54 protein-coding genes (1 of these 54 running past the window's edge) are annotated in these 56,324 nt (G+C 68.8%); 28 read left to right on the forward strand and 26 right to left on the reverse strand.

Annotated elements, in window-relative coordinates:
- From ACJQWM_RS12125 to ACJQWM_RS12155, 7 genes are all read right to left on the reverse strand, one after another.
- Positions 1 to 408: DUF58 domain-containing protein (locus tag ACJQWM_RS12125; protein ID WP_411306862.1), on the reverse strand; the 408-nt coding region annotated here is incomplete at its 3' end.
- Positions 409 to 574: 166 nt separating this feature from the next.
- Positions 575 to 1,594 (reverse strand): AAA family ATPase, encoded by a 1,020-nt coding sequence (locus ACJQWM_RS12130; RefSeq protein ID WP_332703900.1) that lies wholly within the window; start codon positions 1,592 to 1,594, stop codon positions 575 to 577.
- A 166-nt stretch (positions 1,595 to 1,760) separates the two neighbouring features.
- Positions 1,761 to 3,767, reverse strand: a complete 2,007-nt coding sequence (locus ACJQWM_RS12135; protein ID WP_332703898.1) for a type IV pilus secretin PilQ — start codon at positions 3,765 to 3,767, stop codon at positions 1,761 to 1,763.
- Between the two features lie 16 nt (positions 3,768 to 3,783).
- Positions 3,784 to 4,293, reverse strand: a complete 510-nt coding sequence (locus tag ACJQWM_RS12140) for a pilus assembly protein PilP (protein ID WP_411306866.1) — start codon at positions 4,291 to 4,293, stop codon at positions 3,784 to 3,786.
- A gap of 46 nt (positions 4,294 to 4,339) precedes the next feature.
- Entirely contained in the window at positions 4,340 to 4,999 is a 660-nt protein-coding gene (locus ACJQWM_RS12145; protein ID WP_411306863.1) for a type IV pilus inner membrane component PilO, read from the reverse strand.
- Positions 4,996 to 5,742 (reverse strand): PilN domain-containing protein, encoded by a 747-nt coding sequence (locus tag ACJQWM_RS12150; protein ID WP_332703894.1) that lies wholly within the window; start codon positions 5,740 to 5,742, stop codon positions 4,996 to 4,998. Before ACJQWM_RS12150 ends, ACJQWM_RS12145 begins: the two co-directional genes overlap by 4 nt.
- The gene (locus ACJQWM_RS12155) at positions 5,742 to 6,800 is read right to left on the reverse strand and encodes a pilus assembly protein PilM (protein ID WP_332703892.1); all 1,059 of its coding nucleotides are present in this window, start codon (positions 6,798 to 6,800) and stop codon (positions 5,742 to 5,744) included. Before ACJQWM_RS12155 ends, ACJQWM_RS12150 begins: the two co-directional genes overlap by 1 nt.
- 220 nt (positions 6,801 to 7,020) lie before the next feature.
- Between ACJQWM_RS12155 and ACJQWM_RS12160 the strand changes: the two genes are divergently transcribed.
- Both ACJQWM_RS12160 and ACJQWM_RS12165 read left to right on the forward strand, forming a co-directional pair.
- Positions 7,021 to 9,564, forward strand: coding sequence for a penicillin-binding protein 1A (locus ACJQWM_RS12160; RefSeq protein ID WP_332703890.1), 2,544 nt, complete (start codon positions 7,021 to 7,023; stop codon positions 9,562 to 9,564).
- Positions 9,565 to 9,664: 100 nt separating this feature from the next.
- Complete coding sequence (locus ACJQWM_RS12165; RefSeq protein ID WP_332703888.1) at positions 9,665 to 10,327, forward strand: hypothetical protein; 663 nt, start codon at positions 9,665 to 9,667, stop codon at positions 10,325 to 10,327.
- Between the two features lie 197 nt (positions 10,328 to 10,524).
- On the opposite strand, the gene ACJQWM_RS12170 is transcribed toward ACJQWM_RS12165, so the two are convergent.
- The 3 genes from ACJQWM_RS12170 to ACJQWM_RS12180 form a co-directional block, all read right to left on the reverse strand.
- Complete coding sequence (locus tag ACJQWM_RS12170; protein ID WP_332703886.1) at positions 10,525 to 11,844, reverse strand: citrate synthase; 1,320 nt, start codon at positions 11,842 to 11,844, stop codon at positions 10,525 to 10,527.
- 359 nt (positions 11,845 to 12,203) lie between these two features.
- Complete coding sequence (locus ACJQWM_RS12175) at positions 12,204 to 12,446, reverse strand: type B 50S ribosomal protein L31 (protein ID WP_332703908.1); 243 nt, start codon at positions 12,444 to 12,446, stop codon at positions 12,204 to 12,206.
- Positions 12,447 to 12,517: 71 nt separating this feature from the next.
- Entirely contained in the window at positions 12,518 to 13,453 is a 936-nt protein-coding gene (locus ACJQWM_RS12180) for a nucleoside hydrolase (protein ID WP_332703884.1), read from the reverse strand.
- 260 nt (positions 13,454 to 13,713) lie between these two features.
- Between ACJQWM_RS12180 and ACJQWM_RS12185 the strand changes: the two genes are divergently transcribed.
- Together ACJQWM_RS12185 and murU are read left to right on the forward strand one after the other, a co-directional pair.
- The gene (locus ACJQWM_RS12185) at positions 13,714 to 14,736 is read left to right on the forward strand and encodes an aminoglycoside phosphotransferase family protein (RefSeq protein ID WP_332703882.1); all 1,023 of its coding nucleotides are present in this window, start codon (positions 13,714 to 13,716) and stop codon (positions 14,734 to 14,736) included.
- Positions 14,733 to 15,458, forward strand: a complete 726-nt coding sequence (gene murU, locus ACJQWM_RS12190; RefSeq protein ID WP_332703880.1) for an N-acetylmuramate alpha-1-phosphate uridylyltransferase MurU — start codon at positions 14,733 to 14,735, stop codon at positions 15,456 to 15,458. The genes ACJQWM_RS12185 and murU overlap by 4 nt, the downstream gene beginning before the upstream one ends.
- A 91-nt stretch (positions 15,459 to 15,549) precedes the next feature.
- On the opposite strand, the gene hda is transcribed toward murU, so the two are convergent.
- From hda to ACJQWM_RS12205, 3 genes are read right to left on the reverse strand one after another with little or no spacing between them, the layout of a single operon-like run.
- Entirely contained in the window at positions 15,550 to 16,242 is a 693-nt protein-coding gene (hda, locus tag ACJQWM_RS12195; RefSeq protein WP_332703878.1) for a DnaA regulatory inactivator Hda, read from the reverse strand.
- Positions 16,239 to 17,390, reverse strand: a complete 1,152-nt coding sequence (locus tag ACJQWM_RS12200) for an AI-2E family transporter (RefSeq protein WP_332703876.1) — start codon at positions 17,388 to 17,390, stop codon at positions 16,239 to 16,241. The genes hda and ACJQWM_RS12200 overlap by 4 nt, the downstream gene beginning before the upstream one ends.
- On the reverse strand, positions 17,390 to 18,541 hold the full coding sequence (locus ACJQWM_RS12205; protein ID WP_332703906.1) for a DUF2066 domain-containing protein: 1,152 nt from the start codon (positions 18,539 to 18,541) through the stop codon (positions 17,390 to 17,392). Before ACJQWM_RS12205 ends, ACJQWM_RS12200 begins: the two co-directional genes overlap by 1 nt.
- 201 nt (positions 18,542 to 18,742) lie before the next feature.
- Between ACJQWM_RS12205 and purM the strand changes: the two genes are divergently transcribed.
- The 3 genes from purM to ACJQWM_RS12220 all read left to right on the forward strand — a co-directional run bounded on the left by purM (position 18,743) and on the right by ACJQWM_RS12220 (position 21,541).
- A complete protein-coding gene (gene purM, locus ACJQWM_RS12210) occupies positions 18,743 to 19,798 on the forward strand; it encodes a phosphoribosylformylglycinamidine cyclo-ligase (RefSeq protein ID WP_332703874.1) in 1,056 nt (351 codons plus the stop codon).
- A gap of 71 nt (positions 19,799 to 19,869) precedes the next feature.
- Positions 19,870 to 20,547, forward strand: a complete 678-nt coding sequence (gene purN, locus ACJQWM_RS12215) for a phosphoribosylglycinamide formyltransferase (RefSeq protein WP_332703872.1) — start codon at positions 19,870 to 19,872, stop codon at positions 20,545 to 20,547.
- A gap of 322 nt (positions 20,548 to 20,869) precedes the next feature.
- Positions 20,870 to 21,541: a DUF3108 domain-containing protein gene (locus ACJQWM_RS12220; protein ID WP_332703904.1), complete on the forward strand. Its 672-nt coding sequence runs from the start codon at positions 20,870 to 20,872 to the stop codon at positions 21,539 to 21,541.
- Positions 21,542 to 21,764: 223 nt separating this feature from the next.
- On the opposite strand, the gene murA is transcribed toward ACJQWM_RS12220, so the two are convergent.
- Both murA and ACJQWM_RS12230 read right to left on the reverse strand, forming a co-directional pair.
- On the reverse strand, positions 21,765 to 23,036 hold the full coding sequence (gene murA / locus ACJQWM_RS12225) for a UDP-N-acetylglucosamine 1-carboxyvinyltransferase (RefSeq protein WP_332703870.1): 1,272 nt from the start codon (positions 23,034 to 23,036) through the stop codon (positions 21,765 to 21,767).
- A gap of 162 nt (positions 23,037 to 23,198) precedes the next feature.
- The gene (locus ACJQWM_RS12230) at positions 23,199 to 23,429 is read right to left on the reverse strand and encodes a BolA family protein (protein ID WP_332703868.1); all 231 of its coding nucleotides are present in this window, start codon (positions 23,427 to 23,429) and stop codon (positions 23,199 to 23,201) included.
- Between the two features lie 265 nt (positions 23,430 to 23,694).
- Between ACJQWM_RS12230 and ACJQWM_RS12235 the strand changes: the two genes are divergently transcribed.
- From ACJQWM_RS12235 to ptsP, 13 genes are all read left to right on the forward strand, one after another.
- Positions 23,695 to 24,696, forward strand: coding sequence for a KpsF/GutQ family sugar-phosphate isomerase (locus ACJQWM_RS12235; protein WP_332703866.1), 1,002 nt, complete (start codon positions 23,695 to 23,697; stop codon positions 24,694 to 24,696).
- 302 nt (positions 24,697 to 24,998) lie between these two features.
- Positions 24,999 to 25,556, forward strand: coding sequence for a KdsC family phosphatase (locus ACJQWM_RS12240; protein WP_332703864.1), 558 nt, complete (start codon positions 24,999 to 25,001; stop codon positions 25,554 to 25,556).
- Positions 25,553 to 26,119, forward strand: coding sequence for an LPS export ABC transporter periplasmic protein LptC (gene lptC, locus ACJQWM_RS12245; protein WP_332703862.1), 567 nt, complete (start codon positions 25,553 to 25,555; stop codon positions 26,117 to 26,119). The genes ACJQWM_RS12240 and lptC overlap by 4 nt, the downstream gene beginning before the upstream one ends.
- Complete coding sequence (gene lptA / locus ACJQWM_RS12250) at positions 26,100 to 26,675, forward strand: lipopolysaccharide transport periplasmic protein LptA (protein WP_332703860.1); 576 nt, start codon at positions 26,100 to 26,102, stop codon at positions 26,673 to 26,675. The genes lptC and lptA overlap by 20 nt, the downstream gene beginning before the upstream one ends.
- Entirely contained in the window at positions 26,675 to 27,394 is a 720-nt protein-coding gene (gene lptB, locus ACJQWM_RS12255; RefSeq protein WP_332703858.1) for an LPS export ABC transporter ATP-binding protein, read from the forward strand. Before lptA ends, lptB begins: the two co-directional genes overlap by 1 nt.
- 128 nt (positions 27,395 to 27,522) lie before the next feature.
- The gene (locus ACJQWM_RS12260; RefSeq protein ID WP_332703856.1) at positions 27,523 to 28,938 is read left to right on the forward strand and encodes an RNA polymerase factor sigma-54; all 1,416 of its coding nucleotides are present in this window, start codon (positions 27,523 to 27,525) and stop codon (positions 28,936 to 28,938) included.
- 267 nt (positions 28,939 to 29,205) lie between these two features.
- Positions 29,206 to 29,532 carry a ribosome hibernation-promoting factor, HPF/YfiA family gene (hpf, locus tag ACJQWM_RS12265; protein ID WP_330970833.1) on the forward strand — a complete coding sequence of 109 codons (327 nt, stop codon included), beginning with the start codon at positions 29,206 to 29,208 and terminating at the stop codon, positions 29,530 to 29,532.
- Positions 29,533 to 29,572: 40 nt separating this feature from the next.
- Complete coding sequence (locus ACJQWM_RS12270; protein ID WP_332703853.1) at positions 29,573 to 30,073, forward strand: PTS sugar transporter subunit IIA; 501 nt, start codon at positions 29,573 to 29,575, stop codon at positions 30,071 to 30,073.
- An 81-nt stretch (positions 30,074 to 30,154) separates the two neighbouring features.
- Entirely contained in the window at positions 30,155 to 31,105 is a 951-nt protein-coding gene (gene hprK / locus ACJQWM_RS12275) for an HPr(Ser) kinase/phosphatase (protein ID WP_332703851.1), read from the forward strand.
- A gap of 41 nt (positions 31,106 to 31,146) precedes the next feature.
- Positions 31,147 to 32,010, forward strand: coding sequence for an RNase adapter RapZ (gene rapZ, locus ACJQWM_RS12280; RefSeq protein WP_411306867.1), 864 nt, complete (start codon positions 31,147 to 31,149; stop codon positions 32,008 to 32,010).
- A 117-nt stretch (positions 32,011 to 32,127) separates the two neighbouring features.
- Positions 32,128 to 32,520 carry a PTS sugar transporter subunit IIA gene (locus ACJQWM_RS12285; protein WP_332703847.1) on the forward strand — a complete coding sequence of 131 codons (393 nt, stop codon included), beginning with the start codon at positions 32,128 to 32,130 and terminating at the stop codon, positions 32,518 to 32,520.
- A gap of 64 nt (positions 32,521 to 32,584) precedes the next feature.
- Positions 32,585 to 32,854: an HPr family phosphocarrier protein gene (locus tag ACJQWM_RS12290; protein WP_330970718.1), complete on the forward strand. Its 270-nt coding sequence runs from the start codon at positions 32,585 to 32,587 to the stop codon at positions 32,852 to 32,854.
- A 13-nt stretch (positions 32,855 to 32,867) separates the two neighbouring features.
- A complete protein-coding gene (ptsP, locus tag ACJQWM_RS12295) occupies positions 32,868 to 34,610 on the forward strand; it encodes a phosphoenolpyruvate--protein phosphotransferase (RefSeq protein ID WP_332703844.1) in 1,743 nt (580 codons plus the stop codon).
- Between the two features lie 264 nt (positions 34,611 to 34,874).
- Here the strand turns inward: ptsP and ACJQWM_RS12300 are convergent, their stop codons facing one another.
- Positions 34,875 to 35,291, reverse strand: a complete 417-nt coding sequence (locus ACJQWM_RS12300; RefSeq protein WP_332703842.1) for a hypothetical protein — start codon at positions 35,289 to 35,291, stop codon at positions 34,875 to 34,877.
- A gap of 187 nt (positions 35,292 to 35,478) precedes the next feature.
- On the opposite strand from ACJQWM_RS12300, the gene mgtE reads away from it, so the two are divergent.
- Positions 35,479 to 36,840 (forward strand): magnesium transporter, encoded by a 1,362-nt coding sequence (gene mgtE, locus ACJQWM_RS12305; RefSeq protein ID WP_332703840.1) that lies wholly within the window; start codon positions 35,479 to 35,481, stop codon positions 36,838 to 36,840.
- A 103-nt stretch (positions 36,841 to 36,943) separates the two neighbouring features.
- Complete coding sequence (locus tag ACJQWM_RS12310) at positions 36,944 to 37,306, forward strand: YnfA family protein (protein WP_332703838.1); 363 nt, start codon at positions 36,944 to 36,946, stop codon at positions 37,304 to 37,306.
- Between the two features lie 77 nt (positions 37,307 to 37,383).
- Here ACJQWM_RS12310 and ACJQWM_RS12315 read toward each other — a convergent pair whose 3' ends face one another.
- From ACJQWM_RS12315 to ACJQWM_RS12355, 9 genes are all read right to left on the reverse strand, one after another.
- Positions 37,384 to 38,325 carry an aspartate carbamoyltransferase catalytic subunit gene (locus ACJQWM_RS12315; protein ID WP_332703836.1) on the reverse strand — a complete coding sequence of 314 codons (942 nt, stop codon included), beginning with the start codon at positions 38,323 to 38,325 and terminating at the stop codon, positions 37,384 to 37,386.
- Entirely contained in the window at positions 38,322 to 38,831 is a 510-nt protein-coding gene (gene ruvX / locus ACJQWM_RS12320; RefSeq protein WP_332703834.1) for a Holliday junction resolvase RuvX, read from the reverse strand. The genes ACJQWM_RS12315 and ruvX overlap by 4 nt, the downstream gene beginning before the upstream one ends.
- On the reverse strand, positions 38,828 to 39,421 hold the full coding sequence (locus tag ACJQWM_RS12325) for a YqgE/AlgH family protein (RefSeq protein WP_411306864.1): 594 nt from the start codon (positions 39,419 to 39,421) through the stop codon (positions 38,828 to 38,830). Before ACJQWM_RS12325 ends, ruvX begins: the two co-directional genes overlap by 4 nt.
- Positions 39,422 to 39,522: 101 nt before the next feature.
- Positions 39,523 to 41,682: an ATP-dependent DNA helicase RecG gene (gene recG / locus ACJQWM_RS12330; protein WP_332703832.1), complete on the reverse strand. Its 2,160-nt coding sequence runs from the start codon at positions 41,680 to 41,682 to the stop codon at positions 39,523 to 39,525.
- Between the two features lie 5 nt (positions 41,683 to 41,687).
- The gene (locus tag ACJQWM_RS12335) at positions 41,688 to 42,071 is read right to left on the reverse strand and encodes a RidA family protein (protein WP_332703830.1); all 384 of its coding nucleotides are present in this window, start codon (positions 42,069 to 42,071) and stop codon (positions 41,688 to 41,690) included.
- Between the two features lie 112 nt (positions 42,072 to 42,183).
- Complete coding sequence (locus ACJQWM_RS12340; protein ID WP_332703828.1) at positions 42,184 to 44,367, reverse strand: RelA/SpoT family protein; 2,184 nt, start codon at positions 44,365 to 44,367, stop codon at positions 42,184 to 42,186.
- Between the two features lie 301 nt (positions 44,368 to 44,668).
- Positions 44,669 to 44,968, reverse strand: a complete 300-nt coding sequence (gene rpoZ, locus ACJQWM_RS12345) for a DNA-directed RNA polymerase subunit omega (RefSeq protein ID WP_332703826.1) — start codon at positions 44,966 to 44,968, stop codon at positions 44,669 to 44,671.
- Positions 44,969 to 45,350: 382 nt separating this feature from the next.
- Entirely contained in the window at positions 45,351 to 45,968 is a 618-nt protein-coding gene (gene gmk, locus ACJQWM_RS12350) for a guanylate kinase (protein ID WP_332703824.1), read from the reverse strand.
- Positions 45,969 to 46,031: 63 nt separating this feature from the next.
- A complete protein-coding gene (locus tag ACJQWM_RS12355; protein WP_332703822.1) occupies positions 46,032 to 46,907 on the reverse strand; it encodes a YicC/YloC family endoribonuclease in 876 nt (291 codons plus the stop codon).
- Positions 46,908 to 47,182: 275 nt separating this feature from the next.
- Between ACJQWM_RS12355 and rph the strand changes: the two genes are divergently transcribed.
- From rph to ACJQWM_RS12380, 5 genes are all read left to right on the forward strand, one after another.
- Complete coding sequence (gene rph / locus ACJQWM_RS12360) at positions 47,183 to 47,917, forward strand: ribonuclease PH (RefSeq protein WP_332703820.1); 735 nt, start codon at positions 47,183 to 47,185, stop codon at positions 47,915 to 47,917.
- A 40-nt stretch (positions 47,918 to 47,957) separates the two neighbouring features.
- Entirely contained in the window at positions 47,958 to 48,548 is a 591-nt protein-coding gene (gene rdgB, locus ACJQWM_RS12365) for an RdgB/HAM1 family non-canonical purine NTP pyrophosphatase (RefSeq protein ID WP_332703818.1), read from the forward strand.
- A gap of 110 nt (positions 48,549 to 48,658) precedes the next feature.
- Positions 48,659 to 49,819 (forward strand): radical SAM family heme chaperone HemW, encoded by a 1,161-nt coding sequence (gene hemW / locus ACJQWM_RS12370; protein ID WP_332703816.1) that lies wholly within the window; start codon positions 48,659 to 48,661, stop codon positions 49,817 to 49,819.
- 181 nt (positions 49,820 to 50,000) lie between these two features.
- Positions 50,001 to 52,280, forward strand: coding sequence for a DUF1631 domain-containing protein (locus ACJQWM_RS12375; protein WP_332703814.1), 2,280 nt, complete (start codon positions 50,001 to 50,003; stop codon positions 52,278 to 52,280).
- On the forward strand, positions 52,277 to 52,627 hold the full coding sequence (locus ACJQWM_RS12380) for a PilZ domain-containing protein (protein ID WP_332703812.1): 351 nt from the start codon (positions 52,277 to 52,279) through the stop codon (positions 52,625 to 52,627). The genes ACJQWM_RS12375 and ACJQWM_RS12380 overlap by 4 nt, the downstream gene beginning before the upstream one ends.
- 111 nt (positions 52,628 to 52,738) lie before the next feature.
- Here ACJQWM_RS12380 and ACJQWM_RS12385 read toward each other — a convergent pair whose 3' ends face one another.
- Positions 52,739 to 55,366, reverse strand: a complete 2,628-nt coding sequence (locus ACJQWM_RS12385; RefSeq protein WP_332703810.1) for a bifunctional diguanylate cyclase/phosphodiesterase — start codon at positions 55,364 to 55,366, stop codon at positions 52,739 to 52,741.
- Between the two features lie 91 nt (positions 55,367 to 55,457).
- Between ACJQWM_RS12385 and pepQ the strand changes: the two genes are divergently transcribed.
- Positions 55,458 to 56,324, forward strand: partial view of a Xaa-Pro dipeptidase gene (gene pepQ / locus ACJQWM_RS12390; protein ID WP_332703808.1) — the 5' portion only. Its footprint extends 495 nt past the window's final position; the window shows 867 of its 1,362 coding nt (coding positions 1-867); it begins with the start codon at positions 55,458 to 55,460; its stop codon lies off the right edge, out of view.

Raw genomic sequence — 56,324 nt, forward strand, 5'->3', positions numbered from 1 at the left:
CTCGCGCCGGCTGCCGCGCAACGCGGCGATGCGGTCGCCGTCGCGCGCCGCGACCCAGGCCGCGATCGCGCCCGCGCGGGCCGCCTGCACCGATTTGAAGCGCACCCGGGTGCCGAAGTACAGCGCCGGCGCGGTGTCGGCGACGATCAGCGTCAGGCGCTCGCGTTCGGCCTGGAACAGCTTGGTGTGAGCCTGGCCGGTGCGCGCGGTCAGGCGCCAGTCGATGTGCCGGGCATCGTCGCCGGCGACGTATTCGCGGGATTCGGCGTATTCCATGCCGCGCCCGCGCAAGGGCGACAGCGCATGCCCGCTCACGCCATGGCGGCCGAGCCGGGCGCTGCGGCGGCCGCTGGCCAGCGCGCGCAGGCCGACGAGCTCGGACAGGGTCGGAGTAACACCGTCGGTCATCGCGGCTACCCGGTGCGTGTAGGAGCGGCTGTAGAGCCGAGCTTGCTCGGCTGCCCCGGCGTCGCAGCCGAAGCAATCCGGCTGACCGGGTGTCGCAGCCGAGCAAGCTCGGCTCTACGCGATCGGGTGACACACCCGGGCGCGCGGCCCTGATCATCATGGTGGCTCACGGCAGCGGCACCTTGGCCAGCAGCTCGGTCACCAGCCGGTCGCCGTCCCAGCCTTCCGCCGTCGCCTCGTAGCTGGGCAGGATGCGGTGGCGCAGCACCTCGGGGGCGATCGCACGCACGTCGTCCGGGGTCACGAAATCGCGACCGCCGAGCCAGGCATGCGCGCGTGCGCAGCGCTCCAGCGCGATCGAGCCGCGCGGGCTGGCGCCCCAAGCGATGCGCCGGGCCAGCTCGGGGTCGTAGCGGGACGCGTCGCGCGAGGCCAGCACCAGCTCGATCAGGTAACGCTCCACTGCCGGCGCGACATGCAGCGCCAGCACGGCCGCGCGTGCCGCGAACACGTCCTCCACCGGCATCCGGTGGACATTTGCCGGGCTCGGCTGCATCGCATCGCGGGCGCGTTCGCGCGCCAAGCGCAGGATCTCGGCTTCTGCGTCGGCCTCCGGGTAGCCGATGCGCACGTGCATCAGGAAACGGTCGAGCTGCGCTTCGGGCAACGGAAACGTGCCCTCCTGCTCGATCGGGTTCTGCGTTGCCATCACCAGGAACAGCGGCGTCAACGGGTAGGTGGCGCGACCAACGGTGACCTGGCGCTCGCCCATGGCTTCCAGCAGTGCCGACTGCACCTTGGCCGGCGCGCGGTTGATCTCGTCGGCCAGCAGGATCGGGTGGAAGATCGGCCCGGGCTGGAACTCGAAGCGTCCGTCCTGCGGGCGCCAGACCTCGGTGCCGGTCAGGTCGGCCGGCAGCAGGTCGGGGGTGAACTGGACCCGGGCGAAGTCGGCCTCCAGGCGCGCCGCCAACGCGCGGATCGCGCTGGTCTTGGCCAGCCCCGGCGCGCCCTCCACCAGCAGGTGCCCATCGGCGAGCAGCGCGATCAGCAGGCGTTCGATCAGCGCGGACTGGCCGACGATCTCGGCCGACAGGGCATCGCGCAGCTCGCTAAAGGCGTCGTGCAGGCGGGCAATGTCGCCAGAAGGGTTTTCGGTGGCTTGGCTTTCGGGCGCGCTGTCCATTCCTTTCCCGGCGTTGGTGTCCGGTCGATTTTGACCCATCTGGTCGCGCTGCGTTCAACCGTGTCGCTGCGGCGTTCAGCGTCCGGCTCCGGCAGCACCGATAGCACCGGCCGCCAACGCAACGGGGGCCCGAAGGCCCCCGCTGCACTCATCTGCGGTGCCTGGCTCAGTCGCGTTGCGCGACCCGCAGCACCTTCGGCGTCACCATGATCAGCAGCTCGGCCTTCTGATTGCTGCTGCCCTTGTTCTTGAACAGGTTGCCCAGGAACGGGATGTCGCCGAGGAACGGTACCTTGGTCACGTCGTCGCGAGTGCTGAACTCATAAACGCCGCCGATCACCACGGTCTGGCCATCCTCGACCAACACCGCGGTGTTGACCGAGCGCTTGCTGATCTGCGGAACGTCGCCGATGCCGGTGCTGATGAAACCCTCGATCTCGTCCTTGTTGACCAGCAGGTTGAGGAAGACCCGGCCGTCGTTGGTGATCGTCGGGGTGACCCTCATCTCCAGCAGCACGTCCTTGAACTCCACGGTCGGCGTCGGCACGCTGCCCGCCGTTGCCGGCCGGATCGTGACGTATCCGACCTCCTGGCCCTGGGTGATGATCGCCTCACGCTGGTTGCTGGTGACGATGCGCGGGTTGGAAATCACTTCGCCGCGACCCTGCTCCTGCATCGCCGACAGTTCGACGTCGAGCAGGTAACCGGCGTTGAGGATCGACAGCGCGACCGCACCGGCGGGGTTGGCGACCGGCAGGTTGGTCATCAGCGAACGCGAGATGGTGTCCAGGCCACGCGGATTGTCGTTGATGTTGACCGCGTTGCCGCGATCGATCGCGTTCTGCGCCGAAGCGTTGGTATCGCCGCCGAAGCCGATCGAACTGCGGTCGCCCGGATCACCGCTGGCGCCGCTGATGCCGAACTTGGCGCCGAGTTCGCGCGAGAAGGTCTCAGTGGCGATCACCACGCGGGCCTCGATGATCACCTGGTCCACCGGCCGGTCGATCACGCTGATGAGCTCCCTCATCTGCTCGATCTTCTTCGGGATGTCGCTGATCATCAGCGTGTTGGTGCGCTCGTCGGCGACCAGTCGCCCGCGCGGCGAGAGGAACCCTCCCCCTTCATTGCCGCCACCCGCGCCGCCACCGGCGCCACCGCCGCTGCCGCCGACGCCCTTGGCCTCGGTCAGCGCTTCATAGATTTGGGTGGCGTTGTGATAGTTGATCTGCACGTACTCGGTGACCAGGTCGACGCGGTTGTCCAATGCAATGCGCGCGTCTTCCCGGGCCTGTTCGAACTGGGCGATTTCGGTCTGCGGCGCGATCCAGACGACATTGCCGCTGCGGCGCTTGTCGAGCCCCTTGGCCCGCAGCACGATGTCCAGCGCCTGGTCCCACGGCACGTTGATCAGCCGCAGAGTGACGTTGCCCGTCACCGTATCGGAGGCCACCACGTTGAGGTTGGACTCCTCCGCGATCAGCTGCAGCACCGTGCGCACCGGCACGTCCTGGAAGTTGAACGTGACCGGACGGCCGCTGTAGGCGCGCTCACCCGGGGTGTCGCCGCTCGCGGCGATGTCTGCCTCGGCGCCTTCGTCCGAGCGCGCCGCGGTGGCGGTGCTGGCGCGCGGCACGATCTCCACGATGTACTCGTTGCCGGTCTGGTAGGCCATGGATTCGAACTCGCCGCGGGTATCGAGCACCAGCTGCGTGCCGGTCCCGGCGGGACGGGCGTCGATGCGCTGCACCGGAGTCGCGAAGTCAGCCACGTTCAGCGGGCGCTGCAGGCTTTCGGGCAGCGCCGCGTTGCCGACGTCGATGGTCACCCGCGAGCCCCGCGTGCGCAGGTCGGGAGCAGCGCCCTCGCCGGTGAAGTTGATGATCAGCCGGCCGGCACCGTCATCGCCGCGCTTGAAGTCGATCTTCGATATCGAGATCGCGCCCGGCAGTTGCTTGGCCGGATCGAAGCTGGACGCCGGTGCCGCCTGAGCGATCAAGACCGGCACGAAGGTGCCCGATGTCACGGCCTGCGGGCCGGGCGCGGCGGCGTGCACGGCGCTGAAGGCCGCCAGGGTGCCGACCGCCAGCCCCAGCCCTGCGATGCGCAGGAGCGGGCTTGACAGGAGCAAGGGGCGCCCGGCGGGCCGCGTACGTGTAGCGTTGAATACGGTCATCGTGCTATCCCCCAATTCATTGATCTTCTAACGCGACGGTGGCCGGACGTTCCAGCCAGCCACCCGCGCCGTCCGGCACCAGTTCCACCAACTCGATGCGGTCTTCGGCCACGGCAGTCACGCGGCCGTCGCTCTGACCCATGTACGCACCGGGTCGCACCCGGTAAGTCACCCGGTCGGGCGCCATCACCAGCGCCACCGTGCCGGCGCCACGTCCCAGCGTGCCGACCATGTCCAGGCTGTCGAGCGGAAACTGCTCCAGCGTCTGCTTGCGCCGGCCCGCGTCGGGACGCGGCCCGCTGCCGTTGCCCCGGTCGGTGAAGGCGCGGCTGAACGGGTCGCGAAGGGCGTGCGCGGCGTATTCGAAGGTTTCGAACTGCTGCATCACCGGCAGCGGATCCAGTGGCGGTGCCGGACGCGCCTTGGTCTCGGCGGTCCATTTTTCGAGGTTGGGCGCGTCACCGGGCGTGCTGCTGATGCTCCGTGAGCAGCCGGCCAGCGCGGCCAGCAGCGTCGCGGCCAACATCAGGCGCACCACTAGCGGACCGCGACGCAAAGTCATGTCATGCATCTCAGGCTCCCCCCTTTCCGGCGTCCGCGCCTTCCTGCAGGTCCATTTCCTCTTCGTCCAGATAACGATAGGTCTTTACCGTACCGGCGAGTTCCAGCGAGCTGTTGGCGGTGATCGGCGTGTCCCCGCCGCCCCGGGGCTGCAGCGAGATGTCATGCATGGTCATGATCACCACCCGCGGCAGCGACGCGACGCCGCTGACGAAACTGCCGAACTGGTGGTAGCTGCCCACCATCCGCAGCGAGATCGGCTTCTCGGCGTAGAACTCCTTGGGTTCCTCCGGACCGGGCTGGAACAGCTCGTTGCTGATGCCGGTGGCCAGTGCGGTCTGCGAGATGTCGACGATCAGGTCGGGCATCTCGGTCTTGCTGGGCAACTGCCGCAGCATCTGCTGCAGCTGCTGCTCCATCTGCGCGAGTTGCTGCTTGAGCGGCTCCAGGTTGGCAGCGCGGCCCTGCTTGGTTTCGAACTCGGCGCGCAGTTCGGCCTCCTGGCGCTCCAGTCCCGCCAGCTGCTCGCGCTTGTCGCTTACGAACAGCCACCAGGCCAGGCCGATGATCACCAGCCCGAGGATGACGCAGAAGCCGATCTTGGCCCGCTGCGGCCAGCCGCCGATGTTGTTGAAGTCCAGTTCCCGCAGGGAGATCTTTTTCTGGCTCACGACGCTGCTCCTGTAGCGAGGACCGGGGCCGGCGCGGCCGCTGCCGGCACGGCCGCTGGGGCTGCATCCCCCGGCGCCGCGGTGGCCCCGGCGCCGATGGCGCTCTGGGTCGCAGGGTCGGTCCCGGGCTCGGGGGTTGCGCCCTCGGGCATCGCGTCCGGCTCGTCGGGAATGCCGTCACCGTCTCTGTCGACCGGCGCGTTCGGGTTGGCCAGCTTGACCTGCAGCGTGAATCGGTAGGGCAGGCCCTTGTCCTGGCCGGCCGCTTCGATGATCGCCAGCTCCGGGCTGGTCAGCCAGCCCGAACCCTCCAGGTTGCGCATGTAGGTACTGACACGCGCGTTGGACTGGGCGCGGCCGTTCAGCGTCAGGATCTGGTCGTCCTGCCTGATCGATGTCAGCACCGCCCCGTCGGGAATGGTCCGCACCAGCGAATCGAACAGATGGACCATCTGCGAACGGTTGGCCTGCAGCTGCTCGATGACTTCCTTGCGCGCCAGCAGCCGCGACTTCTGCCGATCGAGCTCGTCGATCTCGGCGATCGCCTTGTCGACCTCGGCAATCTCCGCCTGCAGGAATGCGTTGCGCTCGTTCTGGCCTTCGATCTGGCCGTTGTGGTAGCTGATGATCAGGAAAGCCAGCGCGATCGCAGCGACCAGCGACAGCCCGAGCATCTTGGCGAAGTCCTTCTGGCGCTGCTTGCGTCGCTCGGCGCGCCAGGGAAGCAGGTTGATCCTTGCCATCAGTCGAAGCTCCTCAGGGCGAGGCCGCACGCAATGAGCAGGGCCGGTGCGTCCTGGGCCAGTGCATGGGCCTGGACGCGTGGGCCGAGCGTCATGTGCGCCAGCGGGTTGGCCACCATAGTCGGCACGCCCAGCTGCTCCTCGATCATCTGCGCGATGCCCGGGATCGCGGCGCAGCCGCCGGCGATCACGATCTGGTCGACGCGGTTGAACTCGCTGCCGGCGTAGAAGAACTGCAACAGGCGGCTGACCTGCTGGACCATGGCTTCCTTGAACGGCTCCAGCACTTCGGCTTCGTAACTCTCCGGCAACCCGCCCTGACGCTTGGCAAGGCCGGCCTCCTCGTAGCTCAAGCCATAGCGGCGCATCACCTCGTCGGTGAGCTGCTTGCCGCCGAAAACCTGTTCGCGGCTGTACAGGCTGCGACCGTTGCGCAGCACGTTCAGCGTGGTCATGGTGGCGCCCGAATCGATCAGCGCTACGACGCCATCGGGCGTCACGTTGAGCTGGTCGGCGAGCAGCGCGAATGCGTTCTCGATCGCGAACGCCTCCACGTCCATCACCCTCGGGATCAATCCCCCGAGCTCCAGCGCCGAGGCTCGGACCTCGACGTTCTCGGCGCGCGAGGCCGCCAGCAGGACCTGCACCGACTCGGCACTGTTGGGCATCGGCCCGAGCACCTCGAAGTCGAGGTTCACTTCCTCGATCGGATACGGCACGTAATTCACCGCCTCCAGCTCGATCTGCGACTCCAGGTCGTCGTCGTCCAGATCGGCCGGCATCGGGATGACCTTGGTGATCACCGCCGAACCGGCGACGGCCGCGGCCGCATATTTGGCACGGCTGCCGGAGCGGGTCACGGCGCGCTTGATCGCCTCGCCCACCGCTTCGGGCTCGACGATGTTCTTCTCGACGACCGCATTGGGTGGCAATGGCTCGACCGCGTAGTGCTCGACCCTGAAGCGGTTGCCCGCCCGCGAGAGCTGCAGCAGCTTGACGGCAGTCGAGCTGATATCCACACCGACCATGGCCGGCTGGCTTTTTGTGATGACACCCACTGTTTTTCTCCCCTTGCCACAGACGCTTACGCGTACTTTGTGCAGCCCCGTCTTAAATAACGGACTTTTCCAAGGCTGGCAACCATTTCGTTCATGATTTGCCGACCGATGCGATTCGCCTGAACGACTGTGCCCCCACGAGACGCCGTCCCCAAAGTCGGCTCGCGCCGCTCCTCTATACTCCACGTCATCATCACCCGCAATCGGATTTCGAACACTGATGTCCCCCCGCTTCCGTGGTTTGCTTCGCTGGGCGCTGTACGCGTTCGCCGGAATGGCCGTACTTGGCGCGTTCGCGCTGGGCACGCTGTATTTCCTGATCGTACCCAAGCTGCCCGACGTGGAGAGCCTGCGTACGGTGGAAATGCAGGAGCCGATGTACGTCTACGCGCGCGACGGCAGCCTGATGGCGCAGTTCGGCGAGAACCGGCGTTATCCGATCGTCATCGATGCCGTGCCGGAGCTGCAGAAGCAGGCGTTCATCGCGATCGAGGACGCCCGTTTCTACGAGCACGGCGGCCTGGACTACAGGGGCATCGCCCGCGCGATCTGGCTGCTGGCGACCACCAATGACAACCGCGTGCCGGGCGGCTCGACGATCACCCAGCAGGTGGCCCGGCAGTTCTTCCTGGACTCCGAATACAGCTACATGCGCAAGCTGCGCGAGATGTTCCTGGCCATGCAGATGGAGCGCGAGCTCAGCAAGGACGAGATCTTCGAGCTGTACCTCAACAAGAGCTTCTTCGGGAATCGCGCCTACGGCGTGGCCGCGGCCGCCGAGTTCTACTACGGCAAGAAGCTGCACGAACTCGCCCTGGACGAGATGGCCTCGCTCGCCGGCATCCCCAAGTTTCCGTCCAGCGGCAATCCGCTCAGCAATCCCGAGCGCGCCAAGCTGCGACGCGACTACATCCTGCACCGCATGGCGGAGCTGGGGTACATCAGCGCCGCGGACGCCGGGCGGGGCCAGGCCGTGCCGATGCACGCCAGCGCCCACGAGCCGCCGGTGCAGACCCCTGCGCCCTATGTCGCGGAGATGGTGCGCCAGGAGATGGTGGCCCGCTTCGGCGCCGAGGCGCTGACCCAGGGCTACCACGTCACCACCACGATCGACCCAAAGCTGCAGCACGCCGCCGATGACGCGATGCGCGAGGGGCTGTCGATTTACGATCGGCGCCACGGCTGGCACGGCGTCGAACAGACCTTCGAGTTGGCGCCCGACGAGGATGCGCAGGCCGTCAGCGCCCGCTTGCGCGGCATCCCGCCGCTGGCGGACCTGGTTCCGGCGATCGTGCTCGCCACCGGCGAGGGCACCGCCGAGCTGGTGTTGCGCAACGGCAGCCAGATCACCCTGGATGCGGAGAGCAGTTGGGCCGGGAAAGACCCGGCGGGGCTGCTCGAACGTGGCGATCAGGTGCGCGTGCGGCAGGTCGTCGCCGAAGCCGACGACGGCGACGAGACCGTGCCCGGGGCGGACGGTGCGGATGCCGATGACGGCGCCGCGGCCCGGCCGCCGACCATCGAGCTGCAGTACACGCTCGACCAGATGCCACGGGCGCAGGCCGCGCTGGTGTCGCTGGAACCGCACGATGGCGCATTGCGCGCCCTGTCGGGCGGCTTCAGTTTTGCCGGGACCAAGTTCAACCGCGCCACCCAGGCGCGCCGCCAGCCGGGATCCAGCTTCAAGCCGTTCCTGTATGCGGCGGCGTTCGAGCGCGGCTTCAATCCGGCTTCGATCGTGCTCGACGCGCCGGTGGTGTTCAGGCAGCGCAACGGCAAGGAATGGCGACCGCAGAACGACAGCGGCAACTTCGCCGGGCCGATGCGGGTGCGCGAGGCGATCGTGCAGTCGCGCAACCTGGTGTCGGTGCGCCTGCTCGATGCGATCGGCGTGGACTACGCGCGCAAGTACATCAGCCACTTCGGATTCGACGAGGCGCAGCTGCCGCCCAACCTCTCGATGTCGCTGGGCACCGCTTCGCTGACGCCACTTTCGGTCGCGCGCGGCTACGCGGTGTTCGCCAACGGCGGCTTCCGGGTGACTCCGTGGGTCATCGACCAGATCAAGGACCGCAACGGCGCGGTGGTGTTCAAGGAAACCCCGGCCACCGCTTGCCCGGCTTGCGGACGCACCGGCGCTGCGCAGGCCCGCACCTCCTCGGCCGTGGTCGATGGCTTCAACCTGGGGCCGGTGGCCACGCCCGCTCCGGCACCGAGCAGCGAAGACGAAGACCGACTCGACGCCGAGACCGAGCCGTTGGACACCAGCGACCTGGTGGTGGCGCCGCGGGCGATCGATGCCCGCATCGCCTACCAGATGGTTTCGATGTTGCGCGACGTGGTGCAGCGCGGTACGGGCGTCGCCGCCAAGGTCCTGGAGCGCGAGGATATCGGCGGCAAGACCGGCTCGACCAATGACCACCGCGACGCCTGGTTCTCCGGCATCGGTGGAAACCTGGTCACCACCGTCTGGGTCGGTCGCGACGATTTCCAGTCGCTGGGCTACCGCGAGTACGGCGGCAAAGCGGCGCTGCCGATCTGGATCAACTACATGCGGGTGGCGCTGGAGGATCGGCCGCTGGCGCAGAACGAACCGCCCGACGGCATGGTCCGGGTGTCGGTCGCGCCCAACGGCAGCCTGATGCCCGAAGGCACCGGCGGCGTGCAGGAGTGGATCAAGGTCGAGGACCTCGACCGCATGCAGAGCTTCGCCGACTACGGCATGGACGAGATCCCGGCTGAGGAGTCGTTCGACATCTTCTGACGCGGGGTGCGGCATCTGCGTGCTAGCTTGCAGGTGCCGGCCCGCAGGCCGGCCGCGGGCGGCATCGGCCCTCGCCACGTCTGCCGCGGAGGTCGTCACCATGGCGCACGCCCGACATCACGCGCAGCAACATGCGCAAACCCGCACCCGCGAACGTCGCCACCGCCTGGCCATCGAGGCGGCGCGGCTGATGGCCGAAGGCGGCCTGCGCGATTACCACCAGGCCAAGCTCAAGGCGGCCGAGCGGCTCGGCATTTCCGACGATGCGTCGTTGCCGCGCAACAGCGAGATCGAGGCGGCGCTGCGCGAGTACCAGCGCCTGTTCCAGCGCGACAACCCCGGCCAGTTGCGGCACCGGCGCGAGGTGGCGCTGCGGGCACTGGAATTCTTCGCGCCGTTTGAGCCGCGCCTGGTCGGCCCGGTGCTCGACGGCACCGCGGACGCGCGCAGCCCGGTCGCGCTGCACCTCCACGCCGACGATGCCGACGCCGCCCCGCGCTTTCTCGACCAGCACGGCATCCCGGTCGAAGCGCGCAGCCGGCGGGTGCGGCTGGACCGCGAGCGCAGCGACGATTTCCCGGTATGGCTGTTCAGTGCCGAGGAACTGCCCTTCGACATCACCGTGATGCCGCTCAACGTGTTGCGCCAGGCGCCGTTATCGGGCGTGGACGAGAAGCCGATGAAGCGCGCTTCGGCCGCGCAACTGCGGCAGTTGCTGACGGAGGAGGAAATCGAGGGCTACGCGCGGGGCGATTCGGGCTGAGCGAGCGGCCGGACGTTTGCTGCTGCGGGACTCGGGACTCGGGACTCGGGAAAAGCATGTCATCCCGGGCGCCGCGAAGGATCTGCAAGTTCCGCTCGACGCAGCCGTAGAGCCGAGCTTGCTCGGCTGCGCTTCGCGCAAAAGAAAACGCCCCGCTTTCGCGGGGCGTCTCGTTTCTTACCGGGCTTTGGCCAGGCTCAGCGCTGGCCCATGCCGACGTAGTCGCGGTTGGCCGCGCCGGTATAGATCTGCCGCGGGCGGCCGATCTTGTTTTCCGGGTCTTCCTGCTGCTCCAGCCAATGCGCCACCCAGCCGGCGGTGCGCGCGATGGCGAACATCACGGTGAACATCTCCACCGGAATGCCCAGGGCCTTGTAGATGATGCCCGAGTAGAAGTCGACGTTCGGGTACAGCTTGCGCTGCACGAAGTACTCGTCCTTCAGCGCCGCCTCTTCCAGCTTCATCGCCACGTCCAGCAGCGGATCGTTGACGCCGAGCTGGCCGAGCACCTCATGGGCCATCTTGCGCACCAGTGCCGCGCGCGGATCGTAGTTCTTGTAGACGCGATGGCCAAAGCCCATCAGCCGGAAGCCCGACTCCTTGTCCTTGGCGCGGTCGATCGCCGACTGCACGTTCTCGGGGCGGCCGATCTCCTCGAGCATCTTCAGCACCGCCTCGTTGGCACCGCCGTGGGCCGGCCCCCACAGCGCCGCGACACCGGAGGCCACGCTGACGTAGGGGTTGGCCCCGGTCGAACCGACCAGGCGCACGGTCGAGGTCGAGGCGTTCTGCTCGTGATCGGCGTGCAGGATGAACAACAGGTCCATCGCCTTGGCCGCGACCGGATCGAGTTCCAGCGGCTCGCTCGGCACCTCGTACATCATGTGCAGGAAGCGCGTGGTGTAGTCGAGGTTGTTGCGCGGGTAGCGCAGCGGCCAGCCGATTGAGTGGCGGTAGCAGGCGGCGGCGATCGTCGGCACCTTGGCGATCAGGCGGATGGCGGCCAACCGGCGCTGTTCGGGATCATCCAGGTCGAGTTCGTTGTGGTAGAAGCTCGCCATCGAGCCGAGCATGCCGACCAGCATCGCCATGGGATGCGCGTCATGGCGGAAGCCGCCCAGGAAGCTCTTGAAGGCCTCGTGCATCATCGTGTGATGCGTGACTTCGTGCTCGAACCGGGAGAACTCGTCGGCCTTGGGCAGCTCGCCGTTCATCAGCAGGTACGCCACTTCGAGGAAGCTCGAATGCTCGGCCAGTTGCTCGATCGGGTAGCCGCGATACAGCAGCACGCCTTCTTCGCCATCGATGTAGGTGATGGCCGATTTGCAACTTGCAGTGGCGGTGAAGCCGGAGTCGTAGGTGAAGCAGCCGGTTTCCTTCGGCAGCCTGGCGATGTCGATGCACGGCGCGCCCAGGGTGGGATGCTGCACGGGCAGTACCACGCTCTTGTCGCCGGCGGAGAGGGTGACCTGGTTCAGGGACGACTGGTTCGGGCCGGAATTGGACGAATCGGACACGGAGCAAACTCCTCATGTGTCGACGTGCGGGACGGCAGGCCGTGGCACGGAGGGGGACAGGAATCGCGGCTCGCCGCGATCGGCAATTATCGCACAAGGATGCGCGGCCGCATGGTCGAGGCGGAATGTCGACGCGGAATGGCCGCGCGGACGGAAGGTCCAGAAACGGCAACGGCCACCGTGTGGTGGCCGTCGATAGCGCTGTCATTCCGAACCGCTGGAGCAGCTTGCTGACCAGCTTATCGACCAGCTTGTGTGAGGAGCCTGCTGCAGCCCTGGCGGCGTGAAGCAGATCCCTCACTGCACTCGGGATGACGGTTCGGCAAAGCCGCACGCGTTGCGCGCGGGCCAATCCGTTGTTACTTGGCGTAGCGCTTGCGGAACTTGTCCACGCGGCCGCCAATGTCCATGACCTTGTGCTTGCCCGTGTAGAACGGGTGCGAGGCCGACGAGATGTCGACCTTGATCAGCGGGTACTCGTTGCCATCGTCCAGCTTGACCGTCTCCTTGCTGCCAAGGGTCGAGCGGGTCAGGATCTGGAAATCCGTGGTCACGTCCTGGAACACGACGTCACGGTATTCAGGATGGATGCCGGCCTTCATGGCACTCACCAATTCATTCAGAGGAAGCCGGGCAGTATAGCCTCGCCTTTTCGACCGAGCAAGGCCGAAGTTCAACCGGCCGCCAGGGCCGCGCGCACCAATGCCTCGAAACGGGCCTGGTCGTAGCGCATCAGCAGGGAAGCATTGTCGGGGCCGCCTTCCTGCCGCAGCCAGTCGACCACCGTGACGCCGCGGGTACGACGGCCGTCCAGCTCGACCGCCACCGGGCGTTCGAGCCGCTCCAGGGCGCCGTCGGGCTCCAGCGCGTACGCCATCGCCAGCGCGTCGGCCGAGTGCCAGCGGTCGCCGCGGCGGTCGGCCGACCATTCGCGGGTCTGGCGCGAGATCGCCTCGTAGAAGCGCGCCCGTGGCGAATCGGCCTGCAGCCAGCGCACGACCTCATCGTGCGGCAGGCCGTGGGCGATCGTGGCCTCCCAATCGGCCAGATCGAAGTGCTCAAACGCGCTGAACACCAGGTGCGCGGCTTCCGGATCGAACGCGATGTTGAACTCCGCCGCCGCGGTGATATTGCCGTGCGCGCTGACCGCACCGCCCATGATCACCAGCCGCGCAATCCGCTGCGGGAGGCTCGGATCGAGCTTGAGCGCGAGCGCGACATTGGTCAGCGGGCCCAGCGCGACCAGCAGCAGCCTGCCGGCGTGCTGGTGCGACAGCCGCAGGATCGCGAGCGCGGCATGCTCGGCCTCGGCGGTGCGCGGGCATGGCGCGTAGCCGACGTCGCCGAAGCCATCCTGCCCATGAACGTTGGCGGCATCGCGTGCCGGATGCAGTAGCGGTGCCTCGCAGCCGGCGAACACGGGCACGTCGGCGCCGGCCACCTCGCACAGCTTCAAGGCATTGGCGACGGTGTGCCGCAGACCGACATTGCCGGCCGCGATGGTGAGGCCCACAACCCGGTGGCGCGGGTCGTTGAACGCCATCAGCAGGGCCAGGGCGTCGTCGACGCCCGGATCGGTATCGATAAGCAATGGTGTCTTGTCTGTCATCGGGCGATTATGCCGGGCGCGGCGGGCCGCTGCTGCCACCCCCGCTCTTGCCGATCATCGCGGGCGAAAAGAACACTCGATGCATCTGACGGTGAGTGGCCTCTCCTGCTGTTGCCGCGAATGCAGATCAACCGCCGTCGCCACTCCAGGGCCACCAAGGATTCGCCGGGAGCCGCTGAAGAATTCGGGCCGGGAGCATTCACCCCGCGCACCGGGCCGGCTACCCTGTGCGCCTGCGGCCCACGCCGCCCGGAGACCGCATGACACTGCCTGCCGCCGACCACGCCGACCGCGCGACCGCCCGCCTGGAGTGGGCGCGCCGGGCAAGCGGCGCGACCTCCCTGCAGCTCCACCGCGCCTCGATGGACGCCGGTTTCCGCAGCTACTGGCGTGGTGCCTCCAACGACGGCAGCCCGACTGCGGCCAGCGTGATCGTGATGGATTCCCCGCCCGACCGGGAAGACGTGCGGCCTTGGCTGCGTATCCGCGAGGTGCTCGAACGTGGCGGCGTACGCGTGCCGCGGGTGCTGGCGCAGGATGTCGATGCCGGTTTCCTGCTGCTCGAGGACCTCGGCGCCGAGACCTACCTGCACGTGATCGACACCGACAACGCCGATGCACTGCTCGACGATGCGGTCAGTCAGTTGCTGAAGCTGCAGGCGATCGCCTGCCCGGCCGACCTGCCGTCATACGACGAGGCGCTGCTGGCGCGCGAACTGCACCTGTTCGACCAGTGGTATCTCGGCCACCATCTGGGGTTGACGCTGGATCCGGCCGACCGGCAAACACTCGAGCGCGTCTACCGCCACCTGATCGACGCCGCGCTGGCACAACCGCGGGTGCTGGTGCATCGCGACTTCATGCCGCGCAACCTGATGCCGGCCGCCGCTGGTCCGGCGGTCCTGGATTTCCAGGACGCGGTGCGCGGGCCGATCGCCTACGACCCGATCAGCCTGTTCAAAGACGCCTTCCTGAGCTGGCCGGAGCCGCGCGTCGCGGCGTGGCTGGCTCGCTACCACGCGCGCGCTTCCGAGGCCGGGCTGCCGGTGCCGGAGCTCGCGCGGTTCCGCCGCGATGCCGACCTGATGGGCGTGCAGCGGCACCTGAAGATCATCGGCATCTTCGCCAGGCTCCGGCACCGGGACGCCAAGCCGAAGTACCTCGCCGACGTGCCGCGCTTCATCGGCTACCTCGATGCGGTGCTGCCGCGTTATCCCGAGCTCGCAGCGCTGGCCGAACTGATCGATCGCCACGTGCGGCCCGCACTGGCTGCCGACGCATGAAGGCGCTGATCCTCGCCGCCGGCCTCGGCGAACGCATGCGGCCGCTGACCGAGCGCACGCCCAAGCCGCTGCTGGAAGCTGGCGGCAAACCGCTGATCGTGTGGCACCTGGAGAAGCTCGCGGCGATAGGCGTGCGCGAGGCGGTGATCAACACCAGCTGGCTGGCCGACCGGTTCCCGCAAATCCTGGGCGACGGAGAACGCTGGGGCCTGCGCCTGCAGTATTCGTATGAAGGCCCGGCCCCGCTGGAGACCGGCGGCGGCATGCTCAATGCGCTGCCGCTGCTGGGCGAGGCGCCATTCATTGCGGTCAACGGCGATATCTGGACCGACTATCCGTTCGCCCGATTGCCCGATGAGCCGGCCGGCCAGGCGCACCTGGTGCTGGTGGACAATCCGGCGCATCACCCCGGCGGCGACTTCGTGCTGGCAGCCGATGGCGCAGTCCACGACACCCCCGGCGACCACCGACTGACCTTCGCCGGGATCGGCGTGTACCGGCCCTCGTTGTTGCAGCGGTGGCGCGAGATCATCGGCGACACGCCAGGCGCCGCAGCGGTGCCGCCGCGGTTCGGGCTGGCCCCGTTGCTGCGCGCGGCCATGGCCGGTGGCGCGGTCAGCGGCGAACACCACCGCGGCCACTGGACCGATGTCGGCACGCCGCAGCGGCTGGCGCAGCTGGATGCCAAGCTGCGCGCAACCGCGGGTAGCCACGAGCTGTAGGAGCGGCTTCAGCCGCGATCGCTTGCAAGCCCGACCGGCGGCTCCGGATCGCGGCTGAAGCCGCTCCTGCGAGCCGCTCGTCTGATCGGTGTCACACCCCCAGCGTCTTGCGCAGGAACGGCACCGTCAGCCGCCGTTGCGCCGCGAGCGATGCGCGGTCGAGCTGGTCGAGCAACGCGGTCAAGCCGGCCAGGTCACGGCCGACGCGCCTGAGCAGCCAGTCCAGCGCGGCTTCCTCCAGCACCAGCCCGCGACGCTGGGCGCGTTGGCGCAGCACCTCGCGGCGGCCGTTTTCATCCAGTGGCGCCAAGGTCAGGCGTGCGCACTGCGCCAGCCGCGAACGCAGGTCGGGCAACACCAGCGCCAGGCGGTCGGGGTGGTCGCAGGCGGCATACATCACAGTGGTGCCGATAGCCCGCGCCCGGTTGTGGGTGTCGAACAATGCGACCTCGTCATCGCGATGGCCGGCGATGGCGTCCAAGTCATCCAGCGCGAGCAGGTCGTTGCCTTCCAGCGCTTCGAGCGCCTCGCGCAGACGGCCGGCCGCGGTGGCGAGCGGCAGGTAGGCGGCGCGGCGTCCGGCGGCCTCGGTCGCGGCGCAGGTCGCCAGCAGCAGATGGGTCTTGCCGACGCCGGCCGGCCCCGACAGGTACTGCCAGTCGCCGCCCGGCTGCGCGGCCAGCGCGCGCAGTTGCGCCAAGGCGCCGGCCGGGGCGCCGACGAAGGTGTCGAGGCGCTGGTCCGGCGGGTAGCGCAGCGCCAGTGGCAGCTGCGGCCCGGTCACTCCCGTGGGCGCTCCGGCTGTGGCTCATCGCGGCCCTGCTCGAATACGATCGACCCGGCCTCGCCCGCGTACAACTTGCTGTTGGTGTAGCGCTCCTGCGCAAAGCCCAGCAGCACGTTGGCCACCGCCGCCACCGGCAACGCCAGCAGCATGCCGAGGAAGCCGAACAACTGCCCGCCGGCCAGCACCGCGAAGATCACCGCCACCGGGTGCAGCCCGATGCGGTCGCCGACCAGCTTCGGCGTCAGCCAGTAGCTCTCGATCACCTGGCCGACGCCGAACACCGCAAGCACGCCGGCCACGTGTTTCCAGTCGCCGTACTGCACCAGCGCGGCGATCACGCCCATGATGATGCCGCTGGCCGGGCCGATGTACGGGATGAAGGTGAGCAGCCCGGCAATGATGCCGATCAGGATGCCCAGGTCCAGCCCCACCAGCCACAGGCCGACGGCGTACATCACCCCCAGGATCAGCATCACCAGGAACTGCCCGCGCAGGAACCCGCCCAGCATGTCGCTGGACTCCTGTGCCAGCCGGCGGACCGTGCCGAGGTACTTGCGCGGCACCAGCGACGCGGCGCGCGCGACGAACAGATCCCAGTCGCGCAGGAAAAAGAACGCCAGCACCGGCAGCAGCACGATGTTGGCGACCCAGGTGATCACCGCGAAGCCGGAACGCGACATGTAGCCCAGCACGGAGCTGGCAAAGCCGCCGGCGCGCTCCCAGTTGCTGCGCAGCAGTTCGGTCAGGCTGTTGAGGTCGAGCCAGCCGATGAGCTCCAGGCCGGTACGCGCCTCGACCCACGGCAGCGCGGTGGCCATGAACCACTCGCGGTAGCTCGGGAAGGAGCGGACCAGCGTCGCGATCTGGTTCTCGATCGCCGGGACCAGCAGCAGCAGGATCACCAGCAGCGCCAGCGACATCACCGAGAACACCAGCATCACCGCGACATTGCGCGAGCGGCCGGCCCGCTGCAGGCGATCGACCAGCGGATCGCCCAGCCAGCCGAGCAGCGCCGCCAGCACGAACGGCGTCAGGACAGGCGCCAGCACCCACAGCAACCAGAACACCAGCGCCGCCACCGCGGCCCATTGCAGGCGTTGCAGAAAGCGCGCGATGTCGTGCAACGGCGTGGATGAGGTCTCCATCAACGCAGCCTGTAGACGGGCGGTGCGCGGTCGCCGCCGATCAGCTCGCCGTCGCGGTCGACCAGCGGCGCGTCGCGGTCGAGCGGCGCGGTGCCTGGCCCGCGCTGGACCGGCACGTTGGTGGTACGCGGGTAGTCGCCGGCCCTGCCTTCCCCGTCACCGCCGACCAGCACGTCGTCGCCCTCGATCGCCTGCTGCAGGCCACCCAGGCCGGTCAGCAGGTCCAGATCAAGCTCCAGCGCCTGCGCGGTGGCACGCACCGGGGTGATGTCGCGCACCACCGCCAGCTGCTGCAGGTAACCGGACAGGCGCATGAAGTCGTCGCTGCTGTCGATCCCTTCGAACACCACCCGGAAACGGCCCGGCGGCCCCAGCTCGGTGCTGCGCTTGGCGTAGCGTTCGGTCAGCGCATTGGCGGCGCCGTCGGCGCCGGTTGCCATCACGCGACGGGCGTCGCTGCCGCGCTCGGACCACCGGTCCAGCACCCGGCCGTGATCGACGAATATCCAGTCCGCGGCCCAGCCGCCGTCGGCGCGGTAGAGCTTGCCGATCAGTTGCATCGGCGGGTCGTAGCGCCGCGAGGCGCGCGCCACCGCGGCCGAATCGCCGCGCCAGATCGCGCCGACCACGGCCTGCTCGGCCGCGCCGCCTTCGGGCAGTCTGAGCCCGAACCCGCGCTCGACCGCGCGATCGAGCACCGAACGGGCGGCATCCGCCTGCGCGGTGGCGACCAGCCGCGGCCCGCGGCCGTCGTCGATCGCCAGCCACAGCACCGGCCGGGGCCGCGGCTGCGGCCACACCGGCACGCCCAGCACCTCGACGATCGCCTCGACCCGCTCCTGGTCGAAGCGCATCACCAAAGTGGTGCTGAAACGCGGCGCACCAGTGGCCGACAGCCCCTCGTCCTGGCGGTAGTCGTAGCCGCTGACATAGTCCTGCGCACGACGCAGTACTTGGCCGACGCCCGGTTGCGAGGCGATGTCGCCGTCGCCCGACAGCTTGGTCAGCACCTGCGCCAGGCCGCGTGCGAACGCGACCCGGCGCTCGGCCGCACCCTGGCCGTTGACCGTGATCTCGGCCGCGTACAGGCCTTGTGCGCCGGCGCGATCGCCCTCGACCCGTTGCGCGGTCGCGGCAAGGCTGGCCAGCATCAGCGCAGCAGACCAGACCACGAGGGTTGCCATACGGATTGCGCGGGCCATCGGCGTCCTTAACTTCCGGAAATATGGTCGAAATGGTGCCGCAGTGGCGCAGGCACGTCCATCGGCGCGCGGAAAGCCGCACCGGCGCGGCGAAACCCGCAGCCTTCGCGACTGTTAAAATCGCCGCTTTCCCGCGACCCCAAGGCCGCCGTGTCCAGCACCCCGCCCGCCCCGACACCCCTCACCTACCGCGACGCCGGTGTCGACATCGACGCCGGCAATGAGCTGGTCGAACGCATCAAGCCGCTGGTCAAGCGCAGCTTCCGTCCCGAGGTAATGGGCGGGCTGGGCGGTTTCGGCGCGCTGTTCGACCTGTCGGGCAAGTACCGCGAACCGGTGCTGGTGTCGGGTACCGACGGCGTCGGCACCAAGCTCAAGCTGGCCCAGCAGCTGGGCCGCCACGACACCATCGGCATCGATCTGGTCGGCATGTGCGTCAACGACGTGCTGGTCCAGGGCGCCGAGCCGCTGTTTTTCCTGGACTACTTCGCCACCGGCAAGCTCGATGTCGAGACCACCGTGGCCGTGGTCGGCGGCATCGCCCGGGGCTGCGAGATGGCCGGCTGCGCGCTCATCGGCGGCGAGACCGCCGAGATGCCCGACATGTACGCGCCCGGCGAATACGACCTGGCCGGCTTCACCGTCGGCGCGGTCGAGAAGTCGCAACTGCTCGACGGCCGCCAGGTCCGGGCCGGTGACGTGATGATCGGCATCGCCTCCTCGGGGCCGCACTCCAACGGCTATTCGCTGATCCGCCGGATCTTCGACCGCGCCGGTCGGCCGGGCGACACCGACCTGGGCGGCACCCGCCTGATCGACGCGCTGATGGCGCCGACCGCGCTGTACGTCAAGCCGGTGCTGGAGCTGCTGCGCGGCGGCAACGCTCCGGCGATCCACGCGATGGCACACATCACCGGCGGCGGCCTGACCGAGAACATCATCCGGGTCATTCCCGACGGGTTAGGGATCGACATCGCCACGTCGGCGTGGACGCTGCCGCCGGTGTTCGACTGGCTGCAGCGCGAGGGCGCGGTGCCGCCGCACGAGATGTGGCGCACGTTCAACTGCGGCATCGGCTTCGTGCTGGTGGTGGCGCAGGCGCAGGCCACGGCAATCGAAGCCGAACTGGGTCGCCTCGACCTTGCGCACTGGCGCATCGGCGAAGTGGTCGCCAGCGACCGCGCCGAGCGCGTGCGCATCGGCTGATGCCCGGCCCCGGTCACTGCAGACTCGCAACGGCTGCCGCGCTGTCGTTGCACGCGGCGCGCTGAGTGGGCATGGAGCGTTTGCGGCTGGCCGTGCTCGCCTCCGGCCGGGGCAGCAACCTGCAGGCACTGATCGACGCGATCGCGGGCGGGCAGCTCGCCGCCGCGATCGTCGGTGTGTTCTCCGACAAGCCCGACGCGCCCGCGCTCGAACGTGCGCGCCACGCCGGGCTTCCGGCCCGGGCGCTGCGCCCGCGCGACTTCGCCACACGCCTGGAGTACGACCAGGCGCTGTTCGAGCAGATCGACCAGACCGGGGCGGACCTGATCGTCTGCGCCGGCTACATGCGCCTGATCAGCCAGCCGCAGGTCCAGCCGCGGGTTGGCCGCATGCTCAACATCCACCCTTCACTGCTGCCTGCGTTCAAGGGCCTGCACACGCACCAGCAGGCGCTGGACGCCGGTGTAGACGTGCACGGGGCCAGCGTGCATTTCCTCGCGCCGGAACTCGACGGCGGCCCGGTCATTTCGCAGGCGCGCGTGCCGGCGCTAACGGACGACGACGCGGCTACGCTTGGCCGACGCGTGCTGGCGCGCGAGCACCCGTTGCTGGTGCAGACCCTGCGTCTGTTCGCCGCGGCCCGCGTGGCGCTGGTCGATGGCGTGGTCCATGTCGACGGGCATGCCATGCATGCGCCGCTGCAACTCGACCAGGACGATCGACTTGTTCATGCGGCCGGGGCCCGCTGACGCTGCCATCCATGGCGCGTCACGCGAGACGCCCGGATGCGCGATGCGCGCACCGCGTCGGAACAGTACGAACGCGCCGCCCGTTAAGCCGGGCGTCACGTGCGCGACGCTGTTCATGCGCAGGAAGAGCGCCGCCGTCTAGGATTGCGGCATCGACTGAGACGCCAGCACGACATCGACGATGCCTGCTGGTCCAACAACAGGAGCACGCTGGATGAAGACGGCTATGACGAAGGGCTCGACCAGGCTTGCCCCACGCAGGGTTCCGGCAGACCGGGTTGCGGCACAGGCGCCCGCCCGGCGCGACTCGCTGGTCGGGCTCATGGGGATGCTCGGACTGCTCGCAGCGGCGGCGCTGACGCTCGCGAGCATGCCGGCCGCGGCGGTCGAACCGTTCACCGCCGATTACCGCGCCAGCTACATGGGCATGCAGGCCGACGGCCAGATGAAGCTCGTCGCGGCCGGCGACAACCGGTGGCGCTACAGCCTGGACATCAGCAACGCGCTGGCCAGCCTCAGCCAGTCCACCGTGTTCGAGGAGCGCGACGGCCAGTGGCGACCACTATCGAGCCAGGATTCGAGCAAGGTGCTGATCAAGCAGGAGGACAAGAGCGCGAGCTACGACTGGTCGCGCGGCGTGGCCAACTGGACCGGCGACGTCAAGCCCGGCCGTTCCGGACCGATCAAGCTGCAGGCCGGTGACATGGACGCACTGCTGATCAACCTGGCGCTGGTGCGTGACCTGGAAGCGGGCAAACCGCTCAAGTACCGCATGGTCGACGACGGTCGCATCAAACAGATGCACTACACCGTGCAGGGCACCGAGGCGATCACCGTCGGCGGCCAATCGCACCAGGCCACCAAGCTGGTCAACGACGAGGGCGACAAGCAGACGATCGCCTGGGTGGTCGAGGGCATGCCGGTCCCGGCGCGCATCCTGCAACGCGAGGACGGCGAGGATGCGCTCGATCTGCGGGTGCAGACGGTGCGCTGAGGCGCTGTTTGGCTGTCGTTACTGCGAAGGCGAGATCTACTCGCATCGCAGCAATGGCGCCGCTCTGGCCTCCCGCCTTCGCCGGGGTGACGCCTGGACTGCTTTGGCCCGCTGTTTCTTGTACGGCGCTCCCACACCGTGAATATGGGCACGCGCTATTGCCGCACCTTCTGCATCGGCGGGCTTCGCGGCTGAAGCCGCTCCTACAGGGGCGCGGGGCGCATCAGCCGACCCGCTTGATTTTCGCCCCGAGCGCGGAGAGCTTTTCCTCGATGTTCTCGTAGCCGCGATCCAGGTGGTAGATGCGGTTGATCGTGGTTTCGCCCTGCGCCACCAAACCGGCGAGGATCAGCGAGGCCGAGGCGCGCAGGTCGGTCGCCATTACCGGGGCGCCACTGAGCGCCTGCACGCCGCGCACCACGGCGGTATGGCCGTCGACGCGGATGTCCGCGCCCAGGCGCAGCAGCTCGTTGACGTGCATGAAACGGTTTTCAAAGATCGTTTCGCTGATCACCCCCACGCCGTCGGCAATGCAGTTCATCGCCATGAACTGGGCCTGCATGTCGGTCGGGAAGCCCGGGTGCGGCGCAGTGGTGAGGTTGACCGCCTTCGGCCGCCGGCCGTGCATGTCCAGGGTGATGCGGTCGCCGTCGCAGTCGAGTTCGGCGCCGGCCTCCTTGAGCTTGTCGAGCACCGCGTCCATCGTGTCGGGCCGCGCGCGGCATGCGGTGACGTGGCCGCCGGTCATCGCCGCGGCGACCAGGAAGGTACCGGTCTCGATCCGGTCGGGTACCACATGATGGCGGCCGCCGTGCAGACGCTCCACGCCGTGCACCACGATGCGATTGCTGCCGGCGCCTTCGATCCGGGCGCCAAGCGCCTTGAGGCATTCGGCCAGGTCGACGATCTCCGGCTCCATCGCCGCGTTCTCCAGCACGGTGACGCCCTCGGCCAGCGTGGCGGCCATGAGCACGTTCTCGGTGGCGCCGACGCTGACGATATCGAACACGTGCCGAGCGCCCTTCAGGCGTTTCGCGTGTGCCTTGATGAAGCCGTTCTCGACCGTGATCTCCGCGCCAAGCGACTGCAGGCCCTTGAGATGCAGGTCGACCGGACGCGACCCGATCGCGCAGCCGCCCGGCAGGGACACCTCCGCGACGCCGTATCTCGCCAGCAGCGGGCCGAGCACCAGCACCGAGGCGCGCATGGTCCGCACCAGTTCGTACGGCGCGACCTGGCTGTGCACGGTGGTCGGATCGACCGTGATGCCACCGCCGTTGCCGAAGGTGCCTTGGTCGAGCTCGATGCCGGCGCCCAGCTCACCCAGCAGTTTGGCGGTGGTGACCACATCGTGCAGGTGCGGCACGTTGCCGATCTGGACCGGAGCGTCGGCCAGCAGGGTCGCGCACAGGATCGGGAGTACCGCGTTTTTGGCGCCGGAGATCTGCACCTCGCCCTTGAGCGCGGCGCCGCCTTCGACAATGATCTTCTGCATCTGCTTCCAGTGTTTCGGGTTGGGGTGCGAGTACGGGGCGGCGGGGCGCCGGGACTCGGGACTCGGGACTCGGGACTCGGGACTCGGGACTCGGGAAAAGCATACTGCGCGTCATCCCGAGCGTGGCGAGGGATGACAGGTCGTGAAGCTTTTACATCGCTGTCAGCGCTGCTCGTCGGGCGTCAGCGTTTTCAGGGCGAGCGCGTGGATTTCGCCGCCCATGCGCTCGCCGAGCGTGGCGTAGACCAGGCGATGGCGGGCCAGCGACAGCTTGCCGCGGAAGGCTTCGGCTACCACGGTGGCCTCGAAATGCACGCCGTCATCGCCGTGCACCTCGGCGCTGGCGCCGGGCAGGCCCTGTTCGATCAGCGATTTGATGATGTCTGGATTCAATGGGTCTTATCCGCAAGTGCAGCAGTTGGGCGGGCCGCACCGCAACAGTACGGGCGTGGCGTGGTGCGCGCATCTTATCCAGCTGCGCGGCACCGGCGGGCTTTTACGCTGGCTTGCGCGTAAAATCCGCCCTTCAGCCTAGCGGAAAGCCCCTCCGGGTCAAATCGCCGGGACCACGGTTGCAGGGTTGGCCCGCTGCCGTTTAGACGCCGTTGCGCTGAAGCCATTACGGTTGAGCGGCAGCCTTGCAAGGACGATGCCCGAAATGGCGACAGCCCCGAGCCCACCCCATATCGACCAGACCGGCCTGGCCGCCAGCGGCCGCCGCGTGTTCGAGGTCGAGGCTCAGGCGCTGACCGCGGTTGCCGCGCGCATCGATGGCGACTTCACCGCCGCCTGCCGGCTCATGCTGGCGGCGCCCGGCCGGGTGGTGTGCAGCGGCATGGGCAAGTCCGGCCACGTCGCGCGCAAGATCGCCGCGACCCTGGCCTCGACCGGCACGCCGGCGTTCTACGTGCACCCCGGGGAGGCCGGCCACGGCGATCTGGGCATGATCACCGATGCCGATGTCGTGCTGGCGCTGTCGTACTCGGGCGAAAGCGACGAGCTGCTCATGCTGCTGCCGGTGCTCAAGCGCCAGGGCAACAAGTTGATCGCGATGACCGGCCGCGCCGGCTCGACCCTGGCACGCGAGGCCGATGTGCACCTGGACGTCAGCGTGCCGGCCGAGGCCTGCCCGCTGGCGCTGGCGCCGACCTCCAGCACCACCGCCTCGCTGGCGATGGGCGATGCGCTCGCGGTCGCGCTGCTGGAGGCGCGCGGCTTCACCGCCGACGATTTCGCGCGCTCGCATCCGGCCGGCGCGCTCGGCCGACGCCTGCTGCTGCACATCGCCGACATCATGCATGCCGGCGACGAGGTGCCACGCGTCAATGGCGAGGCCAGTGTCAGCGAAGCGCTGGTGGAGATGAGCCGCAAGCGCCTGGGCATGACTGCGGTGGTCGACGGCGACAGCCGGCTGCTCGGCCTGTACACCGACGGCGACCTGCGCCGCTCCCTGGACGACGCCGCGGTCGACCTGCGCAGCACGCGCATTGCCGAGGTGATGACGCGCTCGCCCAAGACCATCGGCGCCGACGCCCTCGCGGTGGAGGCGGCGCAGTTGATGGAGATGCACAAGATCGGCGGGCTGCTGGTGATCGACGCGGAACGACGCGTGGTCGGGGCGCTCAACATCCATGACCTGCTGCGTGCGCGGGTGGTTTAGCGTCGCCGGGTTGGGGCTCCGGGCCGGGACTCGGGACTCGGGACTCGGGACTCGGAACAGCAACAACAACAACAACAACAACAACAACAACAACTACAACAACAACTACAGCAACAGCAACTGCGTCGCTCTCGATAGGTGCCGTTTGCTTCATGTCGGGGCGTTGGTGCTTGTGCATTTCGACTTTGCTCCTACGCTCTTCCCGAGTCCCGAGTCCCGAGTCCCGAGTCCCGAGTCCGGAGTCCCGAGTCCCGCATCCTCTTCCCCGAGCCTGAAATCCGCCCCTTCGAGCCCACCCTGCCATGCCCGATCTCCACGACTGCCCTGCCGACATCCGCCAACGCGCCGCACGCGTGCGCCTGGCGTGCTTCGACGTGGACGGCACGTTGACCGACGGACGCCTGTACTTCGATAGCGAAGGCCGGGAGCTCAAGACGTTCCACGTCCACGACGGACTGGGCATGGTGATGTTGCGCAAGGTCGGCATCGCGGTCGCGTTCGTGACCGCCCGCGCGAGCGCGATCGCCGAACAGCGCGCGGCCGAGCTGGACGTGCAGGCGCATACACGCATCACCGACAAGTTCGCCTGCGTCAGCGGGATCGCCCGGGAGCTCGGCATCGGACTGGATGAGGTCGCTTTCATGGGCGACGACCTGCCCGACCTTCGGGTGCTGCCGCACGTGGGCTTTTCCGCCGCGCCGGCCAATGCGCATCCGTGGGTGCGCGATCGCGTGCACTGGCGCAGTGCCGCCCCCGGTGGCGAAGGCGCGGTGCGCGAGTTCTGCGACCTGCTGCTGGCCGCGCAGGGCCACGCCGAGCGCATGCTCAGTGAAGCCATGCCGACCGGGGTGCAGGCATGAGCTGGCGCGGCGTCGTCACCGTGCTGTTGCTGATCGGCGCGGGCGTCAGCGGCTGGGCATTGTGGTCGCAGCGCAGTGGCACGGCACCGACGCCGACCACCGGCAGCCAGCCCGACTACGTGCTCAACCAATTCGAACTGATCGCGCTGGACGACCAAGGCAACGAAGCCTTCAGCGTGCGCGCGCCGCGGCTTGCGCGTGACCCGAATACGCGGGCGCTCGACATCGCCACGCCGATGTTCCTGATTCCCGCTGGCGAGGGTTCGCAGGGCGGCCCGTGGGAAGTGCGCTCGCGCACCGGCTGGGTCAGCGCCGAGGGCGATGAACTGCGCCTGCGCGGCGACGTGGTGGCCGACAGCACCGGCGCCGACGGGCGGCCGGTCACGATGACCACCGAGCAACTGAACGTTTTCCCCGATTCCAGGCGGGCCACCTCCGAGGTCGCGGTCACCCTTACCCAGCCGGGTCTTATAATCAACGGCCGCGATCTCGAGGCCAGCCTCGATACCAAGCGCATCGTTCTCCAGGACACCCAGACCCGATATGAAAGCACTGCCCGCTAGTCTGCTGGCGCTCGTTCTGGCGGCAGCGTCCAGCACCGCGCTGGCGCGATCGTCCGACCGCAACCAGCCGATGGACATCGATGCCGGCGAGTTCGACTATTCGCTCGACGAGAGCCGGCCCACCGTGGCCAGCCGCGGGGTGATCATCACCCAGGGCACACTCGACGTCCGCTCCAGCCGCGCCAGCATCTTCCAGCGCAACGGCGAGGCGGTGCGCGTGGTGCTGACCGGCGGACCCGCGCGGCTCTCGCAGCAACTCGACAACGGCGATCCTATGACCGCGGCAGCCAACCAGATCGACTATGACCTGCGCACCGAGATCGTGGTGTTCACCGGCGACGTGCGGGTTGCCCAGCCGGGCAATACCCTCAGCGGCCAGCGCATCGTCTACAACATGCAGACCGGCCGCGTGCAGGGTGGCGGCGAAGGCGCGGGCCGGGTGAGGATGCGGATCATGCCGCGCAACACTGGCGCCAGCGAAAGCTCGGGCGGCGCTGCCGATACCGATACCCGCCCCGACGACACCAGCGACAGCGACGGACCGGAGGGCGGCTGATGCTGGTCGCCACCGGCCTGCGCAAGGCCTATCAGTCGCGCGAGGTGGTGCATGACTTCGGCCTGACTCTGGATGCCGGCGAAGTGGTCGGCCTGCTCGGCCCCAACGGCGCCGGCAAGACCACCTGCTTCTACATGATCGTCGGCCTGGTGCCGGCCGACGCCGGGCAGATCCTGCTCGACGGCAAGGACATCACCGCCGAGCCGATGTACGCGCGCGCCAAGTACGGCGTCGGCTACCTGCCGCAGGAGCCGTCGGTGTTCCGCAAGCTCAGCGTCGCCGACAACCTGCGCGTGGTGCTGGAACTGCGCGAGGACCTCGACAAGGACGGCCGCGAGCGCGAGCTCACCAGCCTGATGGAGGAACTGCAGGTCACCCACGTCGCCGAGCAGATCGGTGCCAGCCTGTCGGGCGGCGAGCGCCGCCGGGTCGAGATCGCCCGCGCGCTTGCAGCCCGGCCGCGGCTGATGCTGCTGGACGAACCGTTCGCCGGTGTCGACCCGATTTCGGTCGGCGAGATCCAGCGCATCGTGCGTCACCTGAAGAACCGCGGCATCGGCGTGTTGATCACCGACCATAACGTCCGCGAGACCTTGGGGATCTGCGACCGTGCGTATATCCTCAGCGATGGCGGCGTGCTCGCGCAGGGGGCTCCGGACGCGCTGCTGGCCAATCCCGATGTTCGTCGCGTCTATCTGGGTGAAACTTTCCGTCTGTAGGGTTCGTATCGGCACGTCGCACCCGGTGCAGCGTTGCACCGGTGCCCGGAAAATTCGTCACGGACTTTCCCGCTGCCCGGGGATACGCTGCGAGCGCCGGCCACCCCGGCAGCGTCAAGCAAACCACCATGAAGCCCCGTCTCCAAACCTCCCTCGGACAACAACTGGTGATGACGCCGCAATTGCGGCAGGCGATCCGCCTGTTGCAGTTGTCCGCGATCGAGCTGGAGGCTGAACTGGCCACCGCGGTCGAGAGCAATCCCCTGCTGGACTGGACCGAAACATCGGCCAGCGCCTCCACCGCCGATGACGCGCCGCCGGCGCCCGCCAGCGAAGAACGCGAGGCGCAACTGCCCGACAGCGAGTGGGGCCCCAATGACGGGGAGACCTGGTACGAGCGCATCGGCCCGGTCGACCACGGCGACGACAATCCGGTGGCCGAGCAGGTTGCCGAGCTCGAGAGCCTGCACGATCACCTGCTGTGGCAGCTGCACCTGAGCCACCTCTCGCCGCGCGACCGCATCATCGGCGTCACCCTGATCGAGGCGATCGAGGACGACGGCTACCTGCGCGAGCCGCTCGAAGCGATCGCGGCATCCCTGGCGCCGGGCCTGGACGCCGGCGACGAAGAGATCCTCACCGTACTGCACCAGATCCAGCGCTTCGACCCGGTCGGCGTCGGTGCACGCAACCTTGGCGAGTGCCTGCGCCTGCAGTTGGAAACGGTGCCTGAAGACACCCCGGGCAAGCCACTCGCCCACCGGCTCGCCAACGGGCCGCTGGAGCGCCTGCCCCGGGTCGGCGTGGCCGGACTCGCCGCCGAGCTGAAACTCGACCCAGGCGAGGTCGATACCGCGGTGCAGCTGCTGCGCTCGCTCGACCCGCGCCCCGGTGCGCAGATCGGGGCGATCGCCAACGACACTTATGTCGCGCCGGACGTGGTCATCTGGCGCCAGCACGGCGTATGGCGCGCGGCGCTGGCCGACGGCATGCGGCCGAAGGTGTCGATCCATCGCGGCTACGAAGGCATGATCCGCCACGCCAGCGCGGCCGATGCCAGCTACCTGCGCGGCCACCTGCAGGAGGCGCGCTGGCTGCTCAAGAGCCTGGAGGCACGTGGCGACACGCTGCTCAAGGTCGCGCGCTGCCTGCTCAGGCAGCAGGCCGGGTTCCTCGAATTTGGCGACAGCGCGTTGCGCCCGCTGACCCTGCGCGAGGTCGCCGCCGAGGTCGGCCTGCACGAATCCACGGTCTCGCGCGCGATCGCCCGCAAGTACGCGCGCACCCCGCGCGGCACCGTGCCGCTGCGCGCGTTCTTCGCCTCGGGCATTGACACCGGCGGGGGTGGCGAGGCCTCCAGCACCGCGATCCAATCGATGATCCGCCAGCTGATCGAGGCGGAAAACCCACGCAAGCCGCTGTCGGACGCACGCCTGGCCGAGACCCTCAAGGCCACCGGCGTGCCTGTCGCGCGCCGCACCGTCGCCAAGTATCGCGAGGCGATGGGTGTCCCGTCGTCGCAGGACCGGGTGCGGATGGGGTGAGACAGAAGGCTTTGACGCGGATCAGAGCTAAAAAGGGCGCGGATAAAGGCAAAGGGTAAACATGGAAACAGCGCAAAGAAGCGGTCCCGCCTCTCTCTGGGTGCATCTCCGCTTGGGAATAGCTCTGCACGCCCGAAGCTCTTGTGTCGGCCTTATCCGCATTTTTTTGCTCTGATCCGCGTGAAAACGTCTTCCGCTCTTCAAACCGCCATCCACGCCGCCTGCGATATGCTGCGGTCTCAGTCGCGACGTTAGAGGAGCTTTCCGATGCGTATCGAAACCCACGGCCAGCAGATCGATGTCACCCCCGCCATGCGGGACTACGTGGAATCCAAGCTGGCGCGACTGGGACGCCATTATGAGCAGCCGTTCGACGTGCGCGCCCTGCTCAGCCTCGACAAGCCCGACCACCGCGCCGAAGCGACCGTGAATGTTGCCGGTCGCACCCTCCACGCCGATGCCAATGCCATCGACATGTACGCCGCGATCGACCTGCTCGCCGACAAGCTCGACCGCCTGCTGATGAAGCACAAGAGCAAGATGGTCGATCACCACCGCGGCGAAAGCCTCGCGCGCACCGGCGAACTGGGCTGAGCCCCAGCGTCGCCCATCGACCGGCCGTCCACCCGCACCGATGCCCTTCAAGGATCTGCTCAGCGCCGACCGGATCGCGATCCTGGCCGAGCCCGGCGACCACCTGGCCGTGCTCGACGCCGCATCGCGCCTGCTGGCCGGCAACCTGCCCGCCGCGGCCGGCGCCGGATTCAGCAGCGCCGGGTTGACCGATGCCATAGGCGAAAGCCTGCGCAACCGAGAGCGGCTCGCCAGCACCGCGATTGGCCACGGCGTGGCAATCCCGCACGGCCGGCTGCCGACCATCGAGGAAAGCCGCGGTGCCTTCCTGCGGCTGGCCAAGCCGGTCGATTTTGGCGCAGCCGATGGACAGCCGGTGGACCTGGTCGTGGCGATGGCGGTGCCGGAACACTACGTGCAGCAACACCTGCAGCAGCTGGCCGAGATGGCCGAACGCTTCGCTTCGCCGCGGTTTCGCGCGCGCTTGCGCGCTGCCGCCGACGTGACCGAGCTGCGCTGCGCGCTGCTCGATGGCGCCTACGCCGATCCGGAGCGAACCTAGGATGAAACCGGCAGTTGCCTCACCACGGCCCCTCCAGGCGGGCGCCACTCGCGCCCGTCCCGCCGCCAGGGTGTGTCCGCGATGAACGCCAGCATCAGCGCCGGTGAACTGTTCGAACAGCAACGCGAGCGCCTCGATTTGCGCTGGCTGGCCGGCCAGGACGGCGAGCGCCGGGTGCTGGAGGCGGTCGAGACCGTCGCGCGGCGGCCATCGCTGGCCGGCTACGTCAACACGATCTACCCCAACAAGGTGCAGATCCTCGGCACCGAGGAACTGGCGTGGCTGGACTCGCTCGATTCGCGCCTGCGTTGGGAGACCATCGAGAAGATCATCCAGTACCGCCCACTTGCGCTGATCATCAGCAAGCAGCAATTCTGCCCCGAGGATCTGCGCCTGGCCGCGGAGGAGTCGCAGACGCCGCTGTGGAGCTCACCGCGGCGCGGCCATGAACTGCTCAACCACCTGCAATACCACCTGGCCCGCACGCTGGCACCGCGCGTCACGCTGCACGGGGTGTTCATGGAGATCTACTCGATCGGCGTGCTGGTGACCGGCGATGCCGGCTCGGGCAAGAGCGAGCTTGCGCTGGAGCTGATCACCCGCGGGCATCGCCTGGTCGCCGACGACGCGCCCGAGTTCACCCAGATCGCGCCCGACGTGCTCGACGGGACCTGCCCGGAACTGCTGCAGGACCTGCTGGAAGTACGCGGGCTGGGCGTGCTCAACATTCGAGAAATGTTCGGCGACACCGCGGTGAAGGGCAACAAGTACCTGCGCCTGATCATCCACCTGACCAAGCCCACCGAAGAGTCCGCACCCGGCGGCATGGAGCGCCTGACCGGCGACCGCGGCGCGCGGCGGGTGCTCGACCTGGAAGTGCCGACCATCACCCTGCCGGTGATGCCCGGGCGCAACCTCGCGGTGCTGGCCGAGGCCGCCACCCGCGTGCACAGCCTGCGCATGAAAGGGCTCGATCCGGCCGCGGCGTTCATCGCACGCCACAGCAACTTTCTCGAAAGGGGCGACTCGTGAGCACGCCGGCAGCGCCATCGGATGCCGTGCCGGGCGCATCGGTGCCCACCCTGGTCATCGTCAGCGGCATGTCGGGTTCGGGCAAGAGCGTGGCGCTGAACACCTTCGAGGACCTGGGCTACTACTGCGTGGACAATCTGCCGGCCGAGTTGCTGACCCAGTTCGTGCAGAGCGTCACCGGCGCCGAGAATGCGCCGTCCAAACTGGCGGTGGGCATCGACGTGCGCAACCGGCACAGCGACCTGGCCAACATTCCCGAGTGGCTGTCGGCGGTCGGCGCGTTGGGGCTCGACCCGCGGCTGGTGTTCTTCGAAAGCCGCGACGAAGCGCTGCTCAAGCGCTATGCCGACACCCGCCGGCGCCACCCCCTGAGCCAGCTCGGCCTGACCCTGGCCGATTCGATCTCGCTGGAACGGCAGGTACTCAAACCGCTGCGGCAGATCGCCGATTTCGTACTCGACACCAGCGATCTGAACGTCCACCAGTTGCGCCGGCACGTGACCACCGAGTTCGGGCTGAGCGACGAGGGCACGGTGTCGCTGCTGTTCGAGTCCTTCGCCTACCGCCATGGCGTACCGGCCGATGCCGACTTCGTGTTCGACGCGCGCTGCCTGCCCAACCCGCACTGGAATGCCACCCTGCGGCCGCTGTCGGGGCGCGACCACGCCGTCGGCGAGTTCCTGCATGCCCAACCCGATGTCGGCGAATACGTCGATCAGATCAGCCAGTTCCTCGACACCTGGCTGCCGCGCCTGAAATCCGACAGCAGCCGCAGCTACGTCACGGTCGCGTTCGGCTGTACCGGCGGCCGCCATCGCTCGGTCTACCTGGCCGAGCGCCTGGCGCAACATGCGCGCGAACAGGGCTGGGATGAAGTTGCAGTGCACCATCGCGAGCTGGACTGACGTCGGGTTTTCGGTTTCCAGTTTCGGATGCCGGGTGCGGGACTCGGGCCCCATGCCCCTGCATCCCGCGTATTCCCCGACTTCCGGCCTTTAACGTTCGTCTGCTAAGTTCCCCGCATGTCCGTCGGCGTCCTACTCATCACCCACGAAGGCATCGGCACGGCGCTGGTCGCGGTCGCCGGCCGCTTGCTGAATCCGCTGCCGTTGCGGACCGAGTCGCTGGAGGTGCCGTTCGATGGCGATCCCGACGCTCTGCTGCCGCAGGCCAGCGCGGCCTTGCGGCGGGTGGATGGCGGCGACGGCGTGCTGGTGCTGACCGACCTGTACGGGGCCACGCCCAGCAATCTGGCGGCCAGGCTGGCGCGGCTGGGTACCCCGGTGCGGCGGGTGTCGGCGGTGAGCCTGCCAATGCTGTTGCGGGTGATGAACTACGCCGAGCTCGAGCTCGACGCGTTGCCCGCGGTGGCGGCCGCCGGCGCGCGCAACGGCGTGGTGCTGGACCAAGGATGAAACGAAACGATGAGACAGGCATGGGGCGGCGAAGCATGAAAGGCGGAATCTCAAGGACACAGCGATGATCGAACGCGAACTGACCGTCTCCAACCGCCTGGGCCTGCACGCGCGTGCCACCGCCAAGCTGGTGCAATTGCTGTCGGCCTATCCCGGCAACGCCACGCTCACTGCCAAGGGCCGAGAGGTCAACGCCAAGAGCATCATGGGCGTGATGCTGCTCGCCGCCGGCCAGGGCACGCAGGTGAAACTGCGCGTGGAAGGCGATGACGAGGCGGCCGTGGTCGACCAGGTCGCCGAGCTGTTCGATCGTCGTTTCGACGAAGACGCCTGAGGCGCAGCGGGGCATGCGGCACGAGTTTTCCGGCCACGGCGCATCGCGCGGCAGCGCGCTCGGCCGTGCGCGGGTGCGCCTGCCGCACGTGCTGGAGGTGGTCGAGGAGCGCATTGCCGAAGCCGCGATCGAACCGGAGCTCGAACGCCTGCACGCCGCGATCCAGGGCGTCCGCGGCGAGATGCACGCGCTGCGCCAACGCCTGCATGGCGCGCTGGCGCAGGAGCTGGGCGAGTTCCTCGACCTGCATGCGCTGTTGCTCGACGATCCCGAGCTGCTGCACGGCCTCGACGAGCTGATCCGCACCGGCCGCTACAGCGCCGACTACGCCCTGCGCCTGCAACGCGACCGGATCGCGGCGGTGTTCGAGTCGATGGACGATGCCTACTTCCGCAGCCGCGTGGAAGACATCGACCAGGTGATCGGCCGGGTCCACGCCGCGCTGCACCGGCGCGAGGCCGACACCCAGGGCGTGGCCGGCGAGATCCTGGTCACCGATACCGTCGCCCCGGCCGAGCTGGCGCAGTTGCAGGCCCAGGGCGTCATGGCGATCGTGACCGCCTCCGGCAGCGCGCTCTCGCACAGCGCGATCCTGGCGCGCAGCCTGCACATGCCGTTCGTGGTCGGCGCCACCAACGTGCTGCAGAAGGTCAACGACGGCGACGTGCTGGCGGTCGATGGCAGCGATGGCCGGGTGGTGCTGGAACCCGACGCCGCGGACCTGCGCACGCACCGGGCGCGGGTCCGCGAGCACGCACGCGAGCGCAAGCAGCTCAATCGCCTGCGGCGCGAACCCTCGCGCACCACCGATGGCGTCGATATCAAGCTGTTCGCCAATGCCGAGTCGCGCCGCGACGTGGCCGAGGCCCATGCACTCGGCGCGGCCGGGGTCGGCCTGTACCGCAGCGAGTTCCTGTTCCTGAACGGAAGCGAGCAACAGCGCGGCGCGCTGCCGACCGAGGACGAGCAGTTCCACGCCTATCGCGATGTGGTGCTCGGCATGACCGGCCGCGCCGTCACCATCCGCACGCTCGACCTGGGCGCCGACAAGGCCGACCGCACCGGGCTGGCGCTGCGCGACGAGCCCAATCCCGCGCTCGGGCTGCGCGGGGTGCGCCTGTCGCTGTCCCGGCCCGGGCTGCTCGACACCCAGCTGCGGGCGCTGCTGCGCGCCTCCGGCTACGGCCCGCTGCGCATCCTGCTGCCGATGATCTGCTGCCGCGAGGAGGTACTCCAGGTGCGCGGCCGGCTCAACCAGGTCGCAAGCGATCTGCGCAGCGAGGGCTTCGAAATCGCCGACCACGTGCCGCTTGGCGCGATGATTGAGATCCCGGCGGCCGCGATCGCCTTACCGACCTTCATCGGCAGCGTGGATTTCCTGTCGATCGGCACCAACGACCTGATCCAATACCTGCTCGCCGCCGACCGCAACAACGAAGCGCTAGGCGAGCTCTATACCCCGCTGCACCCGGCCTTGATTCGATTATTGCGCGACGTGATCCGGCTGGCGCGGGCACGCGGCAAGCCGATCGCGGTCTGCGGGGAGATCGCCGGCGACCCGCGTCTGACCCCCATGCTGCTGGCGCTGGGGCTGGGCGAGTTCAGCCTGCATCCGGCGACGCTGCTGGAGGTCCGTCGTACGATCCGCGCTTGCGACCTGGCCAGACTGCGCTCGCGCGCGCCGGCGTTGATGCGCGCGCGCAGCCGCGAGGAAATCGAGCGCTGGCTGCACAACCAGTGCGGCCCGGAGGTGTAGGAGCACCTCAGCGGCAAGCCGCTGCTGTCGTCCTAGGCCGTAGTCCCGGACCCGTGTAGGAGCGGCTTCAGCCGCGAGTTCTCCGGTCCGACCGCGGGAACCTCTGCCCTGGTTGCAGAGCGACGTAGGGAACCTCGAATGAGCAATTTTCCGCGTCATTGCTCAACAACAGCAGGAGCTCGCGGCTGAAGCCGCTCCTACAAGGGGCTGCAACAACCGCGATTTCCTACAGCCACGGTGTCCTGCAACCGCCGGTCCGATGCATCAGCTTCCGTGATCGCCTTCATCGGGCGCCGCCGGCTGGCAGTCGCCCGGGCCGGCCTGGGTCGATGCCAGCAGCCGGTCGCCATTGCGGTTGAGCAGGTGGAACACCGTCTCGGCCCTGACCCAGTCACCGGTCTCCGCGCTTCCGCTGCGCTCGTCGCTGCGCGCGAACACGGTGCGCTCGGTGGTCCCGACCTGCACCTCGAGCTGCTCGACCAGTGCGTCTTCGACCTGCCAGGCGACGCTCGCGCGATAGAGGCCCGCGGCGGTGCAGGCGGTACCGACCGGCTCGACCGTGAGGCTGGCACCGGGGGTGGCGAACGGCAGGTGCGGCGGCATCTCCGGCTCGCTGCCGCAGGCAACCAGCACCAGCGACAGCAGGGCGATGACGGACACTCGGCAGGTGGCAGGTTTCATCGCGATCGCTCGTTGGGAGGGCCGCGCAAAATACCATGCGTGCAGCGATAGCCGGTGGCGCACCCGCTCTGGGCTGTGCAGCCCCGGGCGCAGCGGCGATAATGCGGCGATGAACGCATGATGCCGGTCGCTGTCGTCGCCGTGGCACGGTAACGGTGCGGCTCACTCCCGGTCCACGGAGCACCGCATGGCCGAAACCGCCCGCCACGACAAGACCGCGCGCCAGCTGCGCCTGCTCTCGGACGCACTCGACAGTGGCCGGCTCGGACCAGTGCGCCGGCTGGTCAATACGCTGTCCCCGGCCGAGATCGGCAACCTGCTCGAATCGCTGCCGCCGACCCGGCGCGCGGTGGTCTGGGGGCTGGTCGATCCGGACGACGACGGCGAGGTGCTGGTGCACGTCGGCGACGAGGTGCGCGAGAGTCTGCTGGCGGACATGGATCCGGACGAGATCATCGCCGCGGTCGAGGATCTCGACATCGACGACCTCGCCGACCTGGTCCAGGACCTGCCCGATACCGTCATCGACGAAGTGCTCAAGTCGATGGACCGCGACAATCGCGAGCGGCTCGAACAGGTGCTGTCGTATCCGGAGGACACCGCCGGGCGCCTGATGAACCCCGACGTGGTGACGGTGCGCGCCGACACCACCATCGACGTGGTGCTGCGCTACCTGCGCCTGCGCGGCGAGTTGCCCGAGCACACCGACCACCTCTACGTCGTCAGCCGCCGCCACCAGTACCTCGGGCGCATCGCGCTGGCGTCGCTGTTGACCAAGGAGCCGGGCACGCCGATCAACCGGCTGATCGACGACGAACAACCGGCCATCGACGTGGACGAGTCGGCCAACCAGGTCGCACGCCAGTTCTCCGATCGCGACTGGCTCAGCGCGCCGGTGGTCGACGCCAACAACATCCTGCTCGGCCGCATCACCATCGACGACGTGGTCGACATCATCCGCGATCGCGCCGAGCATCAGGCACTCGGCGCGGCCGGCCTGGACGAGGACGAGGATCTGTTCAGCCCGGTCCGGCGCGCCGCGCGACGGCGCGCGCTCTGGCTGGGGATCAATCTGGCGACCGCGTTCCTGGCCTCCTGGGTGATCGGCCAATTCGAGGGCGCGCTGGAGCGCATCGTGGCGCTGGCGGTGCTGATGCCGATCGTCGCCAGCATGGGGGGCGTGGCCGGCACGCAGACGCTGACACTGATGGTCCGGGGCTTGGCACTGGGCCAGGTCGGATTCGGCAATTTGCGCGCCTTGCTGATCAAGGAGGTGTCGGTCGGGCTGCTCAACGGACTGGCCTGGGCGATCGTGGTCGGCGTGGTCGCCGCGCTGTGGTTCAGCGATGTACCGCTGGGGCTGGTGATTGCCGGCGCGATGGTCATCAATCTGTTCGTCGCCGCGCTGGCCGGGGTGATGGTGCCACTGACCCTGCGCCGCATGAGGATCGACCCGGCGCTGGCCGGCGGCGTGGTGCTGACCACGGTGACCGACGTGGTCGGCTTTCTGAGTTTCCTCGGCCTGGCCACGCTGGTGCTGCTGCGGTGAGCCCGTCGAGCTGATCTGCACGGCACCGTAGTGGCAAGGGCCGGCTTCCCGACGTGCCGTGCGGCCGCTACTGCGCAGTGGGAGCGAGTGCTACCGTTCGACGATGAAATTCGCCAGCACGCTCGGTCTGTTCGTCCTCACCGCTCTGGCGGAGATCATCGGCTGCTACCTGCCTTACCTCTGGCTCAAACACGAGCGCTCGGCCTGGTTGCTCGTGCCGGCTGCATTGAGCCTGGCGGCGTTCGTCTGGTTGCTCACGCTGCATCCGCACGCGGCCGGCCGGGTGTACGCCGCGTACGGCGGGGTGTACATCAGCGTGGCGCTGTTGTGGCTGTGGGCGATCGATTCGGTGCGCCCCAGCGTGACCGACTATGTCGGCGTGATGTTCTGTCTGATCGGCATGGGCATCATCATGCTGGGCCCGAGCATGCTGGGTCCGAGCATGCCCGGCCCGCAGCGTCCGTAGGCTGGGCACGCCCTCCGTGCCCAGCGCGCCGGGTCCGGAACCCGTTGATGGGCACCAAGAGCGTGCCGATCCTACGGCTAGCGCGAGCCCAGCAATGCCTCCAGCACCGCCATGCGCGCGGCCACGCCATTGCCGACCTGCCGCAGGATCAGCGACTGCGCGCCATCGGCGACCTCGTCGGTCACCTCGACCCCTCGATTGACCGGGCCGGGATGAAGCACCACCGCGTCGGCGGCGGCACGACGCAGCCGGGCCGAGGTCAAACCGTAGTCGCGGTGGTAGTCGTGCAGCGAGCCAACCAGCCCTTCCTGCATGCGCTCGCGTTGCAGGCGCAGCAGCATCACCGCGTCGACGCCCTCCAGCGCCGCATCCAGGTCATGGCTGACGGTGCAGCCCTCCAGCGTTGCGTCCTCGGGCAACAGCGCCTGCGGTGCGCACACCCGGAGCTCGCCGGTGCCCACCGTGCGCAACGCGTGCAGGTCCGAGCGGGCGACTCGTGAATGCCTGACGTCGCCGACGATCAACACCTTCAGACAGGAGAAATCCTCGCCCTTGGCCTGGCGCAGCGTCAGCATGTCGAGCAGGCCCTGGGTCGGGTGCGCGCTGCGGCCGTCGCCGGCGTTGATCAACGCGGTGGCGGGACCGGCCGCTTCGGCGAGTGCGGCTACCGCGCCGTCGTGCTGGTGACGCACGATGAAACCGCGCACGCCCATTGCCTCGATCGTCCTGAGCGTGTCGCGCGCGCTTTCGCCCTTGCTGGTCGAGGAGGTCGAGGCATCGAAGTTCAGCACCTCGGCGCCGAGCCGCTGCGCGGCGAGCTGGAAGCTCATGCGGGTGCGCGTGGAAGGCTCGAAGAACAGCGTGCAGACCGCGCTGCCGGCCAAAACGCTGCGGTCCTCGCGCACGTCGGCGTAATGCTGCGCGCGCTCCAGCAGCGCTTCCAGCTGCGCCCGCGGCAGGCCCTCCAGGGTGAGCAGGTGTTGCAGCGCATGCGGCGGGTCGGCGTGTCGGGAAATCATGCGGGGGGCTGCTCGGAAAGTGCGAGGGCATCGCCCGGTGCGGCCAGCCAGCGCTCGATGATCACCGCGGCGGCGATCGCATCCAGCGCCTCGGCATCGCGGCGGCGCTTGCGCCCCTGGGCGCGGTCGGCGGCGAAACGCTGCGCCGCCTCGATCGAACTCAGGCGCTCATCGACCAACGCCACCGGCAGCCGGTAGCGCGCCTGCAGCTCGCGGCCGAACGCGTGGGCCCGCACGCGGATCGGCTGGTCACCGCCGTCCAGCGTCATCGGGTCGCCGACGATCAGCCCGTCCGGCCGCCACTCCTTGTACAGACGATCGAGCGCGTTCCAGTCCGGCCCGTGGCCATGCACGTCGACCACCGCCAGCGCGCGCGCGCCGTGGCCGAAGGCACTGCCGACCGCCACGCCGATGCGGCGCGCGCCGACGTCGAAGCCGAGCACCGTGCCGTCGCGCCTGATCAGCGCCGGAGCGGGCGTGGTGGCCGGTGTCGGCGCCTGGCTCATGCGTGACCGGCGTAGTCGGCCAGGTGCGCGAAATCCACCCCGATCAGACCGGCCGCCGCGTGCCAGCGGGCTTCCAGTGGCAGCGCGAACAGCAACTCGGTGTCCGACGGCGCGGTCAGCCAGTCGTTGTCGGTCAGCTCGTGCTCGAGCTGTCCCGCGCCCCAGCCGGCGCAGCCGAGCGCGACGATCGCGTGCTCGGGACCCTCGCCCCGGGCCATGGCTTCGAGAATGTCGCGCGAGGTGGTCAGAAACAGCCGCTGGGCGATCTCCAGCGTCGAGTCCCAGCGCATGCCGCCGTCATGCAGCACGAAGCCGCGCTCGGGATGGACCGGCCCGCCGGCGAGCACGACCTGCGTGCGCAGGGCCTCGCCGCCGCCCTCCACCCCCATCTGCCCGAACACCTCGCCCAGGGTGTACTCGGACGCGCGGTTGACGATGATGGCCATCGCGCCGTCACCGTCGTGCTGGCAGACCAGCGCGACGCTGCGCGAGAAATTGGTATTGGCCAGCGACGGCAAGGCGATCAGCAACTGGTTGGCGAGGGGCGTGGCTGTCGCGGCGGGCGTGGGCGTGGTGGGCATTGCGGGCATGGCTGCATTCTAGCTGCGTGACATCTTCGCCGCGAAGCCCACAGGACGCCGTGATGCCGCTTGGCAACCTGACCAGCCGGCCCTCGCGGCAAGGCCTGAGCTCAGGCGCTGGCGTAATGCAGTGCCGCGCCGACCCAGCGGGACACGATGCGTTCGGCGATGTCCGGGGATTGCTGCAGCAAGCGATCGCCGAGCTCCTGCACCTGCGGCAGCAGGTCGGCATCGCGGGCGAGGTCGGCAACGCGGAAGCCGGCGATGCCGGTCTGCCGGGTGCCGAGCAGCTCGCCCGGGCCGCGCAGTTCCAGGTCTTTCTCGGCGATCACGAAACCATCCTGGGTCTGGCGCATCGTCTCCAGCCGCTGCCTGGCCAGCGCCGACAGCGGCGACTGGTACAGCAGCACGCAGTTGGATGCGGCGCTGCCCCGCCCCACCCGGCCGCGCAGCTGGTGCAGTTGCGCCAGGCCGAGCCGCTCGGCGTTCTCGATGATCATCAGCGAAGCATTGGGCACGTCGACGCCGACCTCGATCACGGTGGTCGCAACCAGCAGGTCGATTTCGCCGCGCTTGAACGCCAGCATCGTCGCCTGCTTGTCGGCGCCTTTCATGCGCCCGTGCACCAGACCGACGCGAAGCCCAGGCAACTGCAGGGTCAGTCCGTCGAAGGTGGTCTGCGCGGCCTGAGCGACGATCTCGTCGCTTTCGTCGATGATCGTGCAGACCCAGTACGCCTGCCGGCCCTCGGCGCAGGCGGTGCGGATGCGTTCGACCAGCTCCGGCCGGCGTTCGGCACTGAGCGCGATGGTCTGCACCGGGGTGCGGCCGGGCGGCAATTCGTCGATCGCCGAGACATCCAGATCGGCGTAGGCCGCCATCGCCAGCGTGCGCGGAATTGGCGTTGCGGTCATCACCAGTTGGTGCGGGACGATCGCGGCAGCCCTGCCCAGAACGTCGCCGACATCCCCTCCACCGGCCCCCTTGTCGCGCAGCGCCAGGCGCTGATGAACGCCGAAACGATGCTGTTCATCGACGATCGCCAGCGCCAAGTCGTGGAAAACGACGCCTTGCTGCATTAGCGCATGGGTACCGACCACCAGCTGCGCCTCGCCGGAAGCGACCGCGGCCAGCACCTGCGCGCGGGCGCGGCCGGTGACCTTGCCGGCCAGCCACGCCACGCGCACGCCAAGCGGCTCCAGCCAGCCGCGCAGGTTGACGAGGTGCTGCTCGGCGAGCAGTTCGGTCGGCGCCATCAGCGCGGCCTGCTTGCCGGCGCCGACCGCCAGCATCGCCGCCAGCGCGGCGACCACGGTCTTGCCGCTGCCGACGTCGCCCTGCACCAGCCGCAGCATCGGCGAGGGCTTGCGCAGATCCCGCAGGATTTGCTCGAACACGCGCTGCTGCGCGCCGGTCAACGCGAACGGCAACGCAGCGCGCAGGCGCTCGGCCAGTGTCGTGGAACGTAGTGCCGGCGCGGCATGCGCCTGCTGGGCCATGCGCTGGCGGCGCAGGCTGAGGTGATGGGCGAGCAACTCCTCCAGCGCCAGGCGTCGCTGCGCCGGATGGGTGCCGGCGAGCAGTGCCGCGATGTCGGCGTCCTGCGCGGGGCGATGCACGGTCAGCAATGCATCGCGCAACGACGGCAGGTGCAGGCCCTCGCGCAGCTCGCGCGGTAGCAGTTCGAGCGCGGCATCGTCGGGCAGGCGATCCAGCGCCAGCCCGATCAGGCGCCGCAGCGAGGCCGCACCGATGCCTTCGATCGCCGGATACACCGGATCGAGTGCGTCGCCGAGCACGGCGTCGGCCTCGACATCGAGCAGGCGATAACTGGGATGCACGATCTCCAGCCCGTGCTGGCCGGGCCGCGGGGTGCCGTAGCAGCGCACCCGCGCACCGGGGACGAACTGCGCGACCTGCGCGGCGCGGAAATGAAAGAACCGCAGCACCAGTGTCGCCTGCGACTCGTCGCCGATCGCCACGCGCAGCGTCGGCTTGTAGCGAAAGCCGCGTTCGACCGCCTCGATGCGCCCCTCGACCTGCACCGCGACCCCGGGCTGCAGCCCGCGGATCGGCGCGATCCGGGTGCGGTCCTCGTACTGCCGCGGCAGTTGCAGCCACAGGTCCTGTAGGCAGGTCAGGCCGCGCGCGGCAAGCTTTTCGGCGACCTTGGGCCCGCAGCCCGGCAATGCGGTCAGCGGGGTCTCGCCGACCGCCGCGAGCGCGGGGCCGGGACGGGCGACACGCGCGGCACGTGCGGGACGTGCCATGCCGGTCAGGAAACGACCATCACCGCATCGACCTCGAACGCCGCGCCCTTGGGCAGGCCGCTGACCTCGATGGTCGAACGCGCCGGGTACGGCGTCTGGAAGTATTCCGCCATGACCGCATTGACCGAAGCGAAATCGCCCAGGTCGGTCACGTACAGGCCGAGCCGTGCGATGTGCCCCAGCGAGCCGCCGGCGGCCTCGCAGACCGCCTTGAGGTTGTCGAACGCGCGGCGCGCCTGCGCGGCGATGTCGCCGTCGACCAGGTCGCCGGTGGCCGGATCCAGCGGAATCTGCCCGGACAGGTACACGGTGTCGCCGACGCGCACGGCCTGCGAATACGGGCCGATCGCGGCCGGAGCCTGGTCGGTTTGGATGATCTTGCGGGACATGCGGGGCTCCAGTTTCGAACGGCTCGATGAGCGCGCAGTTTAACCAGAGCCGCCGCCGGCGCGGTCGGCGCAGCGCCCGCGCGCGCGTAGGAAAAGGCCCAACACGCCGAGCTCAGATGCGCTGCACCCCGATCACCACCGGCAGCCGGCGCACCCGGCGGATCACGTCGGCCAGATGGCGGCGGTCGGCGACCTCGATCGCGAAGCGCAGCACCGCCATGTTGGGATCGCGATCGATGTATTCGACCCGGTCGATGTTGGACTCCGCCTCCGCGATCGCCGCGGCGACCTGCGCCAGCGAGCCGGGGCGGTTGTCGACCTCGATCTTCAGCGCGGCGTCGAAATCGCCGGAGACCTGGCGGTCCCAGCCGATCGGCACCCAGCGATCCGGCGACTTGCGGTATTCGGCGACGTTGGGGCAGTCCAGGCGGTGCACGACCAGCCCCTTGCCGGCCGTGTGGTAACCCATGATGTCATCGCCGGGGATCGGCAGGCAGCAGTTGGCGAAGCTGATGACGCCGCGCTCCGCGCCGGTGATCAGGATGCGGTCCTCGGGCAGGGCCGGGCGATATGGCGCGTTCAGCTCCGACTTGCCCGGCGCTTCCCGGGCCAGCGTCAGCGCGACCTGGCTGGGCATGCGGTTGCCCAGCGCGATGTCGGCCAGCAACGCCTCCAGCCGCGGGTAGTGATGCTCGTGCAGGTAGCCATCCAGCCGCGTGGCTGGAATCCGGTCGAGCGAGGTCTGCAGGCCCTCCAGCGCGCGATCGAGCATGCGGTGGCCGAGCTGCACCGCGTCCTCGTGCACCAGGTGCTTGAGCTGCTGGCGAATCGAGGTGCGTGCCTTGCCGGAGACCACGAACTCCAGCCATTGCGGCTTCGGCGTCGAGGACTTGGCGGTAATCACCTCCACCCGCTGGCCGCTGGCGAGCTTGGTCCGCAGCGGCACCAGCTTGCTGTCGACGCGCGCGGCGACCGCCTGGTTGCCGACGTCGGTGTGCACGGCATAGGCGAAATCCAGCGCGGTGGAATTGCGCGGCAGCGAGAGGATGTCGCCCTGCGGCGTGAACAGGTAGACCTCGTCGGGGAACAGGTCGACCTTGACGTTTTCGAGGAACTCCAGCGACGACCCGGTCGCATGTTGCGACTCCACCAGCCCGGTGATCCAGCTGTGGGCGCGGCTCTGCGCGCTGTTGGGTCCCTCGCCGCCGTCCTTGTAGGACCAGTGCGCGGCGATGCCGCGCTCGGCGATCAGGTCCATCTCTTCGGTGCGGATCTGCACCTCCACCGGCGATCCGTACGGCCCGAACAGCACCGTGTGCAGCGACTGGTAGCCGTTGGCCTTCGGAATGGCGATGAAATCGCGGAAGCGCGCATCCAGCGGCTTGTATGCCGCGTGCACCACGCCGAGTGCGTGGTAGCAGTCGGCCACCGAGCGCACCACGATGCGGAAGCCGAACACGTCCATGACCTGGGTGAAGTTCTTGTGCTCCGCGCGCATCTTGCTGTAGATGCTCCACGGCGATTTCACCCGGCTGATCAGGCGGTGGGTGAGTTTCTCCTTGGCCAGCCGCTGCGCGAGCTGGGCCTCGATCTGGACCAGCGACTCGCGTCGCACCACCGGCTGGGTCCGGATGCGTTTTTCGATGACCGCGTGACGCCACGGATGCAGCGCGCGGAAACCCAGGTCCTGCAGCTCGGCCTTGATCAGGTTCATGCCGAGCCTTTGCGCGATCGGCGCGAAGACCTCCAGCGTCTCCAGCGCGATGCGTTCGCGCGCCGCCGCTCCCTGCGCGCCGAGGGTGCGCATGTTGTGCAGGCGGTCGGCGAGCTTGATCAGGATCACGCGCAGGTCGCGCGACATCGCCAGCACCATCTTGCGGAAACTCTCGGCGGCCGCTTCCTGGCGATCGCGGAAATGCAGCTTGTCCAGCTTGGTGACGCCGTCGACCAGCTCGGCGACGGTTTCGCCGAACTCCTCGGCCAGGCAGTCGCGCGTGAGCGGCGTGTCCTCGATGGTGTCGTGCAGGATCGCCGCGATCAGCGTCTCGACATCGAGCCCCTGATCGGCCAGCACCCGCGCCACCGCAACCGGATGGGTGATGTAGGGCTCGCCGGACTTGCGGGTCTGACCGGCGTGCGCGGCCGCGCCGACGCTCCAGGCGCGCCGCAACCGCAGGCGCGACTCCTCGGGCAGGTAGTGCGTGGCCTGCTCGAGCTCGCGCACATAGTCCGGCAGCGGCGCATCGTCGGATGCGGGCATGGCGGGCCGGTTCAGCGCGGACTTGGCGGGACTCATGGCGATGAATCTACGCGGCTGGTGCAGCGCAGCGCAATGCGGTTGGCTGAAGGGGGAATCTGACCTCGGCCTCGGGCTGAAATTCCGAATGCCGGGGCGCGGACTCGGGACTCGGGAAAGTCAAAGGCGCCACGACGCTGGCGTGCAAGCCCGCTCGTTCACGTGCGGGACAGCAGATCCTTCGCTGCGTTCAGGATGACGGGCTTCATGCTTTTCCCGAGTCCCGAGTCCCGAGTCGGGCACGCACAAAAAACCCCGCACTCGGCGGGGTTTTTGCATGCAGCCGATGAGGCGGCGAGCGTCAGTCGTCGCCCTTGGACAGGTCATCGTCGGCGACCACCTCGGCGGCGGCCCATTCCAGCGCCTCGCGCTCCTTGCGCTCGCGCTCGGCCTTCTCGACCGCGTCGATATAGTCGGGGTTGATCTTGCGCGCGGCGATCTCGCGCAGGGCCAGCACGGTGGGTTTGTCGTTGGACTCGCTGTTGTCGATCTGCGGGTCCACGCCACTGGCGAGCTGGCGCGCCCGCTTGGCGGCCAACATGACGAGTTCAAAGCGGTTGTCGACCACTTCCAGACAGTCTTCTACGGTGATGCGGGCCATGGGGCTCCTGGCGGCCGGGCGGCCGTCGATGTGGGGACAAACGGGTCGGGATTGTAGCGACTGCACCCCGCCGGAGCAAGCGATTGTTGTTGAATCAAGGAGTTAGGGGCTGTGGCGTTCAGTATTCGGACCGGCGCTCGGGACTCGGGACTCGGGACTCGGGACTCGGGACTCGGGACTCGGGACTCGGGACTCGGGACTCGGGACTCGGGAAGAGCATGCAGCCCTGTTGTCTCGCACGGCAAAGGATTTGCTGTATTTGCCGCGTGGCAGCCGGCGGACCATACGGCTGCCCCGCGGCGGAGCTGCTGGGCACGTCAGCCCAGCCTACGGCGTCGGCATTTTGCCCTTGCGACGCCGTTCCCTGTTCCCTTGTCCCGCCTCACCCGTCGGCCAGCAACGTGGTGAGCAGCCGGGAATGCCGCGCCACCTGGGCCTCGCGGCGCAGGCGGCTGGCGGTGAAGATCGAGCACATTTCGTCGACCGCGATCGCGAACTGTTCGTTGACGATGACGTAGTCGAACTCGCCGTAGTGCGACATCTCTTCGCGCGCGGCGGCCAGACGTTGGGCGATCACCTCGTCACTGTCCTGGCCGCGGGTGCGCATGCGCTGTTCCAGCGCCTCGCGCGAGGGCGGCAGGATGAACACGCTGACCGCGCCCGGCACTTTGGCCCGCACCTGGCGCGCGCCCTGCCAGTCGATCTCCAGCAGCACGTCCTTGCCCGATGCCAGCTGCGGCTCGACCGACTGCCGCGCGGTGCCCTTCCAGTCGCCGTGCACGCGGGCGTGTTCGAAGAAGTCGCCGGCGCCGACCATGCGTTCGAACTCGGATTCATCGACGAAGTGGTAGTGCTCGGCATGCCGCTCGCCCGGTCGCGGCGCGCGCGAGGTGAACGAGATGGACAGGCAGAGGTTCGCATCGCGCGCCAGCACCGCGTTGACGATGCTGGACTTTCCGGCGCCCGACGGGGCGGCGACGATGTAGAGGGTTCCGCGCATCTAATGTTTCCCGCTTGTTCGCTGACCACCCCTTCCCCCGCATTGCGGGAGAAGGAGTTCTAGCTACTCGATGTTCTGGATCTGCTCGCGCACCTGGTCGATCAGCACCTTTAACTCGATCGCCGCGGCCGAGCTGCGGGCATCGACTGACTTGGAGCCAAGCGTGTTGGCCTCGCGGTTGAACTCCTGCAGCAGGAAGTCGAGCCGGCGGCCGACCGCCTCGCGCAGCTTCAACACGCGCCGCGCCTCGCTGACGTGCGCATCGAGCCGGTCGAGCTCTTCGTCGACGTCGAGCTTCTGCAGCCACATGACCAACTCCTGTTCGAGTCGCCCCGGTTCGAGCTGGCCCACGCCGGCCGGCTGGGCCAGGTCGGACAGACGGGTCTCGAGCTTGCGGCGCTGGCCCTCGCCGATGACCGGCATCAGTTCGCGCACGTCGGCGGCGATACGGGCGATGCCATCGATGCGCTCGTTGATGACCGCGGCCAGCTTGGTGCCTTCACGTTCGCGCGAGGCCACGAATTCGTCCAGCACGGCATCGAGCAGCGCCAGCGCCTCGGCCTGCAATGCGGCGGCATCGGTCGCCGGCGCCTGCAGCACGCCGGGAAACTGCAGCAGGTCGGTGAACTGGGTCTGCAGCCCGGGAAAACGCGCCGACAGGTCGATCGCCAGCTCGCTCAGCTCGCGCAGCCGGGTCGGATCGAGCTGCAGGCCACCCTCGCCTTCCGGCGCGCGCAGACGCAGGGTCAGATCCACCTTGCCGCGTGACAGCCGCCCGGCGACGCGCTCGCGCAGCGCCGGTTCCAGCGCGCGCAGGTCGTCGTGCAGGCGCAGTCCGATCTCGAGGAAGCGGTGGTTGACCGAGCGCAGCTCGCAACCCAGCGTGCCCCATTGAGTCGCGCGCTCGCCGCTGGCGAAGGCGGTCATGCTGCGGATCATGTCCGGGCTACCTAATGAACGGCCGGGCAGTATGCCATTCGGCCCCGCATGCGACACGGCCGAAGCGCCGTAGGGTGGGCACGCCGTTTGTGCCCACCGCGTCCTGTGCCCATTCCGCTGCGGTGGGCCCAGAAAGCGTGCCCACCCTACGAGGGTCTGGCGTCGCCGTGTCTCGATCCAGCAGTGGGCAGCGGAGCAAGCTCCGCTCTACGCGACGTGGGCCGGGTCATCGGCAGCGACTGCTAGACTGCCGCGCCCCGCCTTGCGACGTGCCTATGACCACCATCCTCCGACCGAGCGGCCGTGCGCCGGAGCAACTGCGCGAGGTGCGCATCGAGCGCGGCTACACCCGCCACGCCGAAGGCTCGGTGCTGGTCGGCTTCGGCCAGACCCAGGTGCTGTGCACGGCCAGCGTGGAGAACCGCGTGCCGCCGTTCCTGCGCGGCAAGGGCGAGGGCTGGGTCACCGCCGAATACGGCATGCTGCCGCGCGCCACCCATACCCGCAGCGACCGCGAGGCCGCGCGCGGCAAGCAGGGCGGCCGCACGCTGGAGATCCAGCGCCTGATCGGCCGCAGCCTGCGCGCCTGCATCGACCGCAAGGCGCTCGGCGAGCGCACCATCACGCTCGACTGCGACGTGCTGCAGGCCGACGGCGGCACCCGCACCGCGGCGATCACCGGCGCGTACGTGGCGCTGGTCGATGCGGTGCAGTGGCTGCGCGGGCGCAACGAGATCAAGGGCGGGCGCGACCCGATCTTCGGCGCGGTCGCCGCGGTGTCGGTCGGCATCTACCGTGGCGTGCCAGTGCTGGACCTGGACTACGCCGAGGACAGCGACTGCGACACCGACATGAACGTGGTGATGAACGACGGCGGCGGGTTCATCGAGCTGCAGGGCACCGCCGAGGGCCACGCGTTCCGCCGCGAGGAGCTGGCGGCGATGACCGCGCTGGCCGAGGCGGGCATCGCCGAGCTGGTCATGAAGCAGCGCGAGGCGCTGGCGCGGTGATTCCGGGCGGGCTCTGCCCGCCGATCCTGGAGTGCAATCGATGAAACTCGTCATCGCCAGCGGCAATCCCGGCAAGCTCGATGAATTCCGCCAATTGCTCGGCGACAGCGGCATCGGATTTGTCGGTCAGGGCGAGTTGGGCGTCGGCGACATCGAGGAGACCGGCAGCACCTTCATCGAGAACGCGCTGCTCAAGGCGCGCCACGCCGCGCGCGTGACCGGCCTGCCGGCATTGGCCGACGACTCGGGGCTGTGCGTGGATGCGCTCGGCGGCGCCCCGGGGCTGTATTCGGCGCGCTATGCCGGGCTGCACGGCGACGCCGGGGCCAACATCGCCAAGCTGCTCGATGTGCTGGCCGACGTGCCGGCGGCGCGGCGCACGGCGCATTTTTACGCCGTGATCGTGTTGCTGCGCCATGCCGACGATCCGCAACCACTGATCGCCGAAGGCACGTGGCCGGGATTGATCCTGGATGCGCCGCGTGGCGCCGGTGGATTCGGCTACGACCCGGTGTTCCTGGACCCCGAACTGGGCCTGACGGCAGCGGAACTGGCGCCGGACGCGAAGAACCGCATCGGCCATCGGGGCCGCGCCCTGGCCGTGCTGAGCGAGCGCTTCGCGCGGTTGTAGGAGCGCTTCAGCCGCGATCCAGGATCGGCGGCCGACGCAGTATCCCATCGCGGCTGAAGCCGCTCCTACACGATCGCGGCAACCGGCCTGCCCGGTGGGACAATAGCCGCATGCTCACTCCCCCGCCGCTGTCGCTGTACGTCCACATCCCGTGGTGCGTGCGCAAATGTCCGTATTGCGACTTCAACTCGCACGAGAACAAGACCGGCGGCGCGCTGCCGTTCCAGGCCTACGTCGACGCGCTGCTGGCCGACCTGGACTTCGACCTGCCGCTGGTCTGGGGCCGCACGGTGCACAGCGTGTTCTTTGGCGGCGGCACGCCGAGCCTGATGCCACCGGAGTTCATCGAACGCTTCCTGCAGGGCGCGAGTGCGCGGCTGCGCTTCGCGCCGGGCTGCGAGATCACCCTGGAGACCAACCCCGGCACCGCCGAACATGGCCGTTTCGAGCTGTACCGGGCGGCCGGCGTGAACCGGCTGAGCTTCGGCATCCAGAGTTTCGACGACGGCTGCCTGCAACGGCTCGGCCGCATCCACGACAGCGCCGAGGCCGAGGCGGCGGTCAAGCTGGCGCAGGACGCGGGATTGGACAACCTCAACCTCGACCTGATGTACGCGCTGCCGCAGCAGAGCCTGGCGATGGCCGAACGCGACCTGGAACGCGCCTTCGCACTGCAACCGGCGCATGTCTCGCACTACCAGCTCACGCTGGAGCCGAACACGCTGTTCGCCGCAAGGCCGCCGTCGGGCATTCCCGATGAGGACAACAGTTGGGACATGCAGGAGCACTGCCAGGCACTGCTCTCAGCGGCCGGCTATGGGCAGTACGAGGTCAGCGCGTATGCGCGACCGGGGCGGCAGTGCACGCACAACCTCAACTACTGGCGCTACGGCGATTACCTCGGCATCGGCGCCGGCGCGCACGGCAAGCTGACCCTCGGCGCCGAACAGGCCGTGCTGCGGCGCTGGAAGCACAAGCATCCAGCCACCTTCCTGGCCCACGCCGGCAGCGATGCCGCGCTTGGCGGCGACGAGCGCATTCCATCGGAGCGGCGGCCGTTCGAGTTCATGCTCAATGCCTTGCGCCTGGTCGAGGGGTTCAGCGTGGCCGAGTTCGAGGCGCGCACCGGCCTGGCGCTCGCCGCGATCGAGGCGCCACTGCAGGCGGCATACACCGCCGGTTGGCTGGACCGCACCGGCGAGCGCATTCGCCCGACCGAGCTGGGTCGCCGCTTCACCAACGACGTGGTGGCGCTTTTCCTGGACGATTGATCCGAGGTGACGCTCGGCGCTGGCCCGTCGCGTCATGCTGCCCATGGGGAGTATCCGGGCCACGCGCGCAAGCGGCTGCCGGGGCCGTGGGGTGGCGGGCGCCGGACTGGCGTGGTCATATAAGCCGACTCGACCGGGAAACAGGGTGTCGACCACGTTGGACAATTCCGGTAAGCCCTCCATGCCCACAGCCACGCTTGCATCGGCGGTCCTGCCCCGACGCGTCCATGTCGCGCTGGAGCACGTCCATGCGCTGGTGTCCGAAGAGCTCGAACGCCAGCTCGATGGCATGTTCACCGAGTTCGAACAGCAACTGTTCCGGCGGGCCGAACAGGCCAGCGACCCGGCCCTGCAGGCCGGGCAATTCGAGACCCTGCGCAAGGTGCGCCAGCGCCGCGCCGAGCTGGCGCCGGCATTCCTCAGGTTCCTGGAGGCGTCACTGGCGCAGATTCGTGCCCCCGCCGGGCCGGCCGGGGCACCCGCCGCCGGTGGTGAAAAGTTGAAGGTCGATTTCAGCCGGCTGCGCCTGCTCGAAGATGACGAGGTCAGCGAAGGCAGCCTGGTGCGCAGCATCGGCATGCGCCACGAGTCCCGCGCCGGATTGCCGCTGATGCTGCTGGGGCAGCGCTTCGGTGTGCTGGCCGGCGCCCCGGCGTTCGATGCCGAGCGCCTGCCGCTCGGGCCGCATGCGCTCGCGCGGGCGCTGCTGCACGCCTGCGAGGTGCTGGAGATCGATCTGGATGTCCGGCTGGTGCTGCTGCATTGCTTCGACCAGCATGTCATGGGCAACTACACCCAGTTGGTGGAAACGATCAACGCGCTGCTGGCGCGCGAGAACATCCTGCCCGGCCTGTCCTACGTACCATTGCGGACCCGGGCCAGCCCCCAGTCGGGCACCCGCAAGGCCGCACCGGGGTCCGGCGAGGCACGCGACACCGCTCGGCTTGAAACACCGGACGCGGCGGGGTCGCGGCCGCATACCGGCTGGCTGGGCGAGGCCGGAACAGGTGCCAGCGAGGGGGAAAACCTCGCGTTTTCGCTTCTGCAGGAGCTACTCAGCGGCCGCCGCGACCTGCTCGGCAAGCTGCGCGGCAGGCCGGCGCCACAACCCGGCGCGCGGGAGTTGGCGACCGGCGAGGTCGTGGATGCGCTCCAATCACAGCAGGCCGACCGCTCCGGGCCACCGCGCGGCCCACAAACGGTGGCGGAGGTCCGGCAGACCCTGCTCGCGCAGAGTCGCCAGCAGCACGGCAAGCCGATGCGGCTTTCGAGCGGCGACCAGGACACCTTCGAACTGCTCGAAATGCTGTACGCCGAGATGCGCCGCGATCTGCGCGACGGCGCCCCCGGCACCGCCCTGGCCGAACGCCTGCAGGTGCCGGTGCTGCGCGCAGCGCTGCAGGATCCCGGCTTTTTCGTACGCAGCCAGCATCCGGCCCGGCAGATGTTGAACGCGGTCGCCGAGGCCGGCGCCAAGTGGCTGGGCGAGGACGAGACCGATCCGCAACTGGAGTCGCAGCTGCACCGCGCGGTCGATCACGTGGTGGAGAACTACCACGGCGATGCGGCGGTGTTCGAGTCGGCCAACCAGTCGTTGCAGGAACACCTGCAGTTGCTCGCGCGCAAGGCGGAGGTCAGCGAGCGGCGTCATGTCGAAGCGGTCCGCGGCAAGGAAAAACTGGAGCTCGCCAAGCGCCGCGCAGCCGAAACGATCGAGCAGGCGATGGAGGGGCAGGCGCTGCCGAAATTCGCACGCGCGCTGTTGCAGCAGGTCTGGAGCGACGTGCTCACGCTGGTGCTGCTGCGCCATGGCGAGGACTCCGAGCAGTGGCGGCAGCACGTGGCGGCGACCGCGCAGATCGTGACCGCCAGTGCCGGCGCCGCGCCGGCGCCCGCCGGACTGGACCAGCGGATCGAACACGCACTGGCGCTGGTCGGCTACCACGCCGGCGAAGCCAGCGCGATCGCGCGCCGGCTCACGACCGGTCAGGACGAGCACGACGACGACCCGGCCTCGCGCACCGAACTAGCGATGAAGCTCAAGGCGCGCACCCGGCTGGGCGCGGACGCAGCCGCAACGGAGGTTGCCCGGCCGCCCCGATCCGCGCAGGAGCAGGCGTGCTACGAACGACTGCGCAGGGTGCCTTTCGGCACCTGGATCGAGTTCACCAGGAACCAGCAGGGCGAGGTCGTGCGGCGCCGCATGGCCTGGTACAGCCGGGTCACGGACCGGGCCCTGTTCGTCAACCAGCGCGGCCAGCGGGTCGACGAGCAGTCGCTCGACAACGTGGCCCGCACGATGGCACGCAGCCAGGCCCGGATCGTCATGGCCGAAGAAGGGCGCCCGGTCGATCGGGCGTGGCACTCGGCATTGAACGCGCTGCGCGGCTTCATCGGGCGCGGCGGCCCGCGGCGCGAGGGCCGCGGCCGCGATGCCCAGGCAGAGGAGCCGTCGCCATGACCGAAGAGTTCCGCCGTGCGCCGCGGCGCAAGGTGTCCGACAACGTTCCGGTGATCGACACCATGACCGATCGCACTGTCGGCCGGCTCAGCAACGTCTCGGAAACCGGCATGTTGCTGATCGCCAACGTGCCGCTGGTCGAGGATGCGCTATACCAGTTCCGTTTCAATATCGGCGATCCGAAGGATCCGGGCGCGGCCATCGAAGTCGGTGCGCACCTGCTGTGGCAGGACGCGGCCCACGCGTCCGAGCAGACCTGGACCGGCTTCCGCTTCATCACCCTGCTTGAAGACCAGATGCAGCAGCTGCGCGAGTGGCTGCAGGCACCCGACGGCAGCTACGAGTGAGCCGATCGCGTGGCCGAGCGGGCCGGAACAAGGGCACGCCGCGGTCGACCAGGGCGTGCCGGGGCCGGTAGAGCCGAACTGTTCGGCGCCTGGTCCGGGCGCCGGAGCGCATCACGGCTGCAGGTAACCGCGGTGGCACACCACCGGCTCGGGCTTGTGCAGCGCGAAGCCCTGCGCGAAGTCGACGCCGAGCTCGACCAGCGCGCCGACGATCTCCTCGCTGGTGACCCATTCGGCGATGACCTGCAAGCCACGCTGGTGGCCGATGTCGGTGACCGCGCGCACGATCGCCTGGCTCATCGGGTCGGTCATCAGGTCGCGGATGAAGCTGCCGTCGATCTTGATGATGTCCACCGGCAGGTTCTTGAGGTAGCCGAACGAGGACATGCCGGCGCCAAAATCGTCCAGCGCGATGCGGCAACCGGCGCTGCGCAGGTGCTGGATGAAACGCGTCACCTGCGACAGGTTGCGCACCGCCACCGTCTCGGTGATCTCGAAGCAGACCCGCTCCGGCGCGATGCCATAACGCTCGATCCACTGCAGGATCAGCAGGGCGAAGGATTCGTCCTCGATGCTGGCGCCCGAGAGGTTGATCGTCGCCAACTGCAGTCCGGCGCCACTGGGGTGGAGCCGGTCGAAATTCGCCAGCGCCGTCTCGATCACCCAGCGGTCGATCATCGGCATCAGGCCGTAGCGCTCGGCCGCCGGCATGAACGCCCCGGGCACCACGAGCTTGCCCTGCTCGTCGCGGAAGCGCAGCAGCAGCTCGAGGTGCGGCCCGGCGGCGAGCGGCCCCAGCGGAAAGACCTCCTGGTACTTGAGCAGCAGGCGGCGCTCGTCGACCGCCCAGCGCAGGCGGTTGGCCCATTCCATCTCGCTCTGCCGGCGCGTGGTGTCATCGTCCTGCGCGGAGTAGAAGTGCACGCGGTTGCGGCCGTTCTCCTTGGCCATGTAGCAGGCGGTGTCGGCCTGGGCGAGCAGGTCCTTGAGGCTGGTGGTGTCGCCGCGCTCGATCATCACCGCGCCGATGCTCGCGCTGATGGTGTAGGTGCTGTGCTCCCAGACAAACACGTAGCCGTCGATCCCCTCGCGCAGCCGCTCGGCGACGTGGTGGGCACCGGGCTGGTCGCGCACGCTGGCGGCGAGCACGCCGAACTCGTCGCCGCCCAGCCGCGCCAGCACATCGCCTTCGCGCAACTGCTCGCGCATGGTGATCGCCAGCTGGCTGAGCAACTGGTCGCCGGCGATGTGGCCGGAGGTATCGTTGATCAGCTTGAACTGGTCCAGGTCGATGTACAGCAACGCGGCCGCCGGGGCGCCGGCCGCGATCGCGGCCAGTGCGCGCTCGACCTGGCGCTCGAACTCGCGGCGGTTGTAGAGCTCGGTCAAGGCGTCGTGGCTGGCCTGGTAGCTGAGCAGCTCGGTCAGCTGGCGCTGCTCGGAGATGTCGGTGGCCACCATCAGCAGCTGGTCGGAGCCGTTCAGTTCGATCGGCTTGATCGACAGCGCCGCCCAGAACCGGTCGCCATTGACGCTGCGCAGCACCGCCTCGACATTGCTGCACCCCCGCGTGCCGGCCTCGGCGAGCTGGCCGCGCAGTTGTGCGTCCTCGAACAGCAACGGCAGGTGCAGGTCGCCGACACCCTCGCCCAGCCGCGCACGCGAGGCCTGGTTGGCATAGATGATGCGGCCGTCGCTGCCGCGCGCCAGCAGCACCAGTGCCGGCAGCAGGTCGTTGAGTGCGCGGAAGCGCGCCTCGCTCTCGCGATAGCGGCGGCTCATGCTCCAGCCCAGCGCCAGCGCGCGACGGCGCGTGCCGGCCACCGAGAACACCAGCAGCGCCAGCAGCAGGCTGGCGACCAGTCCTGGTACGAGCACCGATTGCGACCAGTCAAGCGTCATCGGGGCATGCTCGGCCGAGTGCATCTCGACCCGCCACACCCGGCCGCCGTAGACCAGGTCCTGCACCGACTCCCGCGCCGGTGCCGAACCGCCGTGCGGCCGCGGGTGCGAGTCGAACAGCAGGCGCGCCGGCCCGTCGGTGACGTCGCTGATCTCGATGTGCAGCTGCTCGCGCAGCTCGGCCGCCAGCGCCGATTCGATCAACGGCTGCACGCGGAACGAGATCGCCAGGGAACCGCGCATCCGCTCGCGGCGCTCGTTGCGGGTCAGCGGTGGCGCGCCCGGGCTGTAGATCGGCAGGCGTAGCGTGATGCCATCGATGACGACGGCCCGGTCGCCGGAGGCCTGCACCAGCCGGAACGGTGCCGACAGTGCGGGCCGATCGCTGTCTCGCGAGCTCATCACCGCGGACAGGTTGGCCGGCTGCCGGTTGACCAGCAGCCCCACGACCGCTTCATTGCCGTCCAGCGGCTGCACCAGCTCGGTCACATAGCGGTCGGCACCGCCCTCCTGGGCATCGCCATCCGCACGCCGGGCGTAGGCCAGCGCCTGCAGCCCCGGCATCAGCTCGCGCGGATGCAGGTTGGCGTACATGTTGGCGAACTCTTCCTGGCTCACTTCCTGCGAGGTCAGGAACAGGGTCTGCACCGCACGGGCCAGAAACTCGGCCGCTTCCAGCCGGTCCAGCAGTGCGGCATGGGTGCGCTCGGCGACCCGCTCCAGGCTTGCCACGCTCTGGGTTTCGAATCGGCGCTGCTGCACGTTCGCGACCCATAGCGATAGCCCGACTCCGGCCACCAGCGCCAGCACGCTCCAGACCCACGGAGATACCCCCAACGGCGCGGGACCCTCCTGCTCGGGCTCCGCCTGCGGCGACGAGGAGATTCCGTCAAAATCCCTTGACGCTCCCAAATGAGATCCCCCCGAAATGACCACTCAAGAACTGGCGATGTTATACCCGCAGCACCTGTGTGAGCTGGAACGGCGAGCCGCAGAGGCGCTGGAGCGCGGGGGCTTTGATCATCTGGTGGTGCCCAGCGGCACGGTGCACTACCAGGTGTTCGATGATCGCGATTACCCCTACGTGGTCAATCCGCAGTTCAAGGCCTGGCTGCCGCTGACCCGCAACCCAGGCAGCTGGCTGGTCATCACCCCCGGCAAGAAGCCCAGGCTGATCTACCTGCAACCGTTCGACTACTGGCACGTAGTGCCGCAAACGCCCGAGGGCTGGTGGGTGGAGCACTTCGAGATCGTGGTGATCCGCAAGTGGGACGAGGCCTTGCAGCACCTGCCGCAGTCGGAGGCGCGGTGCGCGATCCTGGGTGAACCGCAAAGCGCGCTGGGCGATGACGCCACCGGGCGGTTCAAGCCGAACAACCCGCCGGCGGTGCTCGACTATCTGGACTACCACCGCGCGTTCAAGACCCCCTACGAGGTCGAGATGATGCGCGGTGCCTCCCGCAGCGGCACCCGCGCGCACCGCGCGGCCGAGGCGGCGTTCCGCGCGGGCAAGAGCGAGTTCGACATCAACCTGGCCTACGCCGCCGCCGCGCGCCAGGACGCCAGCGAACTGCCCTACGGCAACATCGTGGCGCTCAACGAGCACGGCGCGGTGCTGCACTACACCGAACTGGCGCGCGAGGCGCCCGATCCCGTCCGCAGTTTCCTGATCGATGCCGGCACCAGCTTCCACGGCTATGCCTGCGACATCACCCGCACCTACGCCACCGACAGCGGTGGCGAGTTCCAGGCGATGATCGACGCGGTCGACGCCGCGCAGCTGAAGATGTGCGAC

It is taken from the genome of Novilysobacter longmucuonensis, assembly GCF_046600735.1.
Classification (GTDB): Bacteria; Pseudomonadota; Gammaproteobacteria; order Xanthomonadales; family Xanthomonadaceae; genus Novilysobacter_A; species Novilysobacter_A longmucuonensis.

Coding starts and splice junctions, on each gene's coding strand:
- ACJQWM_RS12130 (WP_332703900.1), bottom strand. CDS start 1,594: ATGGACAGCGCGCCCGAAAGCCAAGCCACCGAAAACCCTTCTGGCGAC.
- ACJQWM_RS12135 (WP_332703898.1), bottom strand. CDS start 3,767: ATGACCGTATTCAACGCTACACGTACGCGGCCCGCCGGGCGCCCCTTG.
- ACJQWM_RS12140 (WP_411306866.1), bottom strand. CDS start 4,293: ATGTTGGCCGCGACGCTGCTGGCCGCGCTGGCCGGCTGCTCACGGAGC.
- ACJQWM_RS12150 (WP_332703894.1), bottom strand. CDS start 5,742: ATGGCAAGGATCAACCTGCTTCCCTGGCGCGCCGAGCGACGCAAGCAG.
- ACJQWM_RS12160 (WP_332703890.1), top strand. CDS start 7,021: ATGTCCCCCCGCTTCCGTGGTTTGCTTCGCTGGGCGCTGTACGCGTTC.
- ACJQWM_RS12165 (WP_332703888.1), top strand. CDS start 9,665: ATGGCGCACGCCCGACATCACGCGCAGCAACATGCGCAAACCCGCACC.
- ACJQWM_RS12175 (WP_332703908.1), bottom strand. CDS start 12,446: ATGAAGGCCGGCATCCATCCTGAATACCGTGACGTCGTGTTCCAGGAC.
- ACJQWM_RS12180 (WP_332703884.1), bottom strand. CDS start 13,453: ATGACAGACAAGACACCATTGCTTATCGATACCGATCCGGGCGTCGAC.
- ACJQWM_RS12185 (WP_332703882.1), top strand. CDS start 13,714: ATGACACTGCCTGCCGCCGACCACGCCGACCGCGCGACCGCCCGCCTG.
- murU (WP_332703880.1), top strand. CDS start 14,733: ATGAAGGCGCTGATCCTCGCCGCCGGCCTCGGCGAACGCATGCGGCCG.
- ACJQWM_RS12200 (WP_332703876.1), bottom strand. CDS start 17,390: ATGGAGACCTCATCCACGCCGTTGCACGACATCGCGCGCTTTCTGCAA.
- ACJQWM_RS12205 (WP_332703906.1), bottom strand. CDS start 18,541: ATGCTGGCCAGCCTTGCCGCGACCGCGCAACGGGTCGAGGGCGATCGC.
- purN (WP_332703872.1), top strand. CDS start 19,870: ATGGAGCGTTTGCGGCTGGCCGTGCTCGCCTCCGGCCGGGGCAGCAAC.
- ACJQWM_RS12220 (WP_332703904.1), top strand. CDS start 20,870: ATGGGGATGCTCGGACTGCTCGCAGCGGCGGCGCTGACGCTCGCGAGC.
- murA (WP_332703870.1), bottom strand. CDS start 23,036: ATGCAGAAGATCATTGTCGAAGGCGGCGCCGCGCTCAAGGGCGAGGTG.
- ACJQWM_RS12235 (WP_332703866.1), top strand. CDS start 23,695: ATGGCGACAGCCCCGAGCCCACCCCATATCGACCAGACCGGCCTGGCC.
- ACJQWM_RS12240 (WP_332703864.1), top strand. CDS start 24,999: ATGCCCGATCTCCACGACTGCCCTGCCGACATCCGCCAACGCGCCGCA.
- lptC (WP_332703862.1), top strand. CDS start 25,553: ATGAGCTGGCGCGGCGTCGTCACCGTGCTGTTGCTGATCGGCGCGGGC.
- lptA (WP_332703860.1), top strand. CDS start 26,100: ATGAAAGCACTGCCCGCTAGTCTGCTGGCGCTCGTTCTGGCGGCAGCG.
- lptB (WP_332703858.1), top strand. CDS start 26,675: ATGCTGGTCGCCACCGGCCTGCGCAAGGCCTATCAGTCGCGCGAGGTG.
- ACJQWM_RS12260 (WP_332703856.1), top strand. CDS start 27,523: ATGAAGCCCCGTCTCCAAACCTCCCTCGGACAACAACTGGTGATGACG.
- hpf (WP_330970833.1), top strand. CDS start 29,206: ATGCGTATCGAAACCCACGGCCAGCAGATCGATGTCACCCCCGCCATG.
- ACJQWM_RS12270 (WP_332703853.1), top strand. CDS start 29,573: ATGCCCTTCAAGGATCTGCTCAGCGCCGACCGGATCGCGATCCTGGCC.
- hprK (WP_332703851.1), top strand. CDS start 30,155: ATGAACGCCAGCATCAGCGCCGGTGAACTGTTCGAACAGCAACGCGAG.
- ACJQWM_RS12285 (WP_332703847.1), top strand. CDS start 32,128: ATGTCCGTCGGCGTCCTACTCATCACCCACGAAGGCATCGGCACGGCG.
- ACJQWM_RS12290 (WP_330970718.1), top strand. CDS start 32,585: ATGATCGAACGCGAACTGACCGTCTCCAACCGCCTGGGCCTGCACGCG.
- ptsP (WP_332703844.1), top strand. CDS start 32,868: ATGCGGCACGAGTTTTCCGGCCACGGCGCATCGCGCGGCAGCGCGCTC.
- ACJQWM_RS12300 (WP_332703842.1), bottom strand. CDS start 35,291: ATGAAACCTGCCACCTGCCGAGTGTCCGTCATCGCCCTGCTGTCGCTG.
- mgtE (WP_332703840.1), top strand. CDS start 35,479: ATGGCCGAAACCGCCCGCCACGACAAGACCGCGCGCCAGCTGCGCCTG.
- ACJQWM_RS12310 (WP_332703838.1), top strand. CDS start 36,944: ATGAAATTCGCCAGCACGCTCGGTCTGTTCGTCCTCACCGCTCTGGCG.
- ACJQWM_RS12315 (WP_332703836.1), bottom strand. CDS start 38,325: ATGATTTCCCGACACGCCGACCCGCCGCATGCGCTGCAACACCTGCTC.
- ruvX (WP_332703834.1), bottom strand. CDS start 38,831: ATGAGCCAGGCGCCGACACCGGCCACCACGCCCGCTCCGGCGCTGATC.
- ACJQWM_RS12325 (WP_411306864.1), bottom strand. CDS start 39,421: ATGCCCGCAATGCCCACCACGCCCACGCCCGCCGCGACAGCCACGCCC.
- recG (WP_332703832.1), bottom strand. CDS start 41,682: ATGGCACGTCCCGCACGTGCCGCGCGTGTCGCCCGTCCCGGCCCCGCG.
- ACJQWM_RS12335 (WP_332703830.1), bottom strand. CDS start 42,071: ATGTCCCGCAAGATCATCCAAACCGACCAGGCTCCGGCCGCGATCGGC.
- ACJQWM_RS12340 (WP_332703828.1), bottom strand. CDS start 44,367: ATGAGTCCCGCCAAGTCCGCGCTGAACCGGCCCGCCATGCCCGCATCC.
- rpoZ (WP_332703826.1), bottom strand. CDS start 44,968: ATGGCCCGCATCACCGTAGAAGACTGTCTGGAAGTGGTCGACAACCGC.
- gmk (WP_332703824.1), bottom strand. CDS start 45,968: ATGCGCGGAACCCTCTACATCGTCGCCGCCCCGTCGGGCGCCGGAAAG.
- ACJQWM_RS12355 (WP_332703822.1), bottom strand. CDS start 46,907: ATGATCCGCAGCATGACCGCCTTCGCCAGCGGCGAGCGCGCGACTCAA.
- rph (WP_332703820.1), top strand. CDS start 47,183: ATGACCACCATCCTCCGACCGAGCGGCCGTGCGCCGGAGCAACTGCGC.
- rdgB (WP_332703818.1), top strand. CDS start 47,958: ATGAAACTCGTCATCGCCAGCGGCAATCCCGGCAAGCTCGATGAATTC.
- hemW (WP_332703816.1), top strand. CDS start 48,659: ATGCTCACTCCCCCGCCGCTGTCGCTGTACGTCCACATCCCGTGGTGC.
- ACJQWM_RS12375 (WP_332703814.1), top strand. CDS start 50,001: ATGCCCACAGCCACGCTTGCATCGGCGGTCCTGCCCCGACGCGTCCAT.
- ACJQWM_RS12380 (WP_332703812.1), top strand. CDS start 52,277: ATGACCGAAGAGTTCCGCCGTGCGCCGCGGCGCAAGGTGTCCGACAAC.